The organism is Roseovarius sp. ZX-A-9 (assembly GCF_028369135.1).
Classification (GTDB): domain Bacteria; phylum Pseudomonadota; class Alphaproteobacteria; order Rhodobacterales; family Rhodobacteraceae; genus Roseovarius.
Map to the genome: position 1 here is coordinate 111795 of NZ_JAPWHW010000009.1, position 55770 is coordinate 167564.

55 protein-coding genes (2 of these 55 running past the window's edge) are annotated in these 55770 nt (G+C 61.8%); 30 read left to right on the plus strand and 25 right to left on the minus strand.

The features are described 5' to 3' along the window. Together O3306_RS10830 and O3306_RS10835 are read right to left on the minus strand one after the other, a co-directional pair. Window positions 1-75, minus strand: the 5' end (the start) of a protein-coding gene (locus O3306_RS10830; protein WP_272007070.1) for a DUF1178 family protein. 372 nt of this gene lie to the left of the window's left edge; only the first 75 of its 447 coding nucleotides appear in the window; the start codon lies at window positions 73-75; its stop codon lies beyond the left edge, outside the window. A 66-nt stretch (window positions 76-141) separates the two neighbouring features. Continuing rightward, window positions 142-618, minus strand: a complete 477-nt coding sequence (locus O3306_RS10835) for an NUDIX hydrolase (protein ID WP_272006873.1) — start codon at window positions 616-618, stop codon at window positions 142-144. A gap of 148 nt (window positions 619-766) precedes the next feature. On the opposite strand from O3306_RS10835, the gene modA reads away from it, so the two are divergent. Genes modA through modC form a run of 3 tightly spaced genes read left to right on the plus strand, consistent with a single transcriptional unit; the run spans window position 767 to window position 3359 of the window. Continuing rightward, on the plus strand, window positions 767-1573 hold the full coding sequence (gene modA / locus O3306_RS10840; protein ID WP_272006877.1) for a molybdate ABC transporter substrate-binding protein: 807 nt from the start codon (window positions 767-769) through the stop codon (window positions 1571-1573). Next, complete coding sequence (gene modB, locus O3306_RS10845; RefSeq protein WP_272006879.1) at window positions 1570-2262, plus strand: molybdate ABC transporter permease subunit; 693 nt, start codon at window positions 1570-1572, stop codon at window positions 2260-2262. Before modA ends, modB begins: the two co-directional genes overlap by 4 nt. After that, window positions 2259-3359 carry a molybdenum ABC transporter ATP-binding protein gene (modC, locus tag O3306_RS10850; RefSeq protein WP_272006882.1) on the plus strand — a complete coding sequence of 367 codons (1101 nt, stop codon included), beginning with the start codon at window positions 2259-2261 and terminating at the stop codon, window positions 3357-3359. Before modB ends, modC begins: the two co-directional genes overlap by 4 nt. Window positions 3360-3524: 165 nt before the next feature. Here the strand turns inward: modC and O3306_RS10855 are convergent, their stop codons facing one another. The 5 genes from O3306_RS10855 to O3306_RS10875 all read right to left on the minus strand — a co-directional run bounded on the left by O3306_RS10855 (window position 3525) and on the right by O3306_RS10875 (window position 9007). Further along, window positions 3525-4496 carry an ABC transporter ATP-binding protein gene (locus O3306_RS10855; RefSeq protein WP_272006886.1) on the minus strand — a complete coding sequence of 324 codons (972 nt, stop codon included), beginning with the start codon at window positions 4494-4496 and terminating at the stop codon, window positions 3525-3527. After that, window positions 4493-5464 carry an ABC transporter ATP-binding protein gene (locus O3306_RS10860; RefSeq protein WP_272006889.1) on the minus strand — a complete coding sequence of 324 codons (972 nt, stop codon included), beginning with the start codon at window positions 5462-5464 and terminating at the stop codon, window positions 4493-4495. Before O3306_RS10860 ends, O3306_RS10855 begins: the two co-directional genes overlap by 4 nt. Further along, a complete protein-coding gene (locus tag O3306_RS10865) occupies window positions 5464-6372 on the minus strand; it encodes an ABC transporter permease (RefSeq protein ID WP_272006892.1) in 909 nt (302 codons plus the stop codon). Before O3306_RS10865 ends, O3306_RS10860 begins: the two co-directional genes overlap by 1 nt. Further along, window positions 6369-7355, minus strand: a complete 987-nt coding sequence (locus O3306_RS10870) for an ABC transporter permease (protein WP_272006894.1) — start codon at window positions 7353-7355, stop codon at window positions 6369-6371. The genes O3306_RS10865 and O3306_RS10870 overlap by 4 nt, the downstream gene beginning before the upstream one ends. Before the next feature lie 113 nt (window positions 7356-7468). Then, a complete protein-coding gene (locus O3306_RS10875) occupies window positions 7469-9007 on the minus strand; it encodes an ABC transporter substrate-binding protein (protein ID WP_272006896.1) in 1539 nt (512 codons plus the stop codon). 318 nt (window positions 9008-9325) lie between these two features. Between O3306_RS10875 and O3306_RS10880 the strand changes: the two genes are divergently transcribed. The 6 genes from O3306_RS10880 (at window position 9326) to O3306_RS10905 (ending at window position 15413) form a co-directional block, all read left to right on the plus strand. Next, window positions 9326-11002, plus strand: coding sequence for an ABC transporter permease (locus O3306_RS10880; RefSeq protein ID WP_272006897.1), 1677 nt, complete (start codon window positions 9326-9328; stop codon window positions 11000-11002). 912 nt (window positions 11003-11914) lie between these two features. Next, a complete protein-coding gene (locus tag O3306_RS10885) occupies window positions 11915-12544 on the plus strand; it encodes an ATP-dependent Clp protease proteolytic subunit (RefSeq protein ID WP_272006899.1) in 630 nt (209 codons plus the stop codon). Between the two features lie 155 nt (window positions 12545-12699). Continuing rightward, entirely contained in the window at window positions 12700-13965 is a 1266-nt protein-coding gene (clpX, locus tag O3306_RS10890; RefSeq protein ID WP_272006901.1) for an ATP-dependent Clp protease ATP-binding subunit ClpX, read from the plus strand. A 132-nt stretch (window positions 13966-14097) separates the two neighbouring features. Continuing rightward, the gene (locus tag O3306_RS10895; RefSeq protein ID WP_272006902.1) at window positions 14098-14481 is read left to right on the plus strand and encodes an NADH:ubiquinone oxidoreductase subunit NDUFA12; all 384 of its coding nucleotides are present in this window, start codon (window positions 14098-14100) and stop codon (window positions 14479-14481) included. A gap of 120 nt (window positions 14482-14601) precedes the next feature. After that, entirely contained in the window at window positions 14602-15060 is a 459-nt protein-coding gene (gene mlaD / locus O3306_RS10900; RefSeq protein ID WP_272006904.1) for an outer membrane lipid asymmetry maintenance protein MlaD, read from the plus strand. Further along, window positions 15057-15413: a DUF2155 domain-containing protein gene (locus tag O3306_RS10905; protein ID WP_442969993.1), complete on the plus strand. Its 357-nt coding sequence runs from the start codon at window positions 15057-15059 to the stop codon at window positions 15411-15413. Before mlaD ends, O3306_RS10905 begins: the two co-directional genes overlap by 4 nt. On the opposite strand, the gene aat is transcribed toward O3306_RS10905, so the two are convergent. The 4 genes from aat to O3306_RS10925 all read right to left on the minus strand — a co-directional run bounded on the left by aat (window position 15377) and on the right by O3306_RS10925 (window position 18608). Next, window positions 15377-16042: a leucyl/phenylalanyl-tRNA--protein transferase gene (aat, locus tag O3306_RS10910; RefSeq protein ID WP_272006906.1), complete on the minus strand. Its 666-nt coding sequence runs from the start codon at window positions 16040-16042 to the stop codon at window positions 15377-15379. The genes O3306_RS10905 and aat overlap by 37 nt on opposite strands. Before the next feature lie 3 nt (window positions 16043-16045). Further along, window positions 16046-17395, minus strand: coding sequence for an acetyl-CoA carboxylase biotin carboxylase subunit (gene accC, locus O3306_RS10915; protein ID WP_272006909.1), 1350 nt, complete (start codon window positions 17393-17395; stop codon window positions 16046-16048). Window positions 17396-17405: 10 nt separating this feature from the next. Continuing rightward, a complete protein-coding gene (gene accB / locus O3306_RS10920; RefSeq protein WP_272006911.1) occupies window positions 17406-17909 on the minus strand; it encodes an acetyl-CoA carboxylase biotin carboxyl carrier protein in 504 nt (167 codons plus the stop codon). Between the two features lie 162 nt (window positions 17910-18071). After that, window positions 18072-18608, minus strand: a complete 537-nt coding sequence (locus O3306_RS10925; RefSeq protein WP_272007074.1) for a LuxR C-terminal-related transcriptional regulator — start codon at window positions 18606-18608, stop codon at window positions 18072-18074. 94 nt (window positions 18609-18702) lie between these two features. On the opposite strand from O3306_RS10925, the gene O3306_RS10930 reads away from it, so the two are divergent. Further along, entirely contained in the window at window positions 18703-20229 is a 1527-nt protein-coding gene (locus tag O3306_RS10930) for an AMP-binding protein (RefSeq protein WP_272006913.1), read from the plus strand. 28 nt (window positions 20230-20257) lie between these two features. On the opposite strand, the gene O3306_RS10935 is transcribed toward O3306_RS10930, so the two are convergent. From O3306_RS10935 to O3306_RS10970, 8 genes are all read right to left on the minus strand, one after another. Then, window positions 20258-21172: a DMT family transporter gene (locus O3306_RS10935; protein ID WP_272006915.1), complete on the minus strand. Its 915-nt coding sequence runs from the start codon at window positions 21170-21172 to the stop codon at window positions 20258-20260. Beyond that, window positions 21169-22197, minus strand: a complete 1029-nt coding sequence (locus O3306_RS10940) for a DMT family transporter (RefSeq protein WP_272006917.1) — start codon at window positions 22195-22197, stop codon at window positions 21169-21171. Before O3306_RS10940 ends, O3306_RS10935 begins: the two co-directional genes overlap by 4 nt. Window positions 22198-22315: 118 nt before the next feature. Then, entirely contained in the window at window positions 22316-24262 is a 1947-nt protein-coding gene (gene acs, locus O3306_RS10945; protein ID WP_272006919.1) for an acetate--CoA ligase, read from the minus strand. Window positions 24263-24343: 81 nt separating this feature from the next. Beyond that, window positions 24344-25099 (minus strand): ABC transporter ATP-binding protein, encoded by a 756-nt coding sequence (locus O3306_RS10950; protein ID WP_272006922.1) that lies wholly within the window; start codon window positions 25097-25099, stop codon window positions 24344-24346. Between the two features lie 96 nt (window positions 25100-25195). After that, window positions 25196-25951: an ABC transporter ATP-binding protein gene (locus tag O3306_RS10955; protein ID WP_272006925.1), complete on the minus strand. Its 756-nt coding sequence runs from the start codon at window positions 25949-25951 to the stop codon at window positions 25196-25198. Window positions 25952-25962: 11 nt separating this feature from the next. Beyond that, on the minus strand, window positions 25963-27171 hold the full coding sequence (locus O3306_RS10960) for a branched-chain amino acid ABC transporter permease (RefSeq protein WP_272006926.1): 1209 nt from the start codon (window positions 27169-27171) through the stop codon (window positions 25963-25965). A 3-nt stretch (window positions 27172-27174) separates the two neighbouring features. Beyond that, window positions 27175-28206 carry a branched-chain amino acid ABC transporter permease gene (locus O3306_RS10965; protein ID WP_272006928.1) on the minus strand — a complete coding sequence of 344 codons (1032 nt, stop codon included), beginning with the start codon at window positions 28204-28206 and terminating at the stop codon, window positions 27175-27177. Window positions 28207-28309: 103 nt separating this feature from the next. Further along, window positions 28310-29656: a substrate-binding protein gene (locus tag O3306_RS10970; protein ID WP_272006931.1), complete on the minus strand. Its 1347-nt coding sequence runs from the start codon at window positions 29654-29656 to the stop codon at window positions 28310-28312. A 218-nt stretch (window positions 29657-29874) separates the two neighbouring features. Between O3306_RS10970 and O3306_RS10975 the strand changes: the two genes are divergently transcribed. From O3306_RS10975 to O3306_RS10995, 5 genes are all read left to right on the plus strand, one after another. Then, complete coding sequence (locus O3306_RS10975; protein WP_272006934.1) at window positions 29875-31173, plus strand: helix-turn-helix domain-containing protein; 1299 nt, start codon at window positions 29875-29877, stop codon at window positions 31171-31173. 73 nt (window positions 31174-31246) lie between these two features. Continuing rightward, window positions 31247-31615 carry a response regulator transcription factor gene (locus O3306_RS10980; RefSeq protein WP_272006937.1) on the plus strand — a complete coding sequence of 123 codons (369 nt, stop codon included), beginning with the start codon at window positions 31247-31249 and terminating at the stop codon, window positions 31613-31615. Further along, window positions 31612-31941 (plus strand): hypothetical protein, encoded by a 330-nt coding sequence (locus O3306_RS10985; protein ID WP_272006940.1) that lies wholly within the window; start codon window positions 31612-31614, stop codon window positions 31939-31941. The genes O3306_RS10980 and O3306_RS10985 overlap by 4 nt, the downstream gene beginning before the upstream one ends. After that, window positions 31938-34622 (plus strand): ATP-binding protein, encoded by a 2685-nt coding sequence (locus tag O3306_RS10990; RefSeq protein ID WP_272006943.1) that lies wholly within the window; start codon window positions 31938-31940, stop codon window positions 34620-34622. The genes O3306_RS10985 and O3306_RS10990 overlap by 4 nt, the downstream gene beginning before the upstream one ends. A 201-nt stretch (window positions 34623-34823) precedes the next feature. Beyond that, entirely contained in the window at window positions 34824-35987 is a 1164-nt protein-coding gene (locus O3306_RS10995) for a FliM/FliN family flagellar motor C-terminal domain-containing protein (protein WP_272006946.1), read from the plus strand. Between the two features lie 97 nt (window positions 35988-36084). On the opposite strand, the gene O3306_RS11000 is transcribed toward O3306_RS10995, so the two are convergent. After that, window positions 36085-36948, minus strand: a complete 864-nt coding sequence (locus O3306_RS11000; protein WP_272006949.1) for an MBL fold metallo-hydrolase — start codon at window positions 36946-36948, stop codon at window positions 36085-36087. A gap of 260 nt (window positions 36949-37208) precedes the next feature. On the opposite strand from O3306_RS11000, the gene O3306_RS11005 reads away from it, so the two are divergent. Beyond that, a complete protein-coding gene (locus tag O3306_RS11005) occupies window positions 37209-39212 on the plus strand; it encodes an enoyl-CoA hydratase-related protein (protein ID WP_272006951.1) in 2004 nt (667 codons plus the stop codon). Window positions 39213-39222: 10 nt separating this feature from the next. Here O3306_RS11005 and O3306_RS11010 read toward each other — a convergent pair whose 3' ends face one another. Then, the gene (locus O3306_RS11010; protein WP_272006954.1) at window positions 39223-39438 is read right to left on the minus strand and encodes a hypothetical protein; all 216 of its coding nucleotides are present in this window, start codon (window positions 39436-39438) and stop codon (window positions 39223-39225) included. 138 nt (window positions 39439-39576) lie between these two features. Here O3306_RS11010 and O3306_RS11015 point away from each other — a divergent pair, with 138 nt between their 5' ends. Beyond that, entirely contained in the window at window positions 39577-39837 is a 261-nt protein-coding gene (locus O3306_RS11015) for a DUF2312 domain-containing protein (RefSeq protein WP_272006956.1), read from the plus strand. A gap of 347 nt (window positions 39838-40184) precedes the next feature. After that, entirely contained in the window at window positions 40185-41501 is a 1317-nt protein-coding gene (locus tag O3306_RS11020) for a chloride channel protein (protein WP_272006959.1), read from the plus strand. Window positions 41502-41559: 58 nt separating this feature from the next. Here the strand turns inward: O3306_RS11020 and rplI are convergent, their stop codons facing one another. Genes rplI through rpsF form a run of 3 tightly spaced genes read right to left on the minus strand, consistent with a single transcriptional unit; the run spans window position 41560 to window position 42817 of the window. Further along, window positions 41560-42195 carry a 50S ribosomal protein L9 gene (rplI, locus tag O3306_RS11025; protein WP_272006962.1) on the minus strand — a complete coding sequence of 212 codons (636 nt, stop codon included), beginning with the start codon at window positions 42193-42195 and terminating at the stop codon, window positions 41560-41562. A 12-nt stretch (window positions 42196-42207) separates the two neighbouring features. Beyond that, the gene (gene rpsR, locus O3306_RS11030; protein ID WP_005852865.1) at window positions 42208-42435 is read right to left on the minus strand and encodes a 30S ribosomal protein S18; all 228 of its coding nucleotides are present in this window, start codon (window positions 42433-42435) and stop codon (window positions 42208-42210) included. A gap of 28 nt (window positions 42436-42463) precedes the next feature. Beyond that, the gene (rpsF, locus tag O3306_RS11035; RefSeq protein ID WP_272006992.1) at window positions 42464-42817 is read right to left on the minus strand and encodes a 30S ribosomal protein S6; all 354 of its coding nucleotides are present in this window, start codon (window positions 42815-42817) and stop codon (window positions 42464-42466) included. 278 nt (window positions 42818-43095) lie between these two features. Between rpsF and O3306_RS11040 the strand changes: the two genes are divergently transcribed. Beyond that, window positions 43096-43608 (plus strand): hypothetical protein, encoded by a 513-nt coding sequence (locus O3306_RS11040; protein WP_272006994.1) that lies wholly within the window; start codon window positions 43096-43098, stop codon window positions 43606-43608. A 144-nt stretch (window positions 43609-43752) separates the two neighbouring features. After that, a complete protein-coding gene (locus O3306_RS11045) occupies window positions 43753-44325 on the plus strand; it encodes a YceI family protein (protein ID WP_272006996.1) in 573 nt (190 codons plus the stop codon). Between the two features lie 74 nt (window positions 44326-44399). Here O3306_RS11045 and O3306_RS11050 read toward each other — a convergent pair whose 3' ends face one another. Next, window positions 44400-45626 (minus strand): cytochrome b/b6 domain-containing protein, encoded by a 1227-nt coding sequence (locus O3306_RS11050; RefSeq protein ID WP_272006998.1) that lies wholly within the window; start codon window positions 45624-45626, stop codon window positions 44400-44402. A gap of 210 nt (window positions 45627-45836) precedes the next feature. On the opposite strand from O3306_RS11050, the gene fabD reads away from it, so the two are divergent. The 10 genes from fabD to O3306_RS11100 form a co-directional block, all read left to right on the plus strand. Further along, the gene (gene fabD, locus O3306_RS11055; RefSeq protein WP_272007001.1) at window positions 45837-46778 is read left to right on the plus strand and encodes an ACP S-malonyltransferase; all 942 of its coding nucleotides are present in this window, start codon (window positions 45837-45839) and stop codon (window positions 46776-46778) included. A gap of 66 nt (window positions 46779-46844) precedes the next feature. Further along, on the plus strand, window positions 46845-47582 hold the full coding sequence (gene fabG, locus O3306_RS11060) for a 3-oxoacyl-[acyl-carrier-protein] reductase (protein ID WP_272007004.1): 738 nt from the start codon (window positions 46845-46847) through the stop codon (window positions 47580-47582). 430 nt (window positions 47583-48012) lie between these two features. Next, window positions 48013-48246 (plus strand): acyl carrier protein, encoded by a 234-nt coding sequence (locus tag O3306_RS11065; RefSeq protein WP_111735012.1) that lies wholly within the window; start codon window positions 48013-48015, stop codon window positions 48244-48246. Between the two features lie 214 nt (window positions 48247-48460). Continuing rightward, a complete protein-coding gene (locus O3306_RS11070; RefSeq protein ID WP_272007008.1) occupies window positions 48461-49204 on the plus strand; it encodes a 1-(5-phosphoribosyl)-5-[(5-phosphoribosylamino)methylideneamino] imidazole-4-carboxamide isomerase in 744 nt (247 codons plus the stop codon). 117 nt (window positions 49205-49321) lie between these two features. Then, window positions 49322-50581 carry a beta-ketoacyl-ACP synthase II gene (gene fabF, locus O3306_RS11075; RefSeq protein WP_272007011.1) on the plus strand — a complete coding sequence of 420 codons (1260 nt, stop codon included), beginning with the start codon at window positions 49322-49324 and terminating at the stop codon, window positions 50579-50581. Then, window positions 50581-51738, plus strand: coding sequence for an endolytic transglycosylase MltG (gene mltG / locus O3306_RS11080; protein ID WP_272007013.1), 1158 nt, complete (start codon window positions 50581-50583; stop codon window positions 51736-51738). Before fabF ends, mltG begins: the two co-directional genes overlap by 1 nt. A gap of 93 nt (window positions 51739-51831) precedes the next feature. Next, window positions 51832-53628 (plus strand): ABC transporter transmembrane domain-containing protein, encoded by a 1797-nt coding sequence (locus O3306_RS11085; protein WP_272007076.1) that lies wholly within the window; start codon window positions 51832-51834, stop codon window positions 53626-53628. A gap of 457 nt (window positions 53629-54085) precedes the next feature. Next, entirely contained in the window at window positions 54086-54970 is an 885-nt protein-coding gene (locus O3306_RS11090) for a carbon-nitrogen hydrolase family protein (protein ID WP_272007016.1), read from the plus strand. Window positions 54971-55061: 91 nt separating this feature from the next. Next, a complete protein-coding gene (gene infA, locus O3306_RS11095) occupies window positions 55062-55280 on the plus strand; it encodes a translation initiation factor IF-1 (protein WP_005978431.1) in 219 nt (72 codons plus the stop codon). 70 nt (window positions 55281-55350) lie between these two features. Beyond that, window positions 55351-55770, plus strand: partial view of a Maf family protein gene (locus tag O3306_RS11100; RefSeq protein WP_272007019.1) — the 5' portion only. Its footprint extends 198 nt past the window's final position; only the first 420 of its 618 coding nucleotides appear in the window; the start codon lies at window positions 55351-55353; its stop codon lies off the right edge, out of view.

Consider the following 55770-nt stretch of genomic DNA (forward strand, 5'->3'; position numbering starts at 1 on the left):
TTCGAATGTGGCAGCGGATTGAAACCAGCTGTCGAACTGGTGACCATCCGCACATTTCAGCGTGAACTTGATCATTTCAGAACCCATGATGCCATATTATGTAAATAGCCAAAACCTGAGCCAGTTCAAGTAGACCTTTGTTCAGTGTTTCAGCAGTCTGGGGTGGAAATTCAATATGATATGCGCCAATTCAGGCTCTGAGACCAGCGCCGCCGCCTTCTTTGGGCGTAGCCATTTTCGCTTGCGTTGGCTTGCCTCGGGGAAGCTGGCCACAAGCGATTTCACCCGCACCGCATAGACCATCGCGACGCATGGCACGCCGCGTTCCGGCCCGAGCATCTTGTGATAGGAATAGAGTCCCAGGCACCGTTCATGCACCTTGCCACGCACGCCGGCCTCTTCCCACGCCTCGGTCAGCGCAACCTGGGCCGGCGTTTCGCCGTCAATCGGCCAGCCCTTGGGAATGATCCAGCGTCCCGAACGCCGCGAGGTGATCAGCAGGATTTCAGGCTTTTCCTTGACCATGCGGAAACACAGGGCGGCGAACTGCGTTCGCACGTCGCTCTTGTGTGCATCCATCAATGCGATGGGAACCTGTTTTGTTTCCCGCACGTTCATTGCGCTCTTTGCTTTGTCATGCGGTTGCGTCTTATCTTTCATGCTCGGGTGGTAATATAAGCGGACGATGCGACCAATTGCCAGATTCATTTCCACCCATACCAGCGCCCCGCTGCGAAATTGCGGCAGCGCGTGGGCGCCTGAGCGAATGACGCGGCGATGGGCGGGCTTGCGTTGGCTGACCTTGCGCCCAATACTCAATGACATGATGCGGTTTTCCTCTCTTCCCGCAGTGCTTTGTGCGGTGCTTCTGATGTGCATGCCTGCGCGTGCCGAAGAACGCGTTCTCGTGTTCGCCGCTGCGTCGCTGCAAGGCGCGCTGCAGGAGGTGATTGCGGGTTATCCGGGCCATGCTGTGGCGTCTTATGGCGGGAGCGGCGCGATGGCGCGGCAGGTCGCTCTGGGCGCGCCTGCGGATGTCGTTTTGTTGGCCAACAGCGCCTGGATGGACTGGCTGCAGGAGAACGGGAACCTGCGCAGCGAGACGCGGCGCGATTTGCTCGGCAATACGTTGGTGCTGGTTGGACCGGTGAACAGCGCACCCCTGCCGGTGATCGACGCTCAGACGTTGATCGCGCGTCTTGCAGGGCAGAGGCTCGCGCTGGGTCAGACCGAAGCCGTGCCTGCCGGGATCTATGCCCGCGCCTGGATGGAGCGTGCCGGGCTGTGGGAGGCATTGCGCCCGCATCTGGCCGAAACCGAAAACGTGCGTGCCGCGCTCGCGCTGGTGGCGCTGGGCGAGGCCCCGCTGGGGGCGGTCTATGCCACCGATGCCGCCGCCGAACCGCGCGTCAAGATCCTATACTCTGTGCCACAGGAGGCTCATCCGCCGATCGTATATCCCGTGGCAGCGGTCACGGCACGCGGTGATGCCTTTGCGGCCTATCTGCACAGCCCCGAGGCGCAGCGGATATTCCGCGCCCATGGTTTCACGCTGCCCGGAGCGGGGGAATGATGCTGGAGCCGGCAGAATGGGCAGCGCTTGTTTTGTCGCTCAAGGTCTCGTTCGTGGCGATGCTGGTCAGCCTGCCGCTGGCGATTGCCATCGCCTGGCTGTTGGCGCGGCGTGAGTTCTGGGGCAAGACATTGCTGAGCACGCTGGTGCATCTGCCGCTGGTCCTGCCGCCGGTCGTGACCGGCTATCTTCTGTTGCTGACATTCGGGCGCACCGGTGCCGTCGGTGGTTTCCTCGAATCCACATTCGGCATCGTTCTGGCGTTCCGCTGGACCGGCGCCGCGCTGGCGGCGGCGATCATGGGGTTCCCGCTGACAGTTCGCGCGATCCGCCTGTCGATAGAGGCGGTGGACCCACGGCTGGAGGCGGCAGCGGCGACGCTGGGCGCTGGTCGCCTGGGGATATTCGCGCGGGTCACGCTGCCGCTGATCGCGCCCGGTGTTCTGGCGGGGGCGGTGTTGGGCTTTGCCAAGGCGATGGGAGAGTTCGGTGCCACGATCACTTTCGTCGCCAACATCCCCGGCCAGACGCAGACGCTGCCTTCGGCGATTTATGCGTTCCTGCAGGTGCCGGGGGGCGAGGCGGGGGCGATCCGCCTGGTGCTGTTGTCGCTGGTGGTGGCGGTCGGCGCTGTGCTGATCTCTGAAGGGTTGGCGCGGCGCGTGGCGCGCGGGATTGGCCAGAGATGAGCCTGCGCGTAAAGATACACCACAAATTCAGTGGTTTCACGCTGGATGCCGCGTTCGAGACCGGCCCCGGGGTGACGGCCATTTTCGGGGCGTCAGGGGCGGGCAAGACCAGTATCGCGAATGCCGTGGCAGGGCTCTTTGCGCCTGCGCGCGGCATGGTGGAGCTGGAAGGGCGGTGTCTCTACGATGCTGCCGCCCGCGTGAACGTTCCGCCGCATAAACGACGGATCGGAACGGTTTTTCAGGATGGGCGGCTGTTTCCGCATCTCAGCGTGGCGGGCAATCTTGATTTCGGCACGCGCTATGTCCCGCGCGGGCGAACGGGGCCTGACCGGGATCAGGTCATCGCCCTGATGGATATCGGCGGGTTGCTACAGCGGCGGCCCTTGCATCTGTCGGGCGGGGAGAAACAGCGCGTCGCATTGGCGCGAGCGCTCTTGATGGCGCCCGAATTGCTGATCATGGATGAGCCGCTGGCGGCGCTTGACGGTCCGCGCAAGGACGAGATCCTGCCGTACCTGGAGCGGCTCGCGGGAGGCGCCAATGTGCCCATCCTCTATGTCAGCCATTCGGTTGGTGAAATCGCGCGGCTGGCCGATCAGATCGTCGTGCTGCGCGCCGGGCGCGTTGCCCGCTCTGGCACGGTGGGTGACGTTCTGAGTGATCCCGAATTGGTGCCGATGATGGGGGTGCGCGAGGCAGGCTCGGTGCTGCACGCGCAGGTGCTGGGGCATGATGCCGACGGGCTGAGCCGTCTTGCGGTCAGCGGTGGTGCGCTGCTGATCCCCGGGGTGCAGGCGGAACCGGGAAAACACATACGTCTCAGGGTCTTGGCGCAGGATGTTCTGCTGTCACTTGATATGCCAAAGGGGCTGTCGTCGCGCAATATCCTGCCGGTCGTGGTGGAGATGCTGCACCGGGGCGACGGGCCCGGCATGGCGGTTTCTCTGCGATTGGGAGAGGATCGGTTACTGGCGCGGATCACGGCGCGCGCGGCGGAAGAAATGGGGCTGCGGCCCGGCTTGGCATGCCATGCGATCCTGAAAGCAACGGCGGTCCCTCGCGGTGATATCGGTGGTGGGCGGAACGCCGGTTAAGTTGCTGAAGAAGTTTGGAAATGCTGCATGGTTTTGGTGCGGTTTACTCGATCGCAACGCGACGGCCTAGTACAGGGCACTTGCGAGATCGTTTCAAGAGTAGCGTAATTGGCGCGGGTTATCCCCAGAAATCCGGCGTTAACCTTTCATCTTTCAACTTTAGCCCTATTCCGCGAAATGGCAGGCCGCTTGCGTTGTACTGCCGGGTATCACGCGCAGTTTGGGGCGCTCTGACCGGCAGCGATCAGCGGCGATCGAGCAGCGCGGCGCGAAGGGACAGCCGGGGGGCGGATTCACCGGATCGGGCAATTCACCGGGTTGGCGCGGGCGCTCGAAAGAGCCGCCTTCGAGCTTTGGGATCGCATCCAGCAAGAGCTGCGTATAGGGATGCTTGGGGTCTTCAAAGATCGTTTCGGCATCGGCCAGTTCCATCACCTGACCCAGATACATGACCGCCACACGGGTGCCGAAATGTTTCACCACGCTGAGATCGTGGGTGATGAACAGATAGGTGAGGCCACGTTGGGCCTGAAGATCGGTCAGCAGGTTCAGGATCTGCGCCTGGATCGAGACATCGAGCGCCGAGATCGGCTCGTCCGCGACGATGAAAGCGGGGTTCGTGACCAGCGCGCGTGCGATGGCGATCCGCTGGCGCTGCCCACCGGAAAACTCGTGCGGCAACCGGCGCTGCCAGGACGGATCGCAGCCCGTCGCGGCCAGCACATCCTCGACCTGAGCGCGCACCTCGGTCTCGGTCTTTTCGGGCATCAGGTGACGGATCGGTTCTGCCAGCGTCTCGAACACATTGCGGCGCGGGTTGAGCGAGGCGTAGGGGTTCTGGAACACCATCTGCATGTCGCGGCGGATGGGCTTACGTTCCGCCTCGTCCATCTGGTCGATGCGTTTGCCGTTGAAATAGACCTCGCCGGCCGAGGGCGTGTTCAGCCCCATGATCGCGCGGCCCAGCGTGGTCTTGCCACAGCCGCTCTCGCCGACGACGCAGAACGTTTCGCCGGGCATGATCTTGATGCTGACTCCCGACAGCGCATGCAGCACGGGCTTTTCACGGCTCAGAAAGTGTGTCGGCAGCGCAAAGCGCATCTCGAGTCCGCGGGTTTCGACGATTGCGTCGCTCATATGCTGGCCTCCGCGTTCTCATTCAGCGGGTGAAAACAGGCCACGCCGTTCTCCAGCGGCGGCATCGCAGCGCGGCAGCCGTCATCCGCGCGGGCACAGCGTGGGTGGTAGGGGCAGCCCGAAGGCAGCGCCGTGATGGGCGGCATCGAGCCGGGGATCTGGTAGAGTTTCGAGCCGCGCTGCGCGTTCTGGGGCAGGGCCTTTAGCAGACCGGCGGCATAAGGATGTTTCGGCGCCGCGATGATGTCGCGCGTGCGTCCTGTCTCGACGCATTTCCCGGCATACATGATCATCAGTCTTTCGGTGACTTCGGCCACGACACCTAGATCGTGGGTGATCAGGATCAGGGCCAGATCATTATCACGGCAAAGCTTGAGGATCAGCGCTATGATCTCGGCTTGGATCGTCACATCGAGCGCTGTCGTTGGTTCGTCTGCGATGATGATTTCGGGATCGGTCAGCAGGGCGATGGCAATGACAACACGCTGGCGCAACCCGCCGCTGAGTTCGTGGGGATAGGCATCCATGCGGCTTTCGGCCGAGGGGATGGCCACGAGTTTGAGTTTGTCCACGCAGCGCTGATGCGCTTCGCGGGTGCTGATCCGTTGGTGCGCCTTCAGCGTTTCGATCATCTGCGTGCCGATGGTAAGCACAGGGTTCAACGTTACCATCGGGTCTTGAAAAATCATCGAAATGCGATTGCCGCGTATCGTGCGAATTTTACGCTCGGACATATCAAGTAGGTTTTCGCCATGGAACTTGATAGTGCCTTGGCTGACGCGCCCCGGCTCTGCGATCAGGTTCAGGATCGCGAAGGCGAGCATGGATTTGCCTGCACCGGATTCGCCCACTATGCCGATCCGTTCGCCCTTCTCCAGCGTCAGATCGATGCCGCGCAGCGCCTCGACCTCGTCTTTCTTGCCGCGCGGAAAGGCGACTCGCAGATCATGTATCTCCAGCATTGCCATCAGTCATCTCCCCGGCGCAGTTTCGGGTTCAGCACATCACGTAGCCAGTCGCCCAGAAGGTTCAGCGCAAGGACCAGCGCGATCAGCACGAGGGCCGGATAGAGCGTGATCCAGTACTGGCCCGAGAAAATGAATTCGAACCCTGAGCGGATCAGCGACCCCAGCGAAGGACGGTCCACCGGCATGCCCAGACCAAGGAAGGACAGCGCTGCTTCCGTCATGATCGCCTCGGCCACCTGGATGGTCGAGATCACCAGAACCGGCGTCAGCGTGTTGGGCAGGATGTGCTTCCACATCACCTTGCGCGCGGGCAGGCCGATCACGCGGGCGGCGTCCACGTATTCCTTGTTCTTCTCGCCCAGCACCGAAGAGCGCACGGTCCGTGCGAATTTCGGCCATTCCGCGATGCCGATAATCAGGATCAGCATGATGATCGCATAGTCCGCGTAGACGTTGGCATCGAACGCCGCCTGAAACAGCGCCAGTGCGATGATGGCAATCATCAGTGTCGAGAGCGACATCTGGATATCCGCGAGCCGCATCAGAAAGGCGTCGATCCAGCCGCCCTTGTAACCCGCGATCAGGCCCAGCGTGACGCCCAATATCCCCTGCACGACCACGGCACCGATACCAATCAGCAACGATATGCCGGTGCCGTACATGATGGTGCTGAGCACGCCGCGCCCCTGCGCATCGGTGCCCAACAGGAACCGGTCGTCACCGCCCGGCATCCAGCTGGGGGGCATTTCGCTGTCCATGATATCGAGCTGCATCAGGTCATAGGGGTTTTGTGGTGCCAACAGAGGCGCAAAGACCGCCATCAGGACGAGGAGCAACAGCACGATGCCGGCGCCAATGGCGACGGGATCGGACAGGAACCGGTTGAGAAAACCGCGCCATGTGATCATGATTTGGCCCCCGGTAGTTTCACCATTGGATTGATCAGCGTGTAGACGAAATCGACGATGGTGTTGACGACGACAAAGATCAGCCCAACCACGATGATGTAGGCGATGATCAGCGGGGTATCGACCCGGTTCACCGCTTCGAGAAAGAGAAAGCCCATACCGGGCCACTGGAACACTGTCTCGGTCAGGATCGTGTAGGCGATCAGCGTGCCGATCATCAGCCCACCCACGGTCACGACCGGCAGCAATGTGTTTCGGAAAGCGTGCACATAGCGCACGCGCGCCGTGCTGAGGCCTTTGGCCTTGGCAAAGCGGACGTAGTCGGTGCCCATCGCCTCCATCATCTCGGCCCGGATCAAGCGGATGAAGAGCGGCAGCATGATCGAACTGAGCGCGATGGAGGGCAGCAGAAGATGCGCCAGCCCGTCGCGGGTGAGAAAGCCGGTTTCCCAGCCCCAGGGCATTTCGTAGGTCTCACCTCGTCCGAAGGCGGGCAACCATTGCAGTTCGACCCCGAAAATCCACACCAGAAAAATCGCCGTCAGGAAGACCGGGACCGATATGCCGATGATCGACCCGGTCATGATCGTCTTGGCGATCCATTTTTCGCGGTTGATGGCGCAGTAGATGCCGCCGGGGATCGACAGAGAGAGAAAGATGATGGTGGCTCCGAGCACCAGCTCGAACGTGGCGGGAAACTTGTCCATGATCACATCGAGCGCCGGGCGCTTGAAGAAGTAGGACGTCCCCAGATCGCCCTGCAGTGCGGCGCCCAGAAACCGGGCGTATTGCACGAAAAAGGGATCGTTGAGGCCAATCTCGTCGCGCAGGGCCTGACGCTCTGCTTCGGAAACGGACTGCCCCACAAGCTCGCGCAGGGGATCGCCGAGATTGCCCTGAATGGAAAACCCGATCAGCGAGATGACGAACATCACGATCACGGCCTGAAGTGCGCGGCGGATGAGGAATGCGATGATATGCATGGGGGCAAGGCTCTCTGGCGGTTGCTGGAGACGGTATCACGCGCCGGGTCAGGCCCCGGGCCGGGATAGGGAAGGCGGGCCGGATGTACCGGCCCGCCCGTATTGGCTGTCGCTTACTCGCTGATCACCAGATCACCGAGATAGGGGAAGTTCATCACGTTAAGAACGGGCTCGATGTCCACGCCTTTGCGCGCGGCCCATGCAAGGTCCTGCCAGTGCAGCGGCACGAAAGCGGCCTCGTCGTAGAGGATTTTTTCGATTTCCTGCAGGTCCTTGGCACGCTTCGCCTCGTCCGTCTCGGTGAGCGATGCAACGGTCATCGCGTCCACTGTCGCGTTCGAGTAACCGCCCGAGTTGTACTGACCACGACCGGTTTCGGTGTCCGGCGTCATGTTGAGGAATTCAAAGAAGTTGGCCGAATCCTCGGTGTCCGAATGCCAGCCGATCATCATGATGTCCGCTGCGCGTTCGTCGTATTTGGGCCAGTATTGCGCCTTGGGCATCGTGGTCAGGTCGATCTTGACGTTGATCTTGGCCAGCATTGCCGCCGCCGCTTCACAGATTTTGAAATCGTTCACGTAGCGGTTGTTGGGGCACATCATCGTTGCCGAGAACCCGTCGGGGAAGCTCGACTCGGCCATCAGCGCCTGCGCCTTGGCAAGATCGAAGCGCGGCTTGAGATCCGGGTTATGCCCCAGGTAACCTGCGGGCGAATTCTGTGCCGCAGTGGTGCCGAAGCCCTTCATGATCTTGTCGACGATGCCCTGGTTGTTGATGGCATGCACGATCGCCTGGCGTACCTTCATGTCGGCCAGCGCCGGGTTGCGGTTACCGTTGAGTTGCAGCGTGATGATGCGCGTGCCGCTCATGGTGACAAGGTTGGTATTGGGGTCGTTCTTGATCCGCTCCAGATCGGTCGGCGGCACCGGTGCGATGAAATCGACGTCACCGGCCAGAAGGGCGGCAACGCGGGTCGGCGCTTCCTTGATCGGCGTCAGTACCGCGGTCTGCACGTTGCCGGGGCTGTTCGTGTCCCAGTAGTCCGGGTTGCGCTCGAATACGACCTTCACACCCTGCTCGCGCGAGGAGATGGTGAAGGGGCCGGTGCCCGAGATCGTCTTGGAAGCGAAACTGTCGCCGTGCTTGACGATTTCAGCGCCACCCTCTTCGTAGAACTTGCTGTCCATCGGAAAGACGTAGGTGGCGGTGTGCAGCATCAGCGGGCTCGGGCCGTCGGTTTTGACCTCGATGGTGTAATCGTCCACCGCGGTGACCGAAGTCCAGCCGGCAAAGATGCCCTTGAAATCCGGAGAGGCTTTCAGGCGGTCGATGGTCCAGACTACATCGGCGGAGGTCATCGCGTTGCCCGAATGGAACTTCACGCCTTCGCGCAGTTTGAAGCGCATCGTGGTGTCGTCCACGCGTTCCCAGCCTTCGGCAAGGCGACCGTCAAAGCCGAGATCCTTGTTCCAGCGCACCAGCGGGTCAAAGACCATGTGGCTGAGTTGAAGCGTGCCGCCCGAAAGCTGCTCATGCGGGTCAAGCGAAACCGGGTCGGCGTCGTAGGCGAAATTCAGCGTCTGCGCTGACGCAAGGCCCGTAGCACCCAGCAGAATCGCGGTGGCTGTGGCAATGTGTCGTAGTGTTTTCATGAGGTATCTCCCTGATTTACGCGGCACTTTCGCGCACCGTCGGCGCGCGATGGCTCGTGCACGAGCGTACGGTAGCCACGAACGCGGGTTGGTGTAAAGGTCAGCTTCCGCAAGGTCAGTGTGGCTGCTCGCGCTAAATGGCAAGATGGCCACGCGGCGCATACCGAATTCTCGTGGCTCCGGAAAGCCACTCGCTCGGCGGAGTCCGTAGATATTGACCCTCGGGCGGCGGCGGAATACTGATCAAATCTGTCAGAAATGGCGCGCCGGTTTTACCGTGGCGCACCGGAGAGCAGAGACCGGGAAAGGATCGCAGCAATGACGGAACGGTTGATCTACCGGCTGGCCTGGGTCGTTGCCGCGCTCTGCGTTGCGCCGATCATCGCGGCGACCATTGCGGCCCTGTCGGGGGATCTGCAGACGTGGCGCGATATCCTGGCTTCGGTCCTGCCGCGCTACACTTGGGTTACGCTGGTTCTGGTGACCATCGTCGGCAGTGGTGCGGCGGTGATCGGGACCGGCACGGCTTGGCTGGTCACGGTCTACCGCTTTCCTGGCGTGCGCTGGCTGGAGATCGCGCTGGCATTGCCGCTGGCCTTTCCGGCCTATGTGTTGGCTTATGCCTATACGTCGCTGCTGGACCACCCGGGCCCGGTGCAGACGCTGTTGCGCGACGTCACTGGCTGGGGGCCGCGCGACTATTGGTTCCCGGAAATACGCAGCATCGGTGGGGCCGCGATGATGCTGGTCATCGTGTTCTACCCTTATGTCTATCTGCTGGCACGGGCGTCGTTCCGGCAGCAAAGCTCGAACGCGTTCCTGGTGGCGCGCACGCTGGGGCGCACGCCCGGTGCCGCGTTCTGGCGGGTGGCGTTGCCGATGGCGCGGCCCGCGATCGTGGGCGGGACGCTTTTGGTGATCATGGAGACGATCGCCGATTACGGCACGGTCGCCTTCTTCAACGTGCAGACCTTTGCGACCGGCATTTACCAGGCGTGGTTTTCGCTGGGCGATCGCGCGGCGGCGGCACAATTGTCGCTGTGCCTGCTCAGCTTTGCGCTGTTGCTGGCCGGGCTGGAGCGCGCGCAGCGCGGGCGGGTACGTACCGCGGGCCGGGGCGGTGCGCGGTTCGAGGCGCTGGCCAAGCCTCGATTGACCGGCGTTCGTGCCTGGGGCGCAAGCGCGCTCTGCCTGGTGCCGGTGCTGCTGGGATTCGTGATCCCTGTCATCATGCTGGGGATGATGGCTATCGGATCGGGGCAGAGCCTGCTCGACCCGCGTTATCTGTCGCTGATGTCGAACTCGGTGTTGCTGGCTGGCGTGGCGTCGGTGCTGACCGTTGTGGGCGCGATCCTGATCGGGTTCCGCGCGCGCACCAGACCGGGCCGCACCTCGCGTGGGCTGCTGATCGGGGCGGGCCTGGGCTATGCGGTGCCGGGCGGCGTGATCGCGGTGGGGCTGATGGTGCCGCTGGCGGCATTGGACAACCTGATCGACAGTGTGATGGAGGCGCAGTTCGGCATCGATACCGGGTTGTTGATCACCGGGTCGATCTGGCTGATGGTGATGGCTTACATGGCGCGGTTCATGGCCGCTGCGCTCAACGCCTATGACAGCGGCATGGCGACCGTTCCCCGGCACTACGATGCCATCGCGCAGTCATTGGGGCAGGGCGCGCCAAAACTGTTGTGGCGTGTGCATCTGCCGGTGGCACGCACGTCGGTGCTGACCGCGCTGTTGATCGTTTTTGTCGATGTTATGAAGGAATTGCCCGCGACGCTGATCCTGCATCCGTTCAATTTCCAGACACTTGCCGTACAGGCGCACCGGTTGGCCTCGGACGAGCGGTTGGCCGAAGCGGCCGTGCCGTCGCTGGCGCTGGTCGCGTTCGGACTGGTGCCGGTGGTGCTGTTGTGCCGTACCATTGGCCGCGAAAGCGCCGAGCCAGGTCGCGGCGCCGGGAAGCAGCGGCAAGGCGCTTTGCCTTTGCACTGAGCGCGCCCCGGTCGCGCAAGGGGCTCGGACTGTATCGACGTGGATTCCGGGTGCGGATATGATTACAAACAAGAAATGAAGAATTTTAGGTTCTCGAAACTGGTTATCTTCCTGTTGGCTGGATTGAGCCTGTCGTCTCCTGCGCTGTCGCAGGAAGCCAGTGAGCGCCTGTGCGCAGCATCGCTGTCGGACCTATCTTGGGTGCTTCATGATGAGGGGCAGTATCCTCGGTTGAATTCCGATCGCTCTGGCAAGGCATTGCATGGATTGCAGTGTCGTGAAGTCGAAATAATTGCCTGGTTCCGGGCAAACGCTTGGACGTACCGGAAATCTGTTTCTCCTAGCGGCGAGGTATTCGGCCACGGGGCGCGAAGTTACCGGGCCGATCGAAGTCTGGTATTTTGCCTCCCGCGCCGGTTTCCATTTCGGTGGCTCACAAATGGATGCATTGCGCAGGCCAGCGTCTCGTTGTTCGACGGGCAGATCACTCAATTGACCGCAGGGCCAGCGATCTAGGCATATCAGGCGGGCGGTTGCAAATGCCACGCGAAAGCCTTTTTTACAAACTAGAGCAGGTATTGGTCCGGCCGGTTTCAGATCGCAAACAATCGCAGTGGGGCGTATCGCTGTCCCGATGATACCGGCAGCCTTGCCGCTCCCGAAGGAAATTTCGCCCCGCACGCTCCGATCAATTGCGAATCCGTCCGCGCCTACGAGCCCAAGGTGGTCGCCTTTCTCGATTGGGTTTTCTGAGCACGCGATGCGTGAATATCTGCCGCAAGAGGCGCGCCAGCACGTCGCGTAATAGGGGCAAAACGTTTCGCCTCCCCTTGCAGCGCCTTGGGCGCGCTACTAAGACTCCATTAGGACTTGATCCGGTAAGGATCGGACACATTCAGCAGGCAGGCAGATATGACAGACCCAATGGACACCTACATGAACACCCTCGTGCCGATGGTGGTCGAACAGACCAGCCGTGGCGAGCGAGCCTATGACATCTTCTCGCGGCTCCTGAAGGAGCGGATCATTTTCCTCAGCGGTCCGGTGCATGACGGTATGTCCAGCCTGATCGTGGCGCAGCTTTTGCACCTGGAGGCGGAAAACCCCAGCAAAGAAATCAGCATGTATATCAACAGCCCCGGTGGCGTCGTCACCAGCGGTTTGTCGATCTACGACACGATGCAGTATATCCGGCCAAAGGTGTCGACGCTGGTGATCGGGCAGGCGGCCTCGATGGGATCGCTCTTGCTGACAGCGGGCGCGCCGGGCATGCGCTTTTCGCTGCCCAACAGCCGCATCATGGTGCACCAGCCCTCGGGCGGGTATCAGGGGCAGGCGACGGATATCATGATCCACGCCGAAGAAACGCTGAAATTGAAGAAGCGCCTCAACGAGATCTACGTCAAACATACCGGCCAGACCCTGAAAAAGGTCGAGGAGGCGCTGGAGCGCGATAATTTCATGTCACCGGAAGACGCGAAGTCTTGGGGTCTGATCGATGAAATCGTCGAGAGCCGGGCCAAGCCGGATGGCGAAGATTGATACATCACCTAGGCGATTCGCCGGGTCGCCCATTTTACGATTGTGACTGCTGGGTGCCTGTCCTAAGCTGGTCGCGAACAATGCCGTCTTGCTCCGGCGACCGGCCCGCAAAGGGTCGATCCATACGGGGCGGCGCAGCGTCCGAAAGGTAGATTATGTCGAATAGTTCTGGCAGCGACAGCAAGAACACCCTCTATTGCAGCTTCTGCGGCAAGAGCCAGCACGAAGTACGCAAACTGATCGCGGGCCCGACTGTGTTCATCTGCGACGAGTGTGTTGAACTTTGCATGGACATCATTCGCGAAGAAACGCGCAGCGCGGGCCTGAAATCCTCCGACGGCGTGCCAGCGCCTCGCGATATCTGCGATGTGCTGGATGACTACGTGATCGGTCAGGCGATGGCCAAGCGCGTGCTTTCTGTCGCGGTTCACAACCACTACAAACGCCTCGACCACTCCGGCAAGGGCGGCGATATCGAGCTGCAGAAATCCAACATCCTGCTGATCGGCCCAACGGGCTGCGGCAAGACGCTGTTGGCCCAGACGCTGGCGCGAATCCTTGATGTACCGTTTACCATGGCTGACGCCACGACACTGACCGAGGCCGGTTATGTTGGTGAGGATGTCGAGAACATCATCCTCAAACTGCTGCAATCGTCCGAGTACAACGTGGAACGCGCGCAGCGCGGCATCGTCTATATCGACGAGGTCGACAAGATCACGCGCAAATCCGAAAATCCCTCGATCACCCGCGACGTGTCGGGCGAGGGCGTGCAGCAAGCGCTGCTCAAGCTGATGGAAGGCACCGTGGCTGCGGTGCCACCGCAGGGCGGGCGCAAGCATCCGCAGCAGGAATTCTTGCAGGTCGACACGACCAACATCCTGTTCATCTGTGGCGGTGCGTTCGCCGGTCTGGACAAGATCATCTCGGCGCGCGGAAAAGGCAGTGCGATGGGCTTTGGCGCCGATGTGCGCGACAAGGACGACCGTGGTGTCGGCGAAGTGTTCAAGGACCTCGAGCCCGAAGATCTGTTGAAATTCGGGCTTATCCCTGAATTTGTCGGCCGTCTGCCGGTGATCGCGACGCTTGAGGATCTGGACGAGGATGCTCTGGTCACGATCCTGACCCAGCCCAAGAACGCGCTGGTCAAGCAGTACCAGCGTCTGTTCGAACTGGAAGATGCGCAGCTCAGCTTTACCGACGATGCTCTTACGGCCATCGCCAAGCGCGCGATTCAGCGCAAGACAGGCGCACGCGGTTTGCGTTCGATCCTCGAAGATATCCTGCTGAATACGATGTTCGAGCTGCCCAGCATGGACAACGTCGAAGAGGTCGTGGTCAATGAAGAGGCGGTGAATTCCGACGCGGCGCCGCTGATGATCTTTGCGGATGCCAAGAAGGAAGAAGCCAGCGCTGGCTAATGCGCGCTGCTGTTGCTCACAATAAGCCAAACAAGGCGCATCCGTACCGGATGCGCCTTTTCCTTTCGCCTCACCACTGGACCTTTGAGCGTGGATACGCCATATCTGAGGCAACGCATCCCGGAGGACCTTATGGGCATTCTCAACACGCTTCTGCGCTCTGTTACATGGTGGAATGGTCAGACGCTGAACACGCAATTATGGACCTGGCGCAACGGGACCAAAGTGGGTGAGGACGCGCAGGGCAACATCTATTACAGTACCAAGGATGGCAAGCGGCGCTGGGTGATCTTTAACGGCGAGGCCGAGGCGAGCCGCGTCAGCCCGGACTGGCATGGCTGGTTGCATCACACTTACAATGAGCCGCCAACGGACAAGCCGCTGCCGCACAAGCCTTGGGAAAAGCCGCATCAGGAAAACCTGACCGGTACCGCTCTGGCCTATGCGCCGGCCGGATCGATTCGCCGGACCCAGCCCAAAGCGCGCAGCGACTACGAGGCATGGCGCCCGGAATAATGCGGGTCGCATTCGATCCGGTCGACAGAGTCGAGGCGAGGCACCTGCAGGACTGACGGGGCGCCGACCTGATCAGCTTCCTGCATTCAGGAATTAGCGCAAAGGGCTTTAGACAGTCAGATGTCCGAAAACAAAACCGAGATCATTGTGGGCGGCGCCGTTCTGGCCGTCGCTATCGGGTTCCTGACCTATGCGGGCCAGATCACCGGCTTTTCCACCGGGCAGGAGGAATACGAGCTTTCAGCCAGCTTCCGGTCGGCGGACGGTGTTTCCGTGGGCACCGATGTGCGGCTTGCGGGGGTCAAGGTCGGTCGTGTGACGGCGTTGGAACTGGACCCCGCCACGTATCGGGCGAGCGCGGCCTTTACCGTGCGTTCCGGTATAGAGGTGCCAGACGACAGCGCCATCGCGATCTCGTCAGAGGGGCTGCTGGGCGGTAATTACGTGGAAATTCTGCCGGGTGGTTCACCGTTTTTTTTCGCCCCCGGTGATCAGGTCGAATTCACTCAAGGGTCCGTGAGCCTGGTATCGCTGCTGATGAAGTTCGTCGCAGGCGACGCGGAAGAAGCCCCCGAATGAAGGCGTTTGTCCTATTGTTCGCAATGGCGCTGCCCGGAATGGGCACTGCGCAGGAGGTCGGAATCGGCACCGGCGCCGTGTTGCGCGGGTTGGAAAAAGTGTCGGGCGACATAGAGGATTTCAACCTCAGGAACGGCGAGCACGCGACATTTGGCCGACTTACCATCGAGCTAGCACAATGCCGCTATCCGGCGGGCGATCCGGCGGGAGATGCCTTTGCCTATATCACGATCCTTGAGGAAAACGAGGAAACGCCGCGCTTTGCAGGCTGGATGATTGCGTCATCGCCCGCGCTCAACGCGCTGGACCATCCGCGCTACGATGTCTGGGTCATGCGCTGCACGACCGACTGATGCGTTTCGCAGAGCGACACGTGATTGATGTCGGCGCGCTTTCGCAGCGCCTCTTCAAGGCGCTTTCGATATTCTGAACGGCTGATCTCGACCGCACCCAGCGTGGCCAGATGCGGGGTGATGAACTGCGTGTCAAATAGAGTGAAACCGCAGCGCACCAGATGATCAACAAGATGTGCCAGCGCCAGTTTTGACGCGTCTCGCTGGCGCGAGAACATGCTTTCACCAAAGAACGCGGCCCCCAGTGTCACGCCGTAGACCCCGCCGATCAGCGTATCATCTGACCAGATTTCGAGCGAATGGGCGTGGCCCAGATTGTACAGCGCAAGGTATTGGTTTCGAATCTCGGTGCTGATCCAGGTGTCTTTGCGGTCGGCGCAGGCGTCGATCACATCCGTAAAGGCAGCGTTCAGTGTGACCTGGTACTGCGCCCGGCGCATCCGCTTCGCCAGTGAGCGAGAGATGTGGAACCCATCCAGCGGGAGCACACCACGCCTGCGTGGATCGACCCAGTATATTTCCGGGTCGTTGCGGTGTTCGGACATCGGGAACACGCCCGCCGCATAGGCATTGAGCAACAGTTGCGGTGACAGGGAGAATTCCGCATCGCTGTCGTCAGGCTCTGCCACGTCCTACCCCCGCAGGTTCGTCTCCAGCCACTTTTCCAGCCAGTGGATGTTGTAGTCTCCGGACTGGATATCAGGCTCTTGCAGCAATGCGTGAAAGAGCGGCACCGTGGTGTCAACGCCGTCGATGATCAATTCCCCCAAGGCACGACCCAGACGGGCCAGCGCCGCAGGGCGGTCGGGTCCGTGCACGATCAGCTTGCCGATCAGGGAATCGTAGTAGGGGGGGATCGAGTAGCCATCATAGAGCGCACTGTCCATCCGCACACCCAGACCGCCGGGCGCGTGAAACTGCGTGATCTTGCCGGGGCGCGGCGAAAATTCGGGCAGCTTCTCGGCCGTGATCCGGACTTCAATGGCGTGGCCGTTGATCTTCAGATCATCCTGAGTGAACGACATCGGCAGACCTTCGGCAACGCGAATCTGTTCGCGTACCAGATCGACGCCGAAAATGGCTTCGGTCACGGGATGTTCAACCTGAAGGCGGGTGTTCATCTCGATGAAGTAGAACTCGTCGTTCTCGTAGAGAAATTCGATCGTTCCGGCACCGATATAGTTGATCGCCGCGATCGCATCGGCGCAGGTCTTGCCGATCTTTGCGCGCGCTTCTTCGGTGATGGTCGGGCCGGGAGCCTCTTCAAACACTTTCTGGTGCCGCCGCTGGAGAGAGCAGTCCCGTTCGCCCAGATGCACGGCGCGGCCCTTGCCGTCGCCAAAGACCTGAATTTCGATATGCCGGGGCGTGCCGAGGTATTTCTCGATATACACCTCGTCATTGCCGAAATTCACTTTGCCCTCGGCGCGCGCGGTCTGAAATGCGCGCTCCATCTCGGCGGCGGAATTGGCGACCTTCATGCCCTTGCCACCGCCACCGGCAGTGGCCTTGATGATGACCGGATAGCCGATCTCTTCACCGATGCGTTTGGCCTCGTCGAGATTGTGCACGCCACCTTCAGAGCCGGGCACGCAAGGCACGCCGAGCTTTTTCATCGTGTCCTTGGCGCTGATCTTGTCACCCATGACACGGATGTGCTCGGCGGTGGGGCCGATGAAGGTCAGGCCGTGATCTTCGACAATCTGCACGAAATTGGCATTCTCGGACAGAAACCCATAACCGGGATGGATCGCCTGTGCGCCGCTGATTTCGCAGGCGGCGATGATCGAGGGGATCGACAGGTAGCTGTCGGTGCTCGGTGGCGGGCCGATGCAGACGCTTTCGTCGGCCATGCGCACATGCATCGAATCGGCATCGGCGGTGGAGTGCACCGCGACCGTCTGAATGCCCATTTCACGTGCGGCACGGATCACCCTAAGGGCGATCTCTCCGCGGTTGGCTACCAGGATTTTATCGAACATTATCAGCGCCCTATTCGACGATCATCAGAGGAGCGCCATATTCGACCGCAGCGCCATCCTCGACGAGGATACGCTTGACCGTGCCGCTACGCGGCGCCGGGATATGGTTCATGGTCTTCATCGCCTCGATGATCAGCAGTGTGTCGCCTTCGGCCACCTTGTCACCGACACTGACAAAGGACGGCGCGCCGGGTTCGGCCTGGGTGTAGACAGTGCCGACCATGGGCGAGGTCACGGCACCGGGGTGGCTGGCAGGATCTTCGCCGGGGGCAGAAGCATCCGCGCCCGGTGCAGCACCGGCTGGTGCAGAAACTGCGGCGGCAGGCGCGGCATAGCCCTGCGGTGCGGCGATCATCTGTGGGGCCACTTCCTTGCGGCGGCTGACGCGCACATTCAGGCTGTCATCTTCGCCGTAGTCACGTTTGACCTGTAATTCAGTCAGCTCGTTGTCATTCAGGATTTCGGCCAGCGCCTTGATAAAGGCGACATCGTCATCATGGGTTTTATTTGACATCAGGTTCCTCGACCGGTTGCTGCCCTTGTTGGGCCGCGTTTGTTTTTTCACGCTTATATGGCATCGCGCGGGCTTAGAAAAGCGGGCTTCTCAGGCTCAAGGTGGGGTATGTCAAACCAAAAGACCAGCGGACAGGGGAATTTTACTGTTACCGCCGCAGGGTCATAGTGGCATCCCACTGAGTTTGGCCACAAGTTCGGCCAGTTTTCGGGCCTGGAACTTCTCCAGCAGGCGCGCGCGGTAGACTTCGATCGTGCGATAACTCAAGCCCAGCTCCAGCCCGATTTCCTTTGATGTCATGCCCCGGCAGGTCAGGATGGCAACCTCGCGCTCGCGCTGGGTCAGGCTGACCAGCGGTCGGTCGTCCGACAGGTCGGCAAAGCTCCAGACGCCGCAGCGAAACGGATCGTCGGGTGTGACGGACTGACCCCGCACCCGGCACCAAAAGAGCGTACCACAGCTACGTTTCATCACCCGCTCGTCCGCGTAACGGCCGGTTTCCTGCATCGCCCGCAGCCCGCGCTCCCCGATACGGCGGTAGTCCTCGATGGAGGGGTAGAAATTGGCCAGGGGCACCCCGGCAAGATCTCCGGTCGCGCCGCCGAAAATTTCTGCAAACTGACGGTTGCAATGGCGGATGATGCGCCGCTCCAGCACCGCAAGCCCGACGGGGGCATGATCAAAGGCCAGATCGCTGATTTCCATGCGCGCGACTATGCGCGCGTATTTCTACTAATTGCAATGTCGTGGGCAGGGTGGTCTCATCGGCGCGTGGATCAGAAGGGAGCGAGCGATGAACATCGCGCTATGGCTGAGGCGGATGGCACAGGTACGCGGGGCGTCACCGGCACTCTTTCACGGGGTTGAACAGATCGCGGATTATGCGGCCTTCGATCGCCGTGCCGGGCAGATGGCCCGTTGGCTGGGAGACGCCGGTGTGCGACCCGGCGACCGGGTGGCGCTCTGGTTCAAGAATCACCCGGATTACCTGATCCTGCTTTACGGCATCTGGTATGCGGGCGCGGTCGCCGTACCGATCAATGCCAAGCTGCACCCGCGAGAGGCGGCGTGGATCATCGACAATTCGGGGGCTGCTGTCACTGTAACCTCGGCGGAAATGGTGCCAGCGCTGACCGGGATCGGCACGCAGGGCCGCATCGTCGCGCAGAATGACGCTACCCTTGCGGCGGCGTCGGAACTGGATCCGGTCGTGGCCCCGGTGACTCGGGCACCGGATGATCTGGCATGGTTGTTCTACACATCCGGTACAACCGGACGCCCCAAAGGGGTGATGATCACCCATCAGATGCTCAGCGTCATGGCGCTTAGCTATCTTGCCGATGTGGATGCGGTCGCACCTGAGCATGCTGCAATCTATGCCGCGCCGATGAGCCACGGTGCGGGGCTCTACGCGGTGCAGCACGTGCTCATGGGCGCGCGACATGTCGTGCCTGCTTCGGGTGGTTTCGAGGCCGGTGAAATCTTCGATTTGGCGGCGCATTTCGGTCTGGCGCATCTCTTTGCTGCGCCAACAATGGTGAAGCGTCTGACCGTCCATGCCCGGACGACGGGGTGCAGCGGGACCGGCCTGCGCAGTGTCGTCTATGCGGGTGGGCCAATGTATCTGGCCGACATCATCGAGGCGGTAGAGACCTTCGGCCCGATCTTCTTGCAAGTCTACGGGCAGGGCGAATGCCCGATGAGCATCACCGCACTGAGCCGTGCCGACGTGGCTGATCGCAGCCATCCGCGTTGGCGGGCGCGCCTGGGGTCGGTGGGTCGCGCGCAAAGCCTGTGCGAGGTTCGTATCGGTGGCCCAGACGGTGCGCCACTGCCCGCGGGGGAGATCGGCGAAATCATGGTGCGTGGGCCGAACGTGATGCCTGGCTACTGGCAAAACGAATCGGCCACGGCGAAGACGATCAGGGATGGCTGGCTGATGACCGGTGATGTCGGACATATGGATGAAGACGGCTACCTCACGCTTCAGGACCGGTCTCGGGATGTGATCATCTCGGGCGGGTCGAACATCTATCCCCGCGAGGTCGAGGAGGTGCTGCTGCTGCATGAGGACGTAAGCGAAGCGTCGGTGGTTGGTCGCCCTGATCCCGAATGGGGCGAAGACGTGGTTGCATTTATCGTGCCGCGCGAAGGCTCTACGCCAGAACCAGAGGCGCTGGGCGCGCATTGCCTGGAGCATATTGCGCGTTTCAAACGGCCAAAGGCATATGTGATTCTGACCGAGTTGCCGAAGAACAATTATGGCAAGGTCCTGAAAACCGATCTGCGCAAGATGCTGGAGCGCACCGCGAGCGGTTGAGATTTTTGGCGAAAAATCTGGAACCGGCTCAAACGTGCGGCGGTGGCGGTTTTCGGCGTGTCCCGCTCAGAGCGTTGGCTGCGATGGCCGCCAACAGGATGCAGCCGCCCAGTACCGTGTAAGGCGTCGCTGTTTCACCCAGCGCGAGCCACACCCAGACCGGGGCCAGAACCACTTCGGCCAGCGACAACAGCGTCAGTTCCGCCGCAGGCACGGTGCGCGACCCAAGCGTATAGAGCACCAGTCCTGCGCCGACCTGAAATATCCCCATGCCAAGCGCCACGCCGCCATCGCGCGGCGCCAGGACCAGAGGCAGCCCTGCGGTCAGGCAGATCACCCCCATGATCCCCACCGCCATCAGCCCTGACAGGAACACCGCCGGCAGCATTTCTCTCGCGCGGCCCCAGCGCAGGGCAATGGTGAAGACAGCAAAGCCAAAAGCTGATCCGAACGCCGCAAGGTTGCCGCGCAGAGCCGCACCGCCGGGCTTGTCCCAGACCATGATCCCGATCCCCAATATGGCGGCAGCAATGGCGATCCATGTGGTACGGCGGACCGGCTCTCGCAGGATCACGAGGCCGAGGATCGCGGCGATGAACGGGGCAGAGGCGAACATCATCATCGCATTGGCGACGGAGGTGTGTTGCAGCGCATAGATGCCGCCCGTATAGGCGCCCACCAGCGCCAGCGCGCCGATGACACCGGGCCAGCCGACACGGCGGACATGGGAAAAGGGATCGCTGCCGGTTCTGAGGCGGATCACGACATAGAGCAATGCACTGAGGCTGATGGAGCGGTACAAGAGGATTTGCCATACGACGGCATCCTCGATCAGACGAATGCCCAGCCCGATCGTGGACCACAGGACCCCGGCCAGAAACACCAGCAGCATACCTCGCCCGCGTCCGGTTGCGGCCTCGGCAAATGTGGCGGTCGCGCTCATGGCGTGTCGGTTTCGTCGGGGGTAGGCGGCGGCATCGGAATGCCGGGGGCAAAGGTCGATTCAGCCACATTGGTCGGATCGTCGCGGTGGCGCGTGGCGCGCAATTCGCGGTACCCTAGGTAGAGCCCGCTTGCCACGATCAGCGTCATGCCCAGCCAGGTCGCGGTGGGTGGAACCTCGTCAAAGAGTACCCAGGCGACAACAAGCGCGATCGGCATGTAGGTGTAATCGAACGGTGCGACAAGGCTGGCATTTGCGACCTGATAGGCGCGCGTCAGCAGCATCCATCCGGTCATGCCGACCAGGCTCAATGCCAGGAACTGCGGCCAGTCGCGTGCCAGCTCCGTGGGCCACGCCATGCGCAGATGATTGAATTCGGGCCCAATATCAATGATCTGGTTGGTCAGCCAGCCGATCGGCAGGATCATCAGCCCCATGAAACCGATGGTCTGCAGCCCCATCGTCAGCGTCGATTCCTGCTCGCCCATCTGCCGGGCGAGGATCTGGCTGATCGCGTAGGTCAGTGCGCAGATCAGCGGCAGGATAGCCACCCATGTGAAACTGTCGCTGCCTGGATTCATCGCGATAATCACGCCCACAAAGCCCACGACCAGCGCAAGGATGCGGTGGATTCCGATGGTTTCGCGCAGCACCACTGCCGCCAGCAGCGCAGTCATCAACGGGGCGGAAAAGAAGATCGTGGTGACTTCGGCCAGCCCCATCAAGGGAAAGGCGCTGTAAAAGAGCGAAAAGCCCATGGCGAGCAACGCCGCGCGCACCAGATGTAGCTTCCAGAACGGTGTGAGGATGCGGTGAGGGCCACCGAGCCAGAGGATGATTGGCGTAAGCACGATCAGGGTGACAAGCGAGCGCGCAAGAATGAGATGCCAGACCGGATGCGTATCCAGCATCGTCTTCATCAGAACGTCCTGAACAACAAAAAGCACCATGCCGATTTCAGCGCAGGCGATCCCGTGCAAGGCGCGGCTGGGCGGTGGGGCCGGGGTGTGGGTGATCGTGGTCATGGCCACAGCCTGCCAAGCAGTACGGGCCCGGGTCGCGCTTGTTTGCGACGGCGTGTCGCAAACTTACCCCGCAAAGACAAGCTTTGCGGGGTAAGTTGCAGTTTTAACTCGTTAAATGTTAACTGCGGTTCATCCGGTTTTCGATCAGATCGTCGACCACGGCGGGCTCTGCCAGGGTCGATGTGTCACCCAGCGCGCCGAAATCGTCCTCGGCGATCTTGCGCAGGATACGGCGCATGATCTTGCCCGAGCGAGTCTTGGGCAGGCCCGGCGCCCACTGGATCACGTCCGGCTTGGCAATCGGGCCAATCTCGGTCCGGACCCATTTCTCAAGTTCCTTGCGCAGCTCGTCGCTGGGTTCGATTCCGTTCATCAGCGTGACATAGGCATAAATGCCCTGGCCTTTGATCTCGTGCGGATAGCCGACCACGGCGGCCTCGGCGACCTTGGGATGCGCAACCAGCGCGGATTCGACTTCGGCGGTGCCCATCCGGTGGCCAGAGACGTTGATCACGTCATCGACACGCCCGGTGATCCAGTAATAGCCATCGGCATCGCGGCGGCAGCCGTCGCCGCTGAAATAGTACCCTTTGTAGTCCGAGAAATAGGTTTTCTCGAACCGCTCATGGTCACCGTAGACAGTGCGCATCTGACCCGGCCAGCTGTCCTTGATGCACAGCACGCCTTCAGCCTCGGTGGTGGTGATTTCCTCGCCGGATTGCGGGTCGAGAATGGCGGGCTGCACTCCGAAGAACGGCAGCGAGGCCGAGCCGGGTTTGGTCGGGGTGGCGCCGGGCAGGGGGGTGATGAGGTGCCCGCCGTTCTCGGTCTGCCACCAGGTATCGACAATCGGACGCGTGCCCTTGCCGACGACATCGTTGTACCAGTTCCACGCCTCGGGGTTGATCGGTTCACCGACGGTGCCCAGTACCTTGAGGCTGCTCAGGTCGCATTTCTCGACAAATTCCTTGCCCTGACCCATCAGCGCGCGGATGGCCGTCGGGGCGGTGTAGAACTGGTTGACCTTGTGCTTTTCGCAGACCTGCCAGAAGCGGCTGGCGTCCGGGTAGGTCGGCACGCCTTCGAACATCAACGTGGTCGCCCCGTTGGCGAGCGGGCCGTAAACGATATAGCTGTGCCCGGTGACCCAGCCCACATCGGCGGTGCACCAGAAAACGTCGCCATCATGGTAGTCGAATACCAGTTGATGGGTGAGCGATGCGTAGACGATATAGCCGCCGGTCGTGTGGACCACGCCCTTGGGCTGCCCGGTCGAACCGGAGGTGTAGAGCACGAAGAGCGGATCTTCGGCGTTCATCTCTTCGGGCGGGCAATCGGGGCTGGCCTCGGCCATGAGCGCCTTGCAGTCATGGTCGCGATCCGTCCAGGTGGTCTGCCCGCCGGTATGCTTGATCACCAGGCACTGAACCCGGTCGTCGCAATGCAGCAGGGCCGCGTCGGCGTTGGATTTCAGTGCTGTCTTGCGGCCGCCGCGGGGCGCTTCGTCGGCGGTGATCAGCACCCGCGCGCCTGAACCGTTGATTCGCGCGCCGAGCGCATCGGGAGAGAAGCCGGCGAACACGATGGAATGGATGGCGCCGATGCGCGCGCAGGCCAGCATGGCATAGGCGGCCTCGGGGATCATCGGCAGGTAGAGCACGACGCGGTCGCCCTTGGTCACGCCCATGCCCTTCAGAACATTGGCCATGCGGCAGGTCTGCTCGTGAAGCTCGCGGTAGCTAATGTGGCGTGCCTCGGTCTTGGGATCGTCGGGTTCCCAGATGATCGCGGTCTGGTCGCCGCGCGTTTCAAGGTGGCGGTCGATGCAATTGGCAGAAACGTTCAGCGTGCCGTCTTCGTACCATTTGATCGAGATGTTGCCGGGAGCAAATGAGACGTCCTTGACCTTCGAATAAGGCTTGATCCAGTCGATCCGCTTGCCCTGCTCGCCCCAGAAGGCGGAGGGGTCCGCGATGGAGGCGGCATACATTTCCTTGTATTTCGCGGCGTCCACATGGGCCTTCGCGACGAAATCGTCTGAAGGCGGGTAGGTTTTATCTGACATGATCTGACCTCTTTCTTGCAATTCTGTCTTACGGAACGGCCCCTGAATAGAGGCCGCGTTGCTCAATTCGCTGGTGGGAACCTAGATCGCGAGGTACTCCGCGCGCAACTCTGCATTTTCCAGCACTTCAGCAGCGGTCCCGTCAAAGACGATCCCACCCGTATCCAGAATGATCGCGCGGTCGGCGAGTTCGAGTGCGCGCACCGCGTTTTGTTCGACAAGGATTGTGGTGATTCCCTGCTCCTTGATAATCCGCAGTGTCTTTTCGATTTCGTCGACGATCACCGGTGCCAGCCCTTCATAAGGCTCGTCCAGCAGCAGCACCTTGATGCTGCGGGCCAGCGCGCGGGCCACTGCCAGCATCTGCTGTTCGCCACCCGACAGGGTTATGCCCTCTTGCTTGCGACGTTCCTTGAGGCGGGGAAAGAGCTCGTAGAGCCGTTCGATCGACCAGCCGATCGGTGGCGCGATCTGCGCCAGTTGCAAATTCTCCTCGACCGTCAGGCCGGGAATGATGCAGCGATCCTCGGGCACCAGTCCGATGCCGGCGGCGGCGGCCTCGTAGCTCTTCATGTTGTGCAGCGGTTGTTGATCCAGCCAGACCTCGCCGTGGTTCATCTGCGGGTTGTCCATCCGCGCGATCGAGCGCAGCGTCGTTGTCTTGCCCGCGCCGTTGCGGCCCAGCAGGGCCAGGATCTCGCCCTCATGCACGTTAAAGCTGATATCCTGCACGATGTAGCTTTCACCGTAGTAGGATTGCATCCCCCAGACGGACAGAAAGGCGGGGGCAGTCTCGGCGTAGTTCTTGCCTTTGTTGAAATCGGGTTTGACGTTCATTTTTTTGTCTCCCGTTCCGGACCAGGTCCGAAACCTCATGGTTGACCGCAAGGCCCCCGGGGCGAACCCCGGAGGGGCGGTGTGACTGCTTCGGCTTCAGGCGCTTTCGCCCAGATACGCTTCGCGCACCTTGGGGTGGCCCTTGATCTTGTCCGGCGTGTCCTCGACCAGTGGCGACCCCTGCGCCAGAACGGTGATCCGCTCGGCGAGGCTGAACACCACATGCATATCATGCTCGATGATGGCGATGGTGATGTCACGCTCCTCCTTGATCTGCTTGAGCAGGTCGATCGTGTTGTTGGTGTCGGCCCGAGCCATGCCTGCGGTTGGCTCGTCCAACAGTAACAGGCGCGGATTCTGCGACAGGCACATGCCGATTTCGAGCCGACGCTTGTCTCCCCGGCTCATCGCGGCAGAGTGGAAATGCCGCTTGTCGATCATGTTGAGGCTTTCCAGCATATGTTCGGCCTGTTCGATGACGTCCTTTTCGCCCGTCGTCGCGCCGATGGCGTTCATCTGGAATGCCCCGTCACGTTTGGCGAAGATCGGGATCATCATGTTTTCCAGCACGGTCAGGTCGCCGAAAATCTCGGGCGTCTGGAACACGCGGGAAATGCCCATCTGGCAAATCTCGTATGATTTGCGCCCCAGCACCGACTGGCCGTCGAACATGACGCTGCCGGTGTCGGGAATGAGCTTGCCGATGAGCACATTCAGCAGCGTAGATTTTCCGGCCCCGTTCGGCCCGATGATCGCGTGGACGGTGTTTTCCTCGATGCTGAGGTTCACATCGCCCAGTGCCTGCAGACCACCGAACCGCTTGTTGACGTTCTTGACTTCAAGAATTCCCATGGGTCTGTTCCTTATTCCGCAGGCGTGGATTGGTTGGCGTCTGCCTGGGCCTGTTCGGCCTCGGTTCGACCGGTGAATAGACCGCGGATCTTCTGACCACCCTGGACCAGACCACCCGGCAGGAAGATCACGATCAGCATGAACAGGACGCCCAGCGTAAGGTGCCAGCCCTTGCCGACGAAAGGATGCACGATCGTGACCATGAAATCCTCCATTCCGTCAGGCAGGAACGAGAACCAGCTGTGCAGGACGCTGTCGTTGATCTTCGAGAAGATATTCTCGAAATACTTGATCAGTCCTGAGCCAAGTACCGGCCCGATCAGCGTTCCGGTTCCGCCAAGGATGGTCATGAGAACCACTTCGCCAGAGGCGGTCCACTGCATCCGTTCGGCACCGGCGAGCGGATCGACCGCCGACAGCAAGCCGCCCGCGAGCCCGGCATACATGCCCGAGATCACGAAGGCCGCCAGCGTGTAGGGCCGCGCGTTCAGGCCGGTATAGTACATCCGCGTGTTGTTCGATTTCACAGCGCGCAACATCATCCCGAATGGCGAGCGGAAGATGCGGATCGATAGGTAGAAGGCCAGAACCATGATGATCGCACAAAGGTAGTAGCCGACGTTGAACTGGAATTGCCACGCACCCAGCTGCATTTCATGGGTCGCCCGCATGCTGAGGCCGAAGAGGTGTGGCAGATCGGGCTTGTCCGCCGAGTGCAGCCATTGCGGATCGTTGGAATAGACCTGCAGGCCCGTTTCACCATTGGTCAGGTTGAACTTCGGGTTGGACAGCACCGAATACGCCAGCGCAAAGGACATCTGCGCAAAGGCCAGCGTCAGGATCGAGAAGTAGATGCCGGAGCGGCGCAGGCTGACGACACCGATCAGGTAGGCAAAGATGCCCGAGGTCAGGATCGACAGCAGGATACCTGGCATCACGTTGTAGCCCAACAGCTTGAACATCCAGACGCAGGAGTAGGAACCGACCCCGAGAAAGGCCGCATGTCCGAAGCTGAGATAACCGGTCAGCCCGAAGAGGATGTTGAACCCGATCGCGAAGATGCCGTAGATCACGAATTTCTGCATCAGGTCGGGGTAGCCGGCGTTGAATTGCGCCATGGCCGAGCCTTCGGGGAAAGGGTTCAGGAGGAAGGGAGCCAGCATCGCCAGAGCGACGACGATGAGCAGCAGGGTAAAGTCTCTTTTGTTCAGTCCAAGCATGGTTTAGTCCTCCATCACGCCTTTTTTGCCCATCAGGCCCCGCGGACGTGTCAGCAGGATTATGATCGCGACAAGATAGATGATGATCTGGTTGATGCCTGGAATTGTCGTGGTGGCCCAGGTCGTTGACGCGAAACTTTCGAGGATGCCCAGCAGGAAGCCGGCCGCGACGGCACCAGGCAGAGAGCCCATGCCACCGACGACCACAACCACGAAGCTGAGAACCAGGAAATCCATGCCCATGTGATAGTTGGGCGCGTTGATCGGTGCGTACATCACACCAGCCAGCCCCGCCACCGCGGCAGCGATGCCGAACATGATGGTGAATTTCCGGTCGATGTTGATGCCCAGCAGGCCGACTGTCTCGCGGTCGGCCATGCCGGCGCGCACCACCATCCCGAAGGTGGTGAATTGCAGGAAGGCAAAGACCGCGCCGATGATCAGCGCCGAGAAGGCGAAATAGATCAGCCGCCAGATGGGGTAGATGACCGAGTTTGCCTCGAACCCGAGCATCGGGCTGAAGTCAAAGCTGCCGCGGAAAACATCGGGTGCGGGCGTCGGGATCGGGTTGGCGCCGAAATAGTACTTGATGACTTCCTGCAGCACGATGGCCAGACCAAAGGTCACGAGGATCTGGTCGGCATGGGGGCGCTTGTAGAAATGCTTGATCAGGCCGCGTTCCATGATCACGCCGATGCTGATCATGATGGGAATGGAGAACAGTATCGCCAGCGGCACCGACCAGTCGATCAACGCCGAGCCCATTTCTGGGCCGAACCAGTGCTCGACATAAGGCGTTTCGATCTTCAGGGGATTTCCCAGGAAATCTGTCTGTGTTTCGTCGATCGTCTGGTAGCTGATGCTGAAGATTTTCGACAGGGTCACGGCACAGAATGCCCCGAGCATGAAGATCGCGCCGTGGGCGAAGTTTACCACGCCCAGTGTGCCGAAGATTAGTGTCAGGCCCAATGCGATCAGCGCATAGGCTGATCCCTTGTCCAGACCGTTCAGAATTTGAAGGATAATTGCGTCCATTATGTCCACCCGTGGCAAATGAATTGCGGCCGATGCTCCGCAATCCTACGGAACAATCCCGGTCGCGCGCAGGGGCGCGACCGGGTGCTAGGCTAGGCTAGGCTTAGGCGCCCGGGTTGCACTTACCCAGTTCGCCACCAGCGAACATTGGGTGATCGGGTGCGTATTCGACCTGTGCCCGCGGTGTGACCTCGACGATTTCCAGCGTGTCGTACTGGTTGGTCGGGTTCTCTTTGCCTTTCATGACCAGCACATCCTTGAAGCACTGGTGATCTGCGCCACGGTAGGTGGTGGGACCATTGCCCAGACCGTCGAAGTCAAAGTCTTCGAGGGCTTCGACGACGCCGCAGGGGTTGAAGGTGCCAGCACGTTCGCAGGCATCCGCATAGAGCAGGGTCTGCACATAGCAGGTGTGCGCCGAGTTGGACGGCGGACGGCCGTACTTTTCGCCGAACGACTTGGTGAACGCCTTGGAGCCTTCGTCCTGCAACTGCCAGTTCCAGTTCATCGAGCCGATAACGCCTTTAACGTTGTCGCCTGCACCGGCGGCCATCAGTTCCGAGTAGAGCGGAACGACGATCTCGAAGTTCTTGCCATTCACCTGCTTGCTCAGCAGGTCGAATTCGATGGCGTTGGACAGCGAGTTCACCATGTTCCCGCCGTAGTGGTTCAGAACCAGAACGTCGGCGCCCGAGTTCAGAACCGGCGCGATGTAGGACGAGAAGTCCGTGGAGGCCAGCGGTGTCAGGACGTTGTTGACGGTTTCCCAGCCGATGGCTTCGGTCGCGGCTGCGATCGATTCCTGCTGAGTCCAGCCCCATGTGTAGTCAGCGGTCAGGTGATAGGCGCGGCGGTCCGAGCCGTAGGCATTTTTAAGCACGGGTGCCAATGCCGCGGCGGACATGTAACCGTTAAAGAAGTGACGGAAGCCGTTGGCTTTCTTGTCTTTCCCGGTCGTGTCGTTGGAGTGGGTGAGACCGGCCATGAAAATCACGCCCGCGTCTTGGCACAGACCCTGAACAGCGACAGCTACGCCCGAGGACGAACCGCCGTTGATCATGATCGCGCCGTCTTTTTCGATCATCGACTTGGCCGATGCGCGTGCGGCGTCTGATTTTGTCTGGGTGTCACCGGACACGAAGGTGACCTTCTTGCCCAGGATGCCGTTCCCTTTCAGCGCTTTGGAGCTGAAAGTGTTCAACATGCCGCCGTCACCTTCTCCGTTGAGGTGCTGGACCGCAAGTTCCTGCGCGCGCAACTCGTCCAGGCCTTCTTCGGCATAGGGGCCGGTTTGCGGCACGTTGAAGCCCAGCGTCACGGTGCTGCCGGAGGGGGCGTTGGTGTAGCCGGAATGCGAGGCCGCGCTCAGATAAGTCGGCAGCGCGAGGCCTGCCCCGGCGGCGGCACTGGTTTTCAGCAGGCCCCGACGTGTGAAATTGGATTTGGACATGTAGATCCTCCCTTAAAGAATTCATGGGGAGGGACTCCCTTGCGCCTCCCCAAACAGCACAAGTGTGCAAATATAGTATGCCACGGTTTAAGAAAATTTCTCAACAACCGCCTTGAATAGCACGATAATTTTGTAAAAAACTGAACAGAAACATGGCGGAAGTTGTAAAAATAATTTCACACTGTTAGGAAAGACATTGAAACAATAGGGAAAATGCCGTGGCGGAAAGCACCATCACTGGCACGCGGATTCGCGAAAGACGCGTGGAGCGGGGGATCAAGCAGACAGAGCTGGCTGCGATGGTCGAAATCTCGCCGTCCTATCTCAACCTGATCGAACATAACCGGCGCAGAATCGGCGGCACATTGCTCTTGCGCATCGCACGGGCGCTGAAAGTCGAGCCGCAGGTACTCAGCCATGGTGCGGAAGCCGCGCTGATCGGGGGCTTGCGCGAGGCCGCCGGCGATGGGTCTGCTGCCGCCGCAGAACGGGACCGGCTGGAAGAGTTCGCAGGGCGTTTTCCGGGGTGGGCCCAGACGCTGGTGGACAGCTTTCGCCACGGCGAAGAAATGGAACGCATGGTGCAGACGCTCACCGACCGTCTGGCGCATGATCCGCATCTGGCGGAGTCGATCCACGAGGTGCTCTCGGTGGTTGCCGCGATCCGCTCGGCGGCGTCGATTCTGGTGGAAACGCCGGAGCTGGAGCAGAAATGGCAGGCGCGGTTCCACCGCAATATCGACGAAGACAGCAAGCGGCTGGCCGATGGGGCAAAATCCCTCGTGCGATACCTCGACGCCACGCCGGGATCCGAGGCCGATATCCGCTCGCCGCAGGACGAACTGGATCAGTTCCTCTCCGAGAACCAGTTCAACTTTGCCACTTTGGAGACGGGCGGCGCGGAGGCCGTTGATGCTGTGCTTGAGGCCGATACGATCCTGAGCTTGCCCACTGCGCGCGAACTGGTGCGCGCGTTTCTGGAGCAATACCAACGCGACGCCCTACGCCTGCCGCGCGCCTTGCTTGAGCAGGCATTGGACCGTGTCGGGCTCGACCCATTGGCGATAGCTGAGGACGTTCAACAGGATCTGCCGTGTGTTTTTCGATGCCTTGCCAGCTTGCCCGCCGATGTTGCGGGGCCCATCGGGCTGGTGGTCTGCGACGGTTCCGGCGCGATGCTGACGCGCAAGCCGCTCGATGGCTTTTCGGTGTCGCGCCCGTCCGGGGCCTGTCCGCTCTGGCCGATCTACCGGGTGCTCACGCAACCCGGCGTTCCGCTGCGTATGCGGGTGCTCCAGCCGGATCGCGATGCGCGCCCGGTCACCGCTCTGGCCGTAACCGAGCAGATTGGTCCGGCTCGTTATAACGAGCCGCCGCTAGTGCGTGCCTACATGCTCCTGCTGCCGGAGCCGGAGAGCGAGGATGCGCCATCGCTGGTCGGAACCAGCTGCCGCATCTGCCCGCGTCAGGACTGCATTGCCCGGCGCGAGCCGTCAGTGATGCAAGAGGGGTTTTGACAGGCCCGGCCTGTTGCCGGATAGTGACCCGGGTCTGCGTGTGCAGCAAGGGCTTGAGGGGGGACGGGATCAGATGGCCAGACGGGTTCTGCTGATTGAGGACGAACCGAACATCATAGAAGCGATCAGCTTCATCCTGTCGCGGGACGGGTGGGATGTGAAATCCCATTCCAATGGACATGATGCGATGGAGATCGTGCGTGCGCGGCGTCCCGATGTGATCATCCTCGACGTGATGTTGCCGGGGCGCAGCGGTTTTGACATCCTCGCGGATATCCGTGCCGATCCCGATCTGGGCAAGGTGCCTGTATTGATGCTCACGGCGCGTGGTCAGCAAAAAGACCGCGAAATGGCCGAGCGCGCAGGCGCAACCCACTACATGACCAAGCCGTTTTCGAATGCCGAAGTGTTGGATGTGGTGCGTAGCCTGGTGGGCTCATGACCGAAGAACCACAGGACGAAATACCCGGAGAAGTCACGCGCGCCGTTTTTTACGAGCGGCGCACATATCGTCGTCGGCGCATGGTCGATGCGACGCGTCTTTTGCCGATCCTTGGGGTTGTCCTGTTTCTGATACCGCTTCTCTGGCAGGGGGAAGAAGGCGCGCGCACGACAGATGTCATGATCTACATCTTTGGCATCTGGGCATTGCTGGCGGGGCTGTCAGGGCTGGTGTCGCGCGATTTGGGGCGCGACCGATCCGGGAGCGACAGCGAAGCCGTCGCTGATGTTGATGCCCTGGAGACGCCGGGTGGAGAGGGCAGATGACGACGCCTAACCTGCTGGTTCTCGTCTGCATTCTCTATGTGACCTTCCTTTTTGCCGTCGCCTTTGCTGCGGATCGTGCCGCCCTGAAGGGACGCGGCACCTGGCTGCGTTCGCCGCTGATCTACACGCTGTCGCTGTCGATCTACTGCACTGCATGGACATTCTACGGCGCAGTCGGCTACGCGGCGCGCTCGGGGCTGGAGTTCGTGACGATTTACTTAGGCCCGACGCTGGTGATGATCGGTTGGTGGTGGACGCTGCGCAAGATGGTGCGCATCGGACGCAGCCAGCGGATCACGTCGATTGCCGACATGATTTCATCGCGCTACGGCAAATCGAACACGCTCGCGGTTTTCGTCACGCTGATCGCGGTGGTCGGCACGACCCCCTATATCGCGCTGCAATTGCAATCCGTGACGCTGTCCTTCGCGGCCTTCTCGAAGGTTGATCCGACGCTTACCTCGGTCGTCAGGCTGCGGTCGACCGGGCTCTATGTGGCAATCGGCCTGGCGGTCTTTACCATCCTTTTCGGCACTCGCAACGTTGATGCGAACGAAAGGCATCACGGCGTGGTGATGGCTATCGCGCTAGAGGCTGTGGTCAAGCTTTTTGCCTTGCTGGCGGTCGGTGTCTTTGTCGTCTGGGGGCTGGGCGACGGGATCAGCAACACGCTGGACGTGATCGACGCGTCCAAGATCGCAGAGTGGGATGTGCCCGGCGGTCGCTGGGCCGGGCTTACGATGCTGTCGGCGGCGGCTTTCATCTGTCTGCCGCGCATCTTTCAGGTGATGGTGGTCGAGAACGAAGACGAAGGCCACCTGCGTACCGCCACTTGGGCCTTCCCCGTCTACCTCATGCTGATGAGCCTTTTTGTCATTCCCATCGCCGCCGTCGGGCTAAAGTTGATGCCGAGCGATGCCAACCCGGATCTCTTTGTGCTGACGCTGCCGTTGCTGGCGGGCGAGGACTCCTTGGCGATCCTGTCCTTCCTTGGTGGCTTTTCGTCGGCCACGTCGATGGTCATCGTTGCGGCGATTGCGCTGTCGACGATGGTGTCGAACCATATCGTCATGCCGATCTGGCTGCGGATGAGGGGCGGCACTGCCATGGTGGCGGGCGACGTGCGCGATGTGGCGCTGCTGGCGCGGCGGCTGTCGATCGCGGGTGTCGTGATGCTGGGATACCTGTACTTCCGCCTGTCGGGCGCGGGCACCGCGTTAGCGGCGATCGGGCTGGTTTCCTTCGTCGGCTTGTCGCAGTTCCTGCCTGCGTTGATGGGCGGCCTGTTCTGGCGTGGCGCGACGCGCATGGGGGCGCTGGCGGGGCTTTCGGTCGGTTTTCTGCTCTGGCTCTACTGCCTCTTCCTGCCCAGCTTCGGCCCCGGCGTCCTGCTGCCGGTGTCGGTGATCGAGCATGGGTTGCTGGGGCAATCGTGGCTGCGTCCACAGGCGCTCTTCGGGGCGCAGGGCATGGACAAGGTCGTGCATGCGGTCATGTGGTCGATGTTGCTGAACTGTGCCGCCTTCCTTCTGGTGTCGCTGCTGACCTTCCCCAAGCCGGTCGAGCGGCTGCAGGGCGCGCAGTTCGTGAATGTCTTTGATCACTCCAGCCGCCCGGGTAGCTGGACCGGCGGGCTGGCGCAGTCCGAAGACCTGCTGATCATGACCCAGCGGATCATGGGCGCGACCGAGGCGCAGGCGCTCTTTTCGGGCATGGCCCGCAAGCAGGGTCTGACAGGATATCTGCCTGAACCCTCGACAGAGTTTCTGGGCGTGCTGGAGCGTGAGCTGTCGGGTTCGGTCGGTGCGGCGACCGCACATGCGATGATCAGCCAGATCGTCGGACGGGCGACGGTGTCGGTCGAGGATCTGCTGGCGGTGGCGGATGAGGCTGCGCAGATCATGGAGTATTCCAGCCGGTTGGAAGCGAAATCGGCCGAGCAGGCCCGCACCGCTCGGCAATTGCGCGAAGCAAACGACAAGCTGACCAAGCTCTCGGTGCAAAAGGATTCCTTCCTCAGCCAGGTGAGCCATGAATTGCGCACCCCGATGACATCTATCCGCGCCTTTTCCGAGATTTTGCGCGATGCAGGTGGCCTGAACCCCGAGGAGCAGCAGAAGTATTCCTCCATCATCTATGATGAGTCGCGCCGTCTGACGCGGCTGCTTGACGATCTGCTGGATCTCAGCGTGCTGGAAAGCGGACAGGTCACGCTGAACATGCAGCTGGGTCTGCTGTCCGATATGCTGGACCGTGCCGTGGCGGCCACCGGCGGGACCGTCGACGGTTTTCGCATCGAGCGCGATCTGCCCTCCGAGCAGATCGTGCTCAACACCGATGTCGACCGGCTCAGCCAGGTTTTCATCAACCTGATCGCCAATGCGCATAAATATTGCGATGCCGACCAGCCGGTGCTGCGGATCGAGGTGCGGTCGGCGGGCGATAAGCTCGAGATCGATTTTGCCGATAATGGCACCGGCATTCAGATGGCCGATCAGACGGTGATTTTCGAGAAATTCGCGCGTATCGGCGTCTCCAGGGCGGCGGGGGCTGGGCTTGGCCTGGCGATCTGCCGCGAGATCATGGCTCGGTTGGGCGGTGAAATCAGCTATGTGCCCGGCCAGAGCGGTGCAGCCTTTCGCGTGACCTTGCCGCAAGAAATGTGCATGGCCGCGCATTGATATGCGTGTCTGATGGCATCAAGCGATGTCGCGAAAATCCTGAAACGCAGCTTTTCCCGAAACGATTTGGTAACCGTCCCGGAGGTAGGGTCGCTGCAAAATGCCCACGAGTTTGCAGGGCGGCAGGTCTTTTCGCTTTCTCCGGATCAGGGAAAGCCCGTGAGAGGTCTTGTAACCTGAGGGAGCGGTAGCGACGGGAGCATGGCAGAGAAAGCAATCAAATCGGTGATGCGACGCATGGCCCGGATAGGGCGGCAGGAACACAGCGCCCGGACGATGAGCCCGGCCAAGGCGCTGCGTCTGTCGCTTGCCCGAGCAGCGGACAAGCTATTTGATCTGCCGCTGACCGTGACAGCGATCGAGCAGGACGACATTTCCCATGCCGATCTGGCGGCTGAATTGGGGGAGGGCGGCTTGCTTGTCCTGCTGGACGGGGCGGCGGGTGAGGGCGGTGCGATGCGGCTTGATCCCGGGTTGCTGACCGCGCTGGTCGAGATGCAGACCACCGGTCACGTCAGCGGCCAGTGCGATGCCACACGCCGTGTCACGCGGACCGATGCAGCTATGGCGGCACCGCTGATTGATGGCACGCTGGAGCGGATCGATGCGTGCATGACGGCGGAGTCGAGCGAGGAATGGGTGGGCGGCTATCGATTCGGTGTCATGATCGACGACGCCCGCGCATTGGCGCTGTCGCTGTCCGCGCCGGACTACACCGTGTTTCGCGTGATGCTCGAAATCGGCGCAGAGGCTTGTCCCGCCGCGTTGACGATGATCCTGCCATTCGTCGCGCCCGCGCCGCCACAAACCGCCGCGTCGGGTGCCGGTGCTGTTCCGCCGGACACGACATTGGCGCGCGCCGTTCTGGATGCGCCGGTGGCGCTTCGGGCCGTGCTGGGGCGTATCACCATGCCGCTGGATAAACTCTGCACGCTGAAGGTTGCGGACAGGCTGCCTTTCTCCAGGGATCAGTTGCTGGATGCGCGGCTTGAGGTGGGGCAGAAACAGCTGGTGGCGCATGCCCGGCTTGGCCAGATGAACGGGGCCCGTGCCGTCCGGCTTGCCTTGCCCGACGGCGTTGCCGCAGGTGCGTCGTGTGATCAGCAGGGGCCGGGGGTTGCCGTGATGGACCCGGCGCAACAACCGCCTCGCGCGCTGGTTCGCGATGCCGTTGCGACAGCAAAGCGCGGCGGGGCCAAGTCTCCGCTGCCCGCCAATAAGCCAGAGGCAGGAGCCGCGCAGGGAACCAAAAAATTGGCAAAGAATGCCACCGACCCAGGCGACCAGACCCAGACAGGTGGCGCGGATCCGGCAGCCCTGACACCGGATCTGATGATGGCCGAAGCCACGCAGAAAAAGGGGTGACGTCGCATCTGCCCGATCCCACAACGCCGTGGAACAATCAGGCTTTGAGCGCGGCTCACAAGAGCCCGCCATTCAGGTGTTTGCGAAAGGCCTCAGGTCAGAGCTTGTTGACCGGCACCTTGAGAAAGACGCTGCCGCTTTCGTCTTCGGGCGGCATCTGGCCTGCGCGCATGTTGACCTGAAGCGACGGGATGATCAGCCGGGGCATGGCAAGCTGGGCATCGCGGGCATCGCGCATCGCGGTGAACTCGGCCTCGGACACGCCGCCACCGACATGCACGTTGCGCGCCTTCTGCTCACCCACCGTACTCTCCCACGCGTAAACGTCGCGGCCGGGGGCCTTATAATCATGTGCGACGAAAATGCGGGTGGCGTCCGGAAGGCTGAGAATTTTCTGGATCGAGGCATAAAGCTGCGCCGACGATCCGCCCGGAAAATCGCAGCGCGCCGTGCCGAAATCGGGCATGAACAGCGTATCGCCGACAAACGCCGCATCACCGATCACGTAAGTCAGGCACGCAGGCGTATGGCCGGGCGTATGCAGCACATCCGCGCGCATCTGTCCGATATGCAGGCTGTCGCCTTCGGAAAAGAGCCGGTCGAATTGCGAGCCGTCACGCTGAAACTCGGTGCCTTCGTTGAACACCTTGCCGAATGTTTCCTGTACCACGCGGATATTCGCGCCGATCCCGATCTGGCCGCCGACCCGCTCTTGAATATAGGGGGCCGCCGAAAGGTGATCGGCATGCACATGAGATTCCAGCAGCCAGTGCAGCTCCAGCCCCTCGGCCTCGATATGCGCAATGATCCGGTCGGCCGAGGCCGTATCGGTCCGCCCTGAGGCGTAATCGAAATCCAGCACCGGGTCGATCACCGCGCAGGCGCTGCCCGAAGGATCGCGCACGACGTAAGAGATCGTGTTCGTGGCAGGATCGAAAAAGGCGGTGACATCGGGGGACACGATTGGGCGTTCTCCTGTAGTTTGCGCGAAGATAACCGTGCAGGCTGGGCGATGACAAGGTGGCGTTTGCGCGCGTGTTCCGGAGGCTGCGCACTGGCGTCTTGTCGGCGCCGATACCAGCGCGCCCTTGCCAGAGCGCCGGGCTTTGGTACTAAATGTGGTAGCAGTGGAAAGCTGCGGTCATAGGATGCGGCCTCCGGCGCATCCGGAGCAAAGAGGTGCAGGTGTCAATTCAGGATCATGAATCGCCAGAAGATAAGGTGCCCGCGCAATCCGGGGTGCGCGTGCTTTCGCTTGCCGGCAGCGCCGCAAACGCGTTGGACGCCGATGTGCGAACTCGCCTGAGCGAAGAGCTCTCTGCTGCACAAGTGGACCCGGATGTGCGCGCCATCGTTTTGGCCGGCGGTGACGGGATGTTTTCGGCGGGCATCAACGTGATGGAATATGGCGCACCGCTTGCCGCGCCGTGGGTCGATACGCTGGCCGAACAGATCGAGCAGAGCGCGAAACCGGTCGTCGCTGCCATCGAGGGTGTCGCGTTGGGGGCGGGCTTCGCGCTGGCATTGGCCGCGCATGGCCGCGTGGCTCAAGAGGAGGCGCGCGTCGGCTTGCCCGAGGTGAAACTTGGCATCGTGCCCACGGGTGGTGCCACGCAGCGTCTGCCGCGTCTGGCGGGCGCGCAGGTCTCGCTTTCGCTGATGGTGTCGGGCCGCCCGGTGTCGGTGCGCGATCCGGGGTTTCGGCATGTGTTCGACCGGATCGTGACCGAGGATGTGGTGACCGAAGCGTGCGAACTGGCGGGTGGGCTGGCGGATGCGGGCCGCTGGACGCGGACCTGCGACAAGCGGGCAGGGCTGAGTGATCCGGCGGCCTATCTGAAGGCCACGGCCGAAATCTCGGCCCGAACGCGGGATGAAGACAGTGCCGAGGCCGGTATCGTGCGTGCCGTCGAGGGGGCACTGTTGCTGCCGTTCGAGCAGGGCATGGCACTGGAGGGGGCGCTGTTCGAAGCGACACGGCAGGCACCTGTCGCCCGCGCGGCGCGGCATCTGCTTGTGGCGGAACGGCGCGCCGCTTTTGTGCCGCAGGTCGTGTCCGACGCGGCGCGACCAGTGCATGACGTGATCCTGACGGGGCAGCGCGGGGCCTTTGTCGAAACGGCGATCATGGCGCTCGATGCGGGTTGGTCGGTGCATTTGCGCCCGCCGCGCGCCACCGACGCGTCTGCCATTCGCGCCCGTCTGGCGGATATCTATGGCGGTGCAGTGCAGCGGGGCCGGATGGACGGTGCCGCGCGCGATGCGCGTCTCGCGCGGCTTCATCTGCTGCAAGAGGGCACGGCCGAGCCGGAAGCGGATCTGGTGTTCGAACTGGGCGGTGCGGGACCAGCCCTGTCCGGCAATCCGGCTCGCGTGCGGCTCGGGGATGGTGACGACGTGCGCTCGGGCTCCACGGGGCCGCAACTCTGGGCACGGCTCTATGCGCCGGCGCATAGCGCCTTGTTGGCAGAGGTCGCGTCTGGCAAGGGCGCGCAGCCCGACGAGGTCGCGACGCTGGTCCAGGCGCTGGGCCGCGCGCGCAAGACCGTGATCCGCGCGGGTACCTTCCCAGGCATGATCGGGCGCAATCTGGACTGGGTGCTCTGGTCGGCGGCGCTGGCGCTGGCCGAGGCGGGACACAACCTCTACGAGATCGACGCGGCGGCAAGGCGGCTGGGCTATGCGCAGGGCCCGTTCAGTCAGATGGATACCGAGGGGCTGGCGGTTGTGGCCGCCTGGCTTGATCATCTCGGGGCGGCGCGCGGCGCACCGCCGCTGACAGAGAGCAGCCCGATCCGGCTTCTGGCGCGGGACGGCCATACCGGCCGGCGTGCCGGGCGTGGGTTCTACATCTATGATGCGGGGAAGGCGCAACCTGACCCGGGTATTCAGGCCCGTATCGACGCTTTGGCAAAAACGTCTGAGGCGGCGCTGAAAGCCGCCGATCCCGGTGCTGCTTTGGCGGCGGCGATCGTGAACGAGGCCGCCCGCCTGCTCGCGCTCGGAGTCGCCCTGCGCGCCAGCGATATCGATGTCGTGCTGGTCAAAGGCATGGGCGTCGCGCGCGAGAAGGGTGGGTTGCTGATCCAGGCGGATATCAAGGGCCTGTTCTCCGCCCTGCGGGTGATGAAAACACTCGCACCCGCCGCCCCGCATCTATGGGAGCCGCAGGAGGGTGTGCTCGATATGGTCAAGAACGGCGTGGGGTTCTTTGGCCGCGGCTGACGCGCGCGGGTCAGCCCAGCAGGATTCCGATGACCACCATCATCAGGCCGATTACAGACAAAAAGAGCGCGGCAGAATTAAGCGGCACGATCCCTTGCAGGACTGCACGCATTTCCGCATCGCCGAGCCCAGCCTTGCGGGCGCGCCAGACCCGGACGATGCACCAGACAAGGCCCGCAAGCCCCGCCAGGGACACAGCCGCGCCCGACCAGATTACAATGTCCATCTTGCGCACTCCTTCGGGGCGTTATCCTGCCCTGCGCCTAGACCAGTTTTGGACGATGCTCAAGCCGCTCGGCTCTTGCGGGGGCCGCAAGCGCGCGCTAATCACGAGGTCCAGACAAGAGGCAGAGAGACATAAAAAATGAACGACAGCGTTTCCGACAGCACCTACCGCGTGACCGCCGATGAACTGCGCCAGTTCATCGAACGGTACGAGCGGCTGGAAGCCGAGAAAAAAGACATCGCCGAGCAGCAAAAAGAGGTGATGGCCGAAGCCAAGGGGCGCGGCTATGATACCAAGGTGCTGCGCAAGGTCGTGGCCCTGCGCAAGCGCGACAAGGACGACATCGCCGAAGAAGAGGCGGTTTTGGAAATGTACAAAGAAGCGCTTGGGATGGCCTGAAGCTCCTGCGCGGCGGCATCGACCGTATTTTTCGATCTGGCGTCGCCGCGGCCCGGATGGGTGCCGTGCGAGGCCAGGACACACCTTGAAGGCCATCGACCTGCCGCCGGATGCGCATGTACTCCACGCGTCCGGTCGCTATACCGCGTAGCCCAGCGTCCCGATTTGACCGTTTATTCTGGTCGCTGCTGAAGTACCCTCCTAAAGATTGACGCCGCGCTGCTTTCAGCCCGGCTCGAGGCTGGCTAGTCGCTGAATTTCCGTGCAATAGATGGCGGTGCATTACGTATCGTCAATCGATTGTGTTTCGTGCCATGCGTCGCTTTGATTATCTTGAACTCGTCATCATGCTGGCCACCGTTGCGCAGTGGCTTGTGCTGGCGACCATCGCGGGCGCGGTCGTGGGCACCGGAACCAGCCTGTTCCTGCACACATTGTTCTACATGTCCGAGCGCACCGCTGATGTCTCATTGGGACTACAGATGTTGCTGCTGCCGGCGGGTGGGCTGCTGAACGGTTTGCTGCTGCATTACGGCTATCTGAACCATGCCAGCGATCTCAAGGATTCACTGTTTGCCGCCGTTCATGTTCAGAAAGGGCGGATGCCGTTCAGAACCATCCTGATCAAGCCAATCGCCGCCGTCATCACGCTGGCAAGCGGCGGATCGGCGGGCAAGGAAGGGCCATGCTCACATATCGGGGCGTCGCTGGGGGCGGCGATCGGGAAGGTGCTGCATCTCAATTCCGAACTCCGCGAGCGGCTGGTGGCCTGCGGTGTCAGTGCCGGTTTTGCCAGTGTCTTTGGCACACCGATTGCCGGTGCCATCTACGGGGTCGAGGTGCTGGCCATCGGGCGCATTCGCCACGATTTCCTGTTCCCGGCGGTGGTGGCCGGTGTCACATCCTACCAGGTCACCGACTGGTGGGGTGTGCCGTTCAATTACTATGACATCGCGGTGCTGCCCGGATTTTCGCAACTGTTGTTCTTCAAGACCGTGATGATCGGGATCATTGCCGGGGTGGTGGCGCTGATCTTTGTCGAGGCGGTGCATCGCGTGACACACTTTTTCACAGCAGTTCGGACCCGGTTCAATGTCTGGCCACCGCTGATGCCGGTGTTGGGCGGAATGATCCTGGCGGTTTTGATCCTGGTCATCCCCGACGATTATCTGGGCCTCAGCCTGCCGATGGTCGAACGGGCGGTATCCGGCGAGGCGATGCCGTATTTCGGCTTTCTGTGGAAGACGCTGCTGGTGGCGATCACTCTGGGATCAGGATTTTACGGCGGGATCGCGACGCCGCAATTCGTGATCGGGGCATTGGCGGGCAATGCCTTTGCGCCCCTGTTCGGGCTGGACCCGGCATTGGGGGCCGCCGTCGGGCTGGTTTCGGTCATTGCCGCAGCCTCGAACACGCCGATTGCGGCAGTCCTGATGGGGATGGAGCTGTTTGGCGGTGCGATCGGGCTGGTTTATGTCGGCGGCGCGGCCATCGCGGCCTATGTCGTCATCGGCCATCGCAGCATCTATCTTGAGCAACGTATGGCCTACACCAAGTCCTCGTGGATGCGGATTCGGCCTGACCTGCTTGTGGGGGTCGAAAAGGCCCGGTTGTCACACGGGTTGCTGCGCTGGTGGTGGAAGCATCGCAGAAAAGGCCCGTAGAACGAAAAAAGCCGCGCGGCAATCACCGCGCGGCTTTCTGATCTTGTAGGCGAAACGATCAGTTGTTTTCGTCGTCGCCTTCACCGTCTTCGGGCAGAACTTCTTCGACCGACTCGGCAAGCGCGTCGTCGTCGGACGCGGCAGAGCCGATATCGTCAAACAGCTCGGCGATCTCGTAATCGGCTGCCGCTTCTTCTTCGGCTGCCAGTTCCTGGATCGATTTGCCGGACGCCTGCAGTTCGGCCTCTTCGGGCGAACGGGCTACGTTCAGCGAGATGGTGGCCGTAACTTCCGGGTGCAGCGTGACGATCACGTCATGCAGGCCCAGATATTTGATCGGGCTGGCCAGCGCGACCTGCTTGCGGTCGAGCGTGAAGCCGGCTTCGGTCGATGCATCGGCTGCGTCGCGGGTCGAGACGGAGCCGTAAAGCGCGCCTGAGTCGGCCGCCTGACGAATCACGACGAAAGTCTGACCGTTGAGCTTTTCGGCCATGGCTTCGGCTTCTTTGCGGGTTTCCAGGTTGTCCGCTTCCAGCTGCGCCTTGCGCGATGCGAAGTCGGCGATGTTCTGCTCGGAAGCCGACAGCGCCTTGCCCTGCGGCAGCAGATAGTTGCGTGCAAAGCCGGGCTTGACGTCCACGACTTCGCCCATCTGGCCCAGTTTGGCCACACGTTCGAGAAGGATCACTTGCATATCAATTGTTCCTTATTTCACGGCGTAGGGCAGCAGGGCGAGGAAGCGGGCGCGTTTGATGGCACGGGCCAGTTCGCGTTGCTTCTTGGCCGAGACGGCGGTGATGCGGGAAGGCACGATCTTGCCACGCTCGGAGATGTAGCGTTGCAGCAGGCGCGTGTCCTTGTAGTCGATCGCGGGTGCGTTGTCGCCCGAGAAGGGGCAGACCTTGCGGCGGCGGAAAAATGGTTTTGCGGCCATGGTTTAGTTCCTTGTCTCTAGGCGTTGATCAGCGGCGCTCACGGCGCTCGGCGCGCTCGTCGCGTTTCTGCATCTGGACCGAAGGGCCCTCGGCGTGTGCGTCAACCTTGATGGTCAAAACGCGCATCACGTCGTCATGCAGGCGCATCAGGCGTTCCATTTCCTGCACTGCTGCGGCGGGCGCATCGGTGCGCAGAAAGGCATAGTGGCCCTTGCGGTTCTTGTTGATCTTGTAGGCCATCGTCTTGACGCCCCAGTACTCGTGCTCGACGAGTTTGCCGCCGTTGTCGGACAGCACTGTGCCGAAATGTTCGATGAGGCCCTCGGCCTGCGCTGACGAAAGGTCTTGGCGCGAGATAAAGACATGCTCGTAAAGGGGCATGCGAATTCCACTTCTATCAAGGCGCATTTCAAAGGACGGGCCGGTGATCCTTTCGCGGCCCATCCACGAGAGACTGCGCGGGTTCACGAATTCATGCGAAAGGAAACGACCCTATAGGGCGGATCGCCCCGCGCTGCAAGGCCCGCGGTCACGTCTGGCACTGGCGTGTTGCCGGCCTCTCTCCGGCCCGACTATCGCCGGGCTTCCGCCCCATTTCAGCCGCCATCGTCTGCCAACCTGACGCCAGCGAAAATAACACAGAACGAGAGGTGTGCCAGATGATCACGCTACCGCAGACCTGTATGCCCGAAGGCCCGATCCGCCGCGAGATGCCGGTGCCCTCGCATCATGTCGAGGCCGAGGTCGAGTCCGCGCTGCGCATGCTGGTCCATCGCGGTACCGGTGTCGCGGCAATTCTCGCGGCTTTTGGCATCTGGCTGGTTCCGGTCGCGTCCGGAGATGCTGCCATGCAGCTGGTCAGGCTCGTGATGTCGGTCGCCCTGTTCATGGGGGGCTGGATGCTGTTTGCCTCTCTGCGCTCTGACGAAGGCCCGACAATCCAGATCGACCCCCGCCGCCGCCTGTTGACCATCGTCGACCATGACGGGCGCGGCAAGGTGCGGATGACCCACGAGCACCATATCGACAGCTTGTCCGAGATCGTGCTGCGCGACGGGCTGCTGACTGCGCGCGATGCGCAGGGGCGCAGCCTGCTGGCGATTCTCGTGAAAGATGCGGGCACCAAGCTGGCGCTCCGGCAGATGCTGTGTTGCGAGCCCGACGCGTGCTGACAGCCTGGCTGCCGCCCGGTTTCGGCGGTTTCCCGCGCGTGCGCTGTTCGCTGGCTCACACGAAATGTTTATTTCTGAGCATTTGATTGCGCGGCTGCGCAGACTAAGTTGTTTCCATCTAATTCAGATTTTGGAGAACAACAGATGAAGTCGACTCTTTTTGCAGCCGCACTTGCCATGACCGCCACGGGGGCGCTCGCCGCTCCGGAGAAATTCGTACTCGATCCCAGCCACAGCCAGGTCGTGTTCAGCTACGAGCACCTGGGCTTTTCCACCACCTACAACATGTTCTCGGGCTTCGAGGGTGAAATCATGTTTGATCAGGAAGACCCGGCAAACTCTTCAGTTTCCGTCTCCATCCCCGTGATGTCACTGTTTACCGGTTGGGAAAAGCGGTTCGGGCACCTGATGTCCGGTGATTTCTTTGGCGCGACCGAGGGCGACATGATCACCTTCAAGTCGACGGGGATCGAAGTCACCGGTGACGACGAGGCGATCATTACCGGCGACCTGACGATAAACGGCATCACCAAATCCGTACAGCTTGAGGCCGAGCTGAACAAATCCGGCCAGCACCCCATGGCGGGCAAGGCCTGGGCAGGATTCGATGCCGAGACAGAAATCAAACGTTCGGATTTCGGGCTGGGGGCGATGGCGCCCGCCGTCAGTGACGAGCTTGAGGTTCATATCTCGATCGAAGCGGGCGCGGCAGAATAAGCCCTAACGCCCCTGTAAGATGAAAAGCGCCCGCGATCCTTTCGCGGGCGCTTTTTTGCAAAATGCATCTGGCGTCATTCAGTGCGCGTCGCGGTCAGATCAAACCGAATTTCTACGCCAAATGCCAGCGTGCCTTCGTCTGACACGCTCTGACCAATGTTGAAGTCACGCCGGTCAACACGGGCGGACCCGCGCGCTTTTGCTTCGTTCCCGTCGATCTGCAGATCAAAGGGCAGGCGCAACGGCACGGACTGGTCCTTGATACGCAACGTGCCATCGGCGACCAGCCCCGCCTCGGCCTCGCGCAGCAGGTCGGCGGTAAACGTGGCAGTGGCGTGGTTGGCTGCATCGAGATAATCCGCACCCTTCGCCTGATCCGTCATGCCGCCCAAACTGAGCGACGGGACCGAGATCGTCACCGTAACGGTGCCGCGCTGGCCCGGTGCATCTGATCCGTCATAGGTGATATCGGCAGTCCATTCGGCAAAGCTGCCGCTGATCGTGGATCCCATCTGCACAATTTCTATCTCAAGCGTGCCATCGCGTACCTGCCAGTCACTTGCGACCTCTTGCAATGTCGGGCCCTGCGCTGCGGGGGCATCATGAGTGAACCAACCGAGCCCGGCGGCCCCGGCAATCGTGCCCCCCCAGATGACCAGCGCCGCAAGGACGGGCAGAACGTGCCCCGGCTGCTTGGTTGTCGGGGTGGCGGATGTATGCCCGGGCAACATCCGGCGCAGGGTCGCATCCTTGTCGATGATGTGGTGTTTCAGCGCGCCGGCCACATGCAGGCCGATGGCGCCGGCCAGAACCCATTGCAGTATGTAATGCAGCGTGCCTGCGATCTCTGCGACATAGGCCGATTTCGGCACGAAGGGCAGTGACTGAGCGAGCGGCCACCAGATCGGGGCAAAGCCGGTATCCGCGGCGTGCGTTACCCAGCCCGACAGCGGCACCGCGACGAGCGAGCCGTAAATCAGCCAGTGCACGGTTTCAGCCGCGCGCGATTCGAGCACGGTATCGCCGTTCAGAAGCCCCGGCTTGGGCTGCGTCAACGCCCACACGATACGCGCCAGAGCGACGAAAAACAGGCTCACACCCAAGGTCTTGTGCATCGAAAAAAGCAGCGTTGCCCAGTCGATCAGGCTCTGCGACGCGCCGCCTTCGGACGCGCGGACCTGATCGGCCAGATCGCTGGCGATCAGCCCCAGCGCAAACAGGCCGAGGATCAGAAGGGCCGTCAGCCAGTGAAAGAATTTCGCGACCGAACCGTAGGAGTCGCGTGTATTGGAAAGGGCCATGTAGGTTGCATCCCATGCGGTGAAAAGACGGGCGGATTGCCTGACCCTACACTAGCGTACGTGGTGCGACGGGCAATGCCAGGTTCTGCAGAGGAAGTGTTCGCAAATGCACGGGCTGGCGGGATCGGTGGGCGGCGCTTTGCCATTGTCCGTTGCCACCGGCAGGCAGGCGCGGTATCCGAAAGAAAAGGCTATAAGGAGACAGGCAGCATGAGCCGCGCATTCATATTTCCGGGGCAGGGCGCACAGACCATCGGTATGGGCAAGGCATTGGCCGACGCTTATCCGGCGGCACGGGCGGTCTTTGCCGAGGTGGACGAGGCGCTCGGCGAAAAACTGTCGGCGCTGATCTGGGAGGGTGATCAGAACGATCTTACCCTGACGCGGAACGCGCAGCCCGCGCTGATGGCCACATCACTGGCGGCCTTGCGTGCGCTGGAGGCCGAAGGCGTGACGCTCGATGCCGCACAATTCGTGGCCGGGCATTCGCTGGGAGAATATTCGGCGCTGGCCGCTGCGGGTGCACTCAGCATCGCGGATGCCGCACGGCTGTTGCGGACGCGTGGTGCGGCGATGCAGGAGGCCGTGCCGGTAGGCGTCGGCGCCATGGCCGCGGTGCTCGGGCTTGATCTGGCGGCGGTGCGAGAGGTCGCGGAGGCGGCCGCCGAGGGCCAGATCTGTCAGGCTGCCAACGACAATGATCCGGGGCAGGTCGTGGTTTCTGGCCACGCCGAAGCGGTCGAGCGGGCAATCCATCTGGCCAAGGAGCGCGGCGCGAAACGCGCGATGCTGCTGCCGGTCAGCGCGCCGTTTCACTGCGCATTGATGGCGCCCGCCGCGCAGGTGATGCAAGAGGCACTGGCCGAGGTCGATCTGAACACACCGCAGGTACCGCTGGTGGCCAATGTGCTGGCCGAGGCGGTCAGCGATCCGGCACAGATCCGGGAACTGCTGGTCAGCCAGGTCACAGGGGCGGTGCGCTGGCGCGAAAGCGTGATGTTCATGGCGCGCGAAGGTGTGACCGAAACATGGGAAATCGGCGCTGGCAAGGCGCTGTCGGGCATGGTGCGCCGGATCGAGCGGGAGATTGCAGTGCGCAATGTCGGCGCGCCTGACGATGTACGGGCCGCGGCTGAGGCGCTGAACGGCTGAATCGGGAAGCAGAGATTTTTCACGAAAAATCTGCACCCGGGGCACTGAGACAAGGAAGGAACGCAAATGTTCGATTTGACGGGAAAGACAGCGCTGATCACCGGTGCATCCGGTGGCATTGGCGGGGCGATTGCCCGCGCATTGCACGGTGCGGGTGCTACGGTGGGGCTGAGCGGCACACGGGTCGACCCGCTGGAGGCGCTGGCCGCAGAGCTGGGCAGCCGCGCGCATGTGCTGCCTTGCGATCTGAGCGATGCCGAGGCGGTGAACGCGCTGCCCAAACAGGCAATAGAGGCGATGGGCGGCCTTGATATCCTGGTGAACAATGCCGGGATCACCCGTGACCAGATATTTATGCGCATGTCAGACGAAGACTGGCAAACCGTTCTCGATGTGAACCTGACCAGCACCATGCGGCTCTGCCGGGCGGTGATGCGCCCAATGATGAAGGCGCGTTGGGGCCGGATCGTGAACATCAGTTCCATCGTCGGCGCGACCGGCAATCCGGGGCAGGCCAACTATGCCGCCTCCAAGGCGGGCATGGTCGGAATGACAAAATCCATCGCCTACGAGGTGGCGAGCCGCGGAATCACCGCAAATGCGGTCGCCCCCGGTTTCATCGCTACGCCGATGACCGACAAGCTGACGGATGAGCAGAAGGAAAAGATTAACACGCAAATTCCCGCCTCGCGCATGGGTTCGCCCGAAGAGGTTGCTGCCGCCGTGCTTTACCTTGCCAGCGCCGAGGCCGGTTATGTGACCGGCACCACGCTGCATGTGAACGGCGGAATGGCGATGCTTTGACCCGCAGCACAGGCGGAGCGATTGCGGCCGCGTCGCGGGCCAGAACGGGCGTGGTGGCGTTGCGTTGAAGGGGCGCCAAGGCACGGAAAGAATTGGTAAATCTCTGCCGAGTCGGGGGCGAATCCCGACGCCCCCAAAGGGTTGTCTGGCAGCGTGTCTTGACACCTGCAAAGTGCAATCGCCCCTTGTATTCTTTGCGTATCTAGCCGATCTTTGAAAGGATTTGCCAAAGCCTCGCCATGTGTTATAGGCGGCGCAGATTTGCCGGGGGCCGGGCCAAGAGCCGCTCTGGCGGTCCGGGTCCGGGCCAGAATACCCGCCCCTCCAGGGCGCAAACAGCCGCCCCGGAGGGGCACCACTCAAGGCCACTTCCCGTCTCGGGCGGGGGCGATAACGGGCCATGGCGCCCAAAGACGATGAGGATTATATCATGAGCGACATCGCAGACCGCGTGAAGAAAATCGTTGTAGAGCATCTGGGCGTAGAAGAAGACAAGGTGACTGAAAACGCCTCGTTCATCGACGACCTGGGCGCAGACAGCCTGGACACGGTCGAGCTGGTCATGGCGTTCGAAGAAGAGTTCGGGATCGAAATTCCCGACGACGCGGCCGAGACGATCCAGACCTTTGGCGATGCGGTGAAGTTCATCAAGGAAGCCTCCTGAGCGTTCAGCCCGGCTGAGACTTTTTCATAGGCCCTCGCCAGTCGGCGGGGGCCTTTGCCGTTTCTGGGGGTGCGAAAAAAGCGGCTGAAAGGCGCGAATGACGCGGCGGATGCCGATTTGGTTATATCGCGCGACGGGTGTAGGGTGCCAATATCGAGCTGGCCCCGGCACAGTGCAGGGGTGCGCTAGCGCGATCAATCGGGGGCAGCCTGCCATGATTATCTATCCCACACTCGAAATTCTGGACGGTAAATGCGTGTCGCTGACACGTGGACGCATCGACGAGCCGCTGCTGTGGCATGTCGACCCTGTTGAGCGCGCCAAGAGTTTTGCGGCGGCTGGCGCCGAGTGGATGCACCTCACCGATATCAACGGTCTGAAGGGCGAAGACACCAATGCGGCATTGTGCGAAGAGATCATCCGCAGCGCCGGGATCCCGGTGCAGTTTGGCGGTGGGTTCCGCACCCACGATCAGGTGGCGAACTGGATCGACAAGGGGGCCGGGCGCATCGTGATCGGCACCATGGGCACGCGAGAGCCCGACCTGCTGCGCCGTCTGGCCAAGCTCTATCCGGACCAGATCGTGTTGGCCGTCGATATCTTCGAAGGCTACATCATGACCGACGGTTGGCGTTCGCGCAGCAGCTTTACGCCCGAATCCTATGTCACAGCTTTTGACGATGCGCCGCTTGCGGGGGTCATCGTCACCGACATCGACGCCGATATCGCCGATCGGGATGCGAGTCTCGGGGTGATTTCCGGTCTGGCCGCGCAGACCCGCCACCCGGTGATCGCCCGCGGCACCGTGCGCGGGATCGATGACGTGGCCCGCCTGAAATATGTCAAGAACATCTCCGGCACGCTGATCGGTCGCGCCTTGCTGGCGCGTGACGTGGATCTGGGCGAAGTCCTTGCAATGGCAGCCGCAGCGCCCGAACCGGTGGCCGATTTCCAGTAACGGGCGGGCATCCGCGCGCAGGCGCAATTTGCGGCTTTCCCCTTCCGGCTTTTTCTTGCCCCTCGGGTGCAAGCCGGGGTATGCACTGCCCAAGAAGCAGATTGAGGGGGCCGCTATATGCGCCGTGTCGTTATTACTGGCCTGGGATTGGTCACACCGCTGGCTTCCGGCGTCGAAGAGACTTGGAGCCGCCTGTTGGCCGGTGAGTCCGGGGCAGGGCCGATCACACGGTTCGATGCGTCTAATGTGCTTACGAAATATGCCTGCGAAGTGCCTTATGGCGACGGCTCGGACGGCACGTTCAATCCTGACCACTTCATGGAGCCGAAAGAGCGCCGCAAGGTCGATGATTTCATCCTTTACGGTGTTGCGGCAGCCCAACAGGCGGTCGAGGACGCGAACTGGATGCCCGAGGACGAGGAAAGCCGCCTGCGCACCGGTGTGATGATCGGGTCGGGTATCGGCGGGTTGCAGTCCATCGAACAGACGACATTGGTGATCCGTGACAAGGGCGTGCGGCGGGTATCGCCGTTTTTCATCCCCGGCGCGCTGATCAATCTCATCTCGGGACAGGTCGGCATCCGCTACGGCTTCAAGGGGCCGAACCACGCGGTTGTGACGGCCTGCTCGACCGGCGCGCATGCGATTGGCGATGCTGCGCGGCTGATCATGTTCGGGGACGCCGACGTGATGGTCGCAGGCGGGGCAGAAGCGGCGATCTGCGAGATCGGCATCGCCGGGTTCAACGCCTGCAAGGCCCTGAGCACCAAACGCGCGGACGATCCCAAATCCGCTAGCCGTCCCTATGATGCGGATCGCGACGGCTTCGTGATGGGCGAGGGCGCGGGCATTGTCGTTCTGGAAGAGCTGGAACACGCCCAGGCGCGCGGCGCGAAAATCTATGCCGAAGTGCTGGGGTACGGCCTGTCGGGCGATGCCTATCACATCACTGCGCCCTCCGAGGATGGCGATGGTGGCTACCGCGCCATGCAGAGCGCGCTGAAACATGCGGGCGTCGATGCGGCAGACGTGGATTACATCAATGCGCACGGCACCTCGACCATGGCCGACACGATCGAGCTGAAGGCGGTCGAGCGGCTGCTCGGTGACGCGGCGGGCAAGGCGACGATGAGTTCGACCAAATCCGCAACCGGGCACCTTCTGGGCGCTGCGGGGGCGATCGAAGGCATCTTTTCCATTCTCGCGATTCGCGATCAGGTCGCGCCGCCGACGATCAATCTGGACAATCCCGCGGTCGAAACGCCGATTGATCTGGCCCCCAACGCCAAGCGTCCGCGCAAAGTCGATATTGTCATGTCCAACAGCTTTGGGTTTGGCGGCACCAATGCGAGCCTGTGTATCGGGAAACTGCGATAATGTGGCGTCATATTGCCTCGAATGCACTGACATTCCTGGTGGTTTTGGCCTTCCTTCTGGGGGGCGTGATCCTCTGGGGGCAGACCAGCTATAATGCTGAAGGCCCGCTGGAAGAGCAGATTTGCCTGCGGGTCGAACGCGGCAGCTCCATGCGGCGCGTGTCGACCAAGCTGGCGGCGGAAAAGGCCGTGACCAACGCCGCGATTTTCCGCATCGGCGCCGAATATACCGACAAGAGCGAAGCGCTGAAAGCGGGTAGCTGGCTTATTCCCAAGCACGCCAGCATGTCCGAGATCACCGAGATCATCACCAAGGGCGGCGCCAGCACCTGCGGCACCGAGGTCGTCTATCGCATCGGCGTCACCCGCTCCGAGGTCGAGGTTCGCGAACTGGATCCAGCCACCGGCCGCTACGTGGAAAAAGCCGCGTTTGATCCCAAGGAAGAGACCGCACCGGCCGAATTCACGGAAGTGCGCGATGAATCCGATACGCGCTACCGCGTTGCCGTCGCCGAAGGCGCAACCAGTTGGCAGATTGTCGATGCGTTGAAATCCGTCGATGTCCTGACTGGCGAAGTGGAGGTGATCCCGCCAGAAGGCAGCCTGGCGCCTGACAGCTACGAGGTGCGCGAAGACGATACCCGTGCGTCGGTCATTGCCCGCATGCAAGAGGCGCAAGAGGCTCTGGTTGCCGCAGCGTGGGAAAACCGCGATCCGGACCTGCCGCTGGCCAGTCCCGAAGAGATGCTGATCCTGGCGTCGATCATCGAAAAGGAAACCGGCGTGGCCGAGGAGCGTGGCCAAGTTGCCTCGGTCTTCATCAACCGGCTGAACCGTGGCATGCGCCTGCAGACCGACCCGACCGTGATTTACGGCATTACTGAAGGGAAGGGCCCGCTGGGGCGCGGGCTGCGCCAGAGCGAGCTGCGCCGCGAAACCCCGTGGAACACCTATGTCATCGACGGCTTGCCGGCGACGCCCATTGCCAACCCCGGTCGCGCCAGCATCCAGGCCGCTGTCAGCCCGGCCGAAACCGACTATGTGTTTTTCGTGGCTGACGGAACCGGCGGGCACGCTTTTGCCGAAACGCTGGACCAGCATAATGCCAATGTCGCCAAATGGCGCCAGATCGAAGCCGAGCGTAACCAGGCGGAATAATCGCTGACTTGTGCAGCGTCCCTGCGGCATGACGGCCTATTGACCGCATGTCCGCAGGCCGCCATGACCGACGAAAAATACAAAGGATATCGCATGGTACGCAGGGCCGAAAACGGCGCGGATCTGCAGGATCGCGAAAAATCGAAGCGCGTCGGCGCACTGCGTTCGCTCGCGCCTTTCATCGCACCCTACAGGCTGCTGGCAGTAGCTGCCGGTCTGGCCCTTGTGCTGACCGCCGGTGTTTCGCTGGTTCTGCCGCTTGCGGTGCGGCGGGTGATCGACAATTTCAATGCGGAAAACGGTGCGATCCTTGACCAGTATTTCTTGGCGGCGCTGGGCATTGCGGCGCTTCTGGCGGTGGGGACGGGGCTGCGATACGCACTGATTTCCAAGCTGGGCGAGCGGGTCGTTGCGGATGTCCGCAAGGCGGTGTTCGACCGGGTCATTGGCCTGAGCCCTGCGTTCTTCGAGCGCATCATGACGGGTGAAGTCCTGAGCCGGATCACCACCGATACCACGTTGATCCTCAGCGTGATCGGATCATCCATTTCTATCGCGCTGCGCAACCTGCTGATCTTTCTAGGCGGGCTGATCCTGATGCTCATCACCTCTGCCAAGCTGGCGGGCATGGTGCTGTTGATCGTGCCACTGGTGGTGGTGCCGATCCTGACGTTGGGCCGCCGCCTGCGCAAGCTGAGCCGCCAGAACCAGGACTGGATCGCCCAAAGTTCCGGCACCGCCTCCGAGGCGCTTCTGAGCGTGCAGACGGTGCAGGCCTTTACCCACGAAGACGCCACGCGCCTCAACTTTGCCGACGTGACCGAGCATAGCTATGAAGCGGCACGCGAACGGGTGCGTACCCGTGCCATCATGACGGTGATCGTGATTTTCCTTGTCTTTGCCGGTGTCGTCTGCGTGCTGTGGTTCGGGGCCCATGCGGTGCGCGCGGGCGAGTTGACGGCAGGCACGCTGGTCCAGTTCGTGATCTATTCCGTCATGGTTGCGGGCGCCGTTGCCGCCCTCTCGGAAATCTGGGGAGAGTTGCAACGTGCCGCAGGCGCGACCGAGCGGCTGGTCGATCTGCTGAACACGCAGGATCCGGTCGCCGACCCGGTGGCCCCGGTGGCCTTGCCCGCCACCGTCACCGGCGCGATCGGTTTCGAGGATGTGAGCTTCCACTATCCATCGCGCCCCGATGTGGCGGCGCTGGATGGGCTGACGCTGGATATCGCACCGGGCGAAACCGTGGCACTGGTCGGCCCGTCTGGGGCGGGCAAGACCACGGTGATCCAGTTGATCCAGCGGTTTTACGACCCCGAGTCAGGGCGTGTCACCCTCGACGGTATCGATTTACGGGACATGCGGCGCGAGGACTTTCGGCGTCACATGGCGCTGGTGCCGCAGGACCCGGTGATCTTTGCCACCTCGGCGCGCGAAAACATCCGGTTCGGGCGTCTTGACGCAACCGATGCAGAGGTCGAAGCGGCCGCGCAGGCCGCCGCTGCGCATGAATTCATCACGGCTCTGCCCGATGGCTATGACAGCCAGGTGGGCGAGCGCGGCGTGATGCTGTCGGGGGGGCAGAAACAGCGTATCGCCATCGCCCGTGCGATCCTGCGGGATGCGCCGGTGCTGCTTCTTGATGAGGCCACCTCGGCGCTGGACGCCGAGAGCGAACGCGCGGTCCAGCATGCTGTCGAAGCTCTGGCCCGCGGGCGCACCACGATCATCGTTGCGCACCGTCTGGCCACGGTCAAGAAGGCGGACAGGATCATCGTGATAGAGGATGGCCGCATCGCCGCGACCGGGACTCATGACAGCCTGGTGGCCGAGGGTGGGCTCTATGCGCGCCTGGCAAAGCTGCAGTTCACAGATGGGGATGCTGGCTGAAAAACATGCGCGCGGCCCATGGTTAATGGCTCGCGAACACCCGTCAATTTCAGGACCGACGCGCTGCGCCGGTCCTTATTGTTTCTGCGCTTGTTTGTAGTCACCGCGCTCGGTTGGCCGGACCAGAACCACGGTCGCAAAAGAGATCAAGCATTTCGGGCATTTTGCCCGATAGTAATGGCCATCAGGCGTGAAGCTCTCAGGCCCGTCGAAGAAGATCTGCTGCGGTGCATTTTCCCTGCCGGATCAGAGAGCGGGACGAAACCTAACAATCATCGCGACCAAGAGGTGGGCATTGTCATTCGGGCGATCATCCCGCCGACCTACTGAAATCTACTGATTCGCACGGTGCTGGGGCATCCGCGCCATGATCCCAGTAGACTGGCGGGCGAATCTGGAGAAGGCAGACATGCTTTTGAGGACTGGACAGCGCCCGGTGCTTGGCTAGTGTGGACCCATGAAAATCGCAACCGCCGCCTATCCGCTGGACCCGCTGAAAAGCTGGTCGGAATATTCTGAAAAGCTCACGGATTGGGTGAGCCGTGCCGCCGGGCAGGGGGCCGAATTGCTGGTCTTTCCCGAATATGGCGCGATGGAACTGTCGATGCTCGCTGGCCCCGAAGTGGCGGGCGATCTCGAAGGCTGCCTGCACGCGGTCTCGGCCCGGATTGCGGATGCCGACGATCTGCATGCCGACCTGGCCGCCAGGTACAAGGTGCATATCGTCGCCGCCTCGGCACCGGTCTTTGACGAGGCCGTGGGCGAGCGGCCCGCGAACCGGGCGCGGCTCTTTTCGCCCACCGGTGGGCGCGGGGTGCAGGACAAGCAGATCATGACCCGATTCGAGCGTGACCCTTGGGACATCGCACCGGGTGGCCCGTTGCAGGTATTTGACACGAGCTTAGGCAAACTCGCGGTGCTCATTTGCTATGACAGCGAATTTCCACTGCTGGGCCGCGCGGTGTCCGAGGCCGAAATGATTCTGGTGCCATCATGCACCGAGGCATTGGCCGGCTACTGGCGTGTGCGCATCGGTTCAATGGCCCGCGCGCTTGAACAGCAATGTGTCAGCGTGATGTCCTCGCTTGTGGGGGATGCACCATGGTCGCCCGCGACAGATGAGGGCACCGGCATGGGCGGTGTCTTCGGCCCGCCTGATATCGGGTTTCCTGCCACGGGCGTTCTGGCTGAAGGAGTGCTGAATCAACCCGGCTGGACCTATGCCGAGGTCGATCTGGGCAAGGTCGCCCATGTGCGCGCCGATGGTGGCGTCCTCAACTGGACCCACTGGCAAGACCAGTCCGGGCGCGACGCATCGTCCATATTGACACGACTTGGCTGACAAAACGCTTTAAAGGCTTGAAAATCCCGGCGAATGGGGCCATTTAGTGCCGCATCCGCATTTTGGCGGATAAGTGGATGTAGGAGACCACATGGCCAAGGAAGATACGCTCGAATTTCCCGGTGTCGTCAAGGAACTCCTGCCGAACGCGACATTCAGGGTCGAGCTGGAAAACGGCCATGAGATCATCGCGCACACGGCAGGCAAGATGCGCAAGAATCGCATCCGTGTTCTGGCTGGCGACAAGGTACAGGTCGAGATGACCCCATATGATCTGACCAAGGGCCGGATCAACTATCGATTCAAATAGGGCGAAGCGCCGCTTCGCCCCGTGCGGGAAAGCGTTCTGCCAAACGCGGAATGCGCCGCACCCCGTCGCAATGCAGGGTGCCACCATGACGTTTTCCCCTGACCCGGTCTGCAAACTGATCCTCGGCTCTGCCAGCCCGCGTCGCCGCGAGTTGCTGGCGCAGATCGGCGTGGTCGCGGATGATATTCGCCCGCCCGATATTGACGAGACACCCCACAAGGCAGAGCTGCCGCGCCCCTATTGCATTCGCATGGCGCGGCAAAAGGCGCAGGCGATCAATTCAGGCGCCGATGAGATCGTCCTGTCTGCGGATACCACCGTTGCGCTGGGGCGGCGTATACTGGGCAAACCTGCCGATGTCGGAGAGGCTGCGGAGTTTCTGCTGGCGCTCTCGGGGCGCAGACACCGCGTGATCACCGCCGTTGCGGTGCGGCGCGGCGACCAGATATGGCAGCGCGACGTGCTCAGCCATGTCAAGATGAAGCGGCTC

What these genes read in the sequence shown, in the direction of transcription:
- O3306_RS10835 (WP_272006873.1), bottom strand. Translation starts at nt 618, where the DNA reads ATGAACGTGCGGGAAACAAAACAGGTTCCCATCGCATTGATGGATGCA.
- modA (WP_272006877.1), top strand. Translation starts at nt 767, where the DNA reads ATGACGCGGCGATGGGCGGGCTTGCGTTGGCTGACCTTGCGCCCAATA.
- modB (WP_272006879.1), top strand. Translation starts at nt 1,570, where the DNA reads ATGATGCTGGAGCCGGCAGAATGGGCAGCGCTTGTTTTGTCGCTCAAG.
- modC (WP_272006882.1), top strand. Translation starts at nt 2,259, where the DNA reads ATGAGCCTGCGCGTAAAGATACACCACAAATTCAGTGGTTTCACGCTG.
- O3306_RS10855 (WP_272006886.1), bottom strand. Translation starts at nt 4,496, where the DNA reads ATGAGCGACGCAATCGTCGAAACCCGCGGACTCGAGATGCGCTTTGCG.
- O3306_RS10860 (WP_272006889.1), bottom strand. Translation starts at nt 5,464, where the DNA reads ATGGCAATGCTGGAGATACATGATCTGCGAGTCGCCTTTCCGCGCGGC.
- O3306_RS10865 (WP_272006892.1), bottom strand. Translation starts at nt 6,372, where the DNA reads ATGATCACATGGCGCGGTTTTCTCAACCGGTTCCTGTCCGATCCCGTC.
- O3306_RS10870 (WP_272006894.1), bottom strand. Translation starts at nt 7,355, where the DNA reads ATGCATATCATCGCATTCCTCATCCGCCGCGCACTTCAGGCCGTGATC.
- O3306_RS10875 (WP_272006896.1), bottom strand. Translation starts at nt 9,007, where the DNA reads ATGAAAACACTACGACACATTGCCACAGCCACCGCGATTCTGCTGGGT.
- O3306_RS10880 (WP_272006897.1), top strand. Translation starts at nt 9,326, where the DNA reads ATGACGGAACGGTTGATCTACCGGCTGGCCTGGGTCGTTGCCGCGCTC.
- O3306_RS10885 (WP_272006899.1), top strand. Translation starts at nt 11,915, where the DNA reads ATGACAGACCCAATGGACACCTACATGAACACCCTCGTGCCGATGGTG.
- clpX (WP_272006901.1), top strand. Translation starts at nt 12,700, where the DNA reads ATGTCGAATAGTTCTGGCAGCGACAGCAAGAACACCCTCTATTGCAGC.
- O3306_RS10895 (WP_272006902.1), top strand. Translation starts at nt 14,098, where the DNA reads ATGGGCATTCTCAACACGCTTCTGCGCTCTGTTACATGGTGGAATGGT.
- mlaD (WP_272006904.1), top strand. Translation starts at nt 14,602, where the DNA reads ATGTCCGAAAACAAAACCGAGATCATTGTGGGCGGCGCCGTTCTGGCC.
- O3306_RS10905 (WP_442969993.1), top strand. Translation starts at nt 15,057, where the DNA reads ATGAAGGCGTTTGTCCTATTGTTCGCAATGGCGCTGCCCGGAATGGGC.
- accC (WP_272006909.1), bottom strand. Translation starts at nt 17,395, where the DNA reads ATGTTCGATAAAATCCTGGTAGCCAACCGCGGAGAGATCGCCCTTAGG.
- accB (WP_272006911.1), bottom strand. Translation starts at nt 17,909, where the DNA reads ATGTCAAATAAAACCCATGATGACGATGTCGCCTTTATCAAGGCGCTG.
- O3306_RS10930 (WP_272006913.1), top strand. Translation starts at nt 18,703, where the DNA reads ATGAACATCGCGCTATGGCTGAGGCGGATGGCACAGGTACGCGGGGCG.
- O3306_RS10935 (WP_272006915.1), bottom strand. Translation starts at nt 21,172, where the DNA reads ATGAGCGCGACCGCCACATTTGCCGAGGCCGCAACCGGACGCGGGCGA.
- O3306_RS10940 (WP_272006917.1), bottom strand. Translation starts at nt 22,197, where the DNA reads ATGACCACGATCACCCACACCCCGGCCCCACCGCCCAGCCGCGCCTTG.
- acs (WP_272006919.1), bottom strand. Translation starts at nt 24,262, where the DNA reads ATGTCAGATAAAACCTACCCGCCTTCAGACGATTTCGTCGCGAAGGCC.
- O3306_RS10950 (WP_272006922.1), bottom strand. Translation starts at nt 25,099, where the DNA reads ATGAACGTCAAACCCGATTTCAACAAAGGCAAGAACTACGCCGAGACT.
- O3306_RS10955 (WP_272006925.1), bottom strand. Translation starts at nt 25,951, where the DNA reads ATGGGAATTCTTGAAGTCAAGAACGTCAACAAGCGGTTCGGTGGTCTG.
- O3306_RS10960 (WP_272006926.1), bottom strand. Translation starts at nt 27,171, where the DNA reads ATGCTTGGACTGAACAAAAGAGACTTTACCCTGCTGCTCATCGTCGTC.
- O3306_RS10965 (WP_272006928.1), bottom strand. Translation starts at nt 28,206, where the DNA reads ATGGACGCAATTATCCTTCAAATTCTGAACGGTCTGGACAAGGGATCA.
- O3306_RS10970 (WP_272006931.1), bottom strand. Translation starts at nt 29,656, where the DNA reads ATGTCCAAATCCAATTTCACACGTCGGGGCCTGCTGAAAACCAGTGCC.
- O3306_RS10980 (WP_272006937.1), top strand. Translation starts at nt 31,247, where the DNA reads ATGGCCAGACGGGTTCTGCTGATTGAGGACGAACCGAACATCATAGAA.
- O3306_RS10985 (WP_272006940.1), top strand. Translation starts at nt 31,612, where the DNA reads ATGACCGAAGAACCACAGGACGAAATACCCGGAGAAGTCACGCGCGCC.
- O3306_RS10990 (WP_272006943.1), top strand. Translation starts at nt 31,938, where the DNA reads ATGACGACGCCTAACCTGCTGGTTCTCGTCTGCATTCTCTATGTGACC.
- O3306_RS10995 (WP_272006946.1), top strand. Translation starts at nt 34,824, where the DNA reads ATGGCAGAGAAAGCAATCAAATCGGTGATGCGACGCATGGCCCGGATA.
- O3306_RS11010 (WP_272006954.1), bottom strand. Translation starts at nt 39,438, where the DNA reads ATGGACATTGTAATCTGGTCGGGCGCGGCTGTGTCCCTGGCGGGGCTT.
- O3306_RS11015 (WP_272006956.1), top strand. Translation starts at nt 39,577, where the DNA reads ATGAACGACAGCGTTTCCGACAGCACCTACCGCGTGACCGCCGATGAA.
- O3306_RS11020 (WP_272006959.1), top strand. Translation starts at nt 40,185, where the DNA reads ATGCTGGCCACCGTTGCGCAGTGGCTTGTGCTGGCGACCATCGCGGGC.
- rplI (WP_272006962.1), bottom strand. Translation starts at nt 42,195, where the DNA reads ATGCAAGTGATCCTTCTCGAACGTGTGGCCAAACTGGGCCAGATGGGC.
- rpsR (WP_005852865.1), bottom strand. Translation starts at nt 42,435, where the DNA reads ATGGCCGCAAAACCATTTTTCCGCCGCCGCAAGGTCTGCCCCTTCTCG.
- rpsF (WP_272006992.1), bottom strand. Translation starts at nt 42,817, where the DNA reads ATGCCCCTTTACGAGCATGTCTTTATCTCGCGCCAAGACCTTTCGTCA.
- O3306_RS11040 (WP_272006994.1), top strand. Translation starts at nt 43,096, where the DNA reads ATGATCACGCTACCGCAGACCTGTATGCCCGAAGGCCCGATCCGCCGC.
- O3306_RS11045 (WP_272006996.1), top strand. Translation starts at nt 43,753, where the DNA reads ATGAAGTCGACTCTTTTTGCAGCCGCACTTGCCATGACCGCCACGGGG.
- O3306_RS11050 (WP_272006998.1), bottom strand. Translation starts at nt 45,626, where the DNA reads ATGGCCCTTTCCAATACACGCGACTCCTACGGTTCGGTCGCGAAATTC.
- fabD (WP_272007001.1), top strand. Translation starts at nt 45,837, where the DNA reads ATGAGCCGCGCATTCATATTTCCGGGGCAGGGCGCACAGACCATCGGT.
- fabG (WP_272007004.1), top strand. Translation starts at nt 46,845, where the DNA reads ATGTTCGATTTGACGGGAAAGACAGCGCTGATCACCGGTGCATCCGGT.
- O3306_RS11065 (WP_111735012.1), top strand. Translation starts at nt 48,013, where the DNA reads ATGAGCGACATCGCAGACCGCGTGAAGAAAATCGTTGTAGAGCATCTG.
- O3306_RS11070 (WP_272007008.1), top strand. Translation starts at nt 48,461, where the DNA reads ATGATTATCTATCCCACACTCGAAATTCTGGACGGTAAATGCGTGTCG.
- fabF (WP_272007011.1), top strand. Translation starts at nt 49,322, where the DNA reads ATGCGCCGTGTCGTTATTACTGGCCTGGGATTGGTCACACCGCTGGCT.
- mltG (WP_272007013.1), top strand. Translation starts at nt 50,581, where the DNA reads ATGTGGCGTCATATTGCCTCGAATGCACTGACATTCCTGGTGGTTTTG.
- O3306_RS11085 (WP_272007076.1), top strand. Translation starts at nt 51,832, where the DNA reads ATGGTACGCAGGGCCGAAAACGGCGCGGATCTGCAGGATCGCGAAAAA.
- O3306_RS11090 (WP_272007016.1), top strand. Translation starts at nt 54,086, where the DNA reads ATGAAAATCGCAACCGCCGCCTATCCGCTGGACCCGCTGAAAAGCTGG.
- infA (WP_005978431.1), top strand. Translation starts at nt 55,062, where the DNA reads ATGGCCAAGGAAGATACGCTCGAATTTCCCGGTGTCGTCAAGGAACTC.